Source organism: Salinivibrio sp. ML290 (assembly GCF_001995695.1).
GTDB lineage: Bacteria > Pseudomonadota > Gammaproteobacteria > Enterobacterales > Vibrionaceae > Salinivibrio > Salinivibrio siamensis.
In genome coordinates this window covers 170964-228634 of the sequence record NZ_MUEY01000001.1, presented here as the reverse complement: position 1 = coordinate 228634, position 57671 = coordinate 170964, and the positions used below count along the sequence as shown (strand labels likewise).

Here is a 57671-nt window from a genome sequence, read left to right as displayed (position 1 = left end):
ACGCCCAATAGAAGGATGTCCAACCTTGGGTAAAGTTGGCGTCATCTCGCCCAAATGGCATCGCCAGTGCTGGCAAATTTTCTAAATAGGCGCCGAGATTACCGAAGAAACCGGTCAGAATTGCGAGCGTCGGGCCAACCGCAATCACAAACAGCAACAACAAGAACGCAAGGATAAGATTAAGCTCAGATAGGCGCTTCACCCCTTTATCGACGCCAGCGACAACGGAGAAAATCGCCATCGCGGTGATCACCACCACCAAGATGATCTCGGTCGTTGCGCCTAACGGCGTATCGAACAAGTAATGTAAACCGCCGGACGCTTGTGAGGCACCAATACCGAGCGAGGTGGCAAGACCAAAGAGCGTCGCCACAATAGCTAAAATATCAATCACATGACCGGTCCAGCCCCATACGCGCTCACCAAACAAGGGATAGAACACCGAACGGATAGTCAACGGCAACCCTTTATTGTAAGCAAACAGTGCGAGACCAAGCGCCAGCACCGCATAGATGGCCCAAGGGTGCAGTCCCCAGTGGAAAATGGTCGCGGACATACCTAAACGACGTGCCGCGTCTGTATCCCCCGCGGCACCGCCTAACGGGGCCCAGTCAGTCCGGATACCATTAGCATTTGTCGACGTGCCATCGAGCGCGGTTTGAAAATGCGTCAACGGCTCTGACACGCCATAGAACATAAGACCAATGCCCATACCCGCGGCGAAAAGCATCGCGAACCAGCCACCATAGCCAAAGTCCGGCTTGGCTTCTGTGCCACCCAGCCGCACTTTTCCTAACGGCGAGACAATCAGTATTAAGCAAGCAATGACGAAAACATTACCTGTCGAGAGGAAAAACCAATCGAGATTTGCAGTCAGCCAAGCACGTAAATCGCCAAAAATCGGCCCCATTTTATCTTGAAAGGCCAAGGTCACAAAGACAAAGGCCATAATCGCCAGCCCTGAGACCATAAATACACGGTTGTGAATATCAAAACCAAACGGGCCGACTTTCAAAGCGACGTTATCCTGACCCACTTGGTAGTCAGTGTCGATCGGGTTCACCTGACCGTCTGGTGTCATCATATCTTCATGGCTTTTATCGCTCACGCGTTAACTCCTTAGTCCGTCGATTCACAAGCCTCTCTGTGTTGCTGAACACTGCCGAAGGTTGCTTGGTATTTAAGCGTGATAAAAACACCAAAAAGGGTGGCAATGACAACACGGTCAGCAACAATACCATAGAGCGAACGCGCTTTAATTAGGCCCCTAACCGCTTGGTCACTTTGTCATCAAGGTTGTTACACACATACCTTGCCAGCACAGCTTATTTACAACGAAGCAGATCCTTTGAACTCATTCTTTAACAGTTATAACGATTGGATAAAGGTGCTCGCTTTTGGCGCAATCAGGGAAGAAAAACACAATAGATAGGAAAAAACGTAACCAATAAAAAAAGCAGCCCACATGGGGCTGCTTATAAAACCTTAACGCGACGTTAAGTGTTTGGCTTACGAAGCACGAGGCTCTGAGGCCAAACCTTTAAACAGTGACACGGTAGCAACCAGCAACACAATCGTGAATGGGAAGCCTGTCGACACCGCCATTGCTTGCAGGGCGACCAAGCCACCGCCAAGGATCAGCGCAACGGCCACCAAGCCCTCGAAAGAGGCCCAGAATACACGCTGTGGCACAGGAACATTCACTTTACCGCCGGCAGAAATGGTGTCGATAACCAATGACCCTGAGTCTGACGAGGTGATAAAGAACACCATGACCAGGATAATGCCGATAAACGAGGTGATCGCTGCTAGTGGCAGATCATCTAACATCGCAAACAGTTTCAGTGACAGCTCTGCGTCCACAACGGCTGTGTAGCCTTCATTGACGAACTGACCAATTGCGGTGCCACCAAAGGCAGTCATCCACAATACACAGGCTGCTGATGGGATGATCAACACACAAGTGATGAATTCACGCACGGTACGGCCACGCGATACGCGCGCAATAAACATACCGACGAATGGGGACCAAGAAATCCACCATGCCCAGTAGAAGGATGTCCAACCTTGAGTAAAGTTGGCATCTTCACGGCCAAATGGCATTGACAGCGCAGGCAAGTTTTGTAGATACGCGCCCAAGTTACCAAAGAAACCGGTTAGGATAGCGATGGTTGGACCCACTGCAATCACAAAGATGAGCAGCAATAGCGCAAGCATCATGTTGATTTCAGATAAGCGCTTGACCCCTTTATCAACACCAGCCACAACCGAAAGAATCGCGGCGCCTGTGATGCCCATTACCAGCAACACTTCTGTGGTATCACCTAGCGGTGTATCAAACAGATAGTGAAGACCCGCTGATGCCTGTGAGGCACCCAAGCCAAGCGATGTTGCAAGACCAAACAAGGTCGCGATGATTGCCAAAATGTCAATCACGTGGCCCGTCCAGCCCCAAACACGTTCACCGAACAGTGGGTAGAACACAGAACGCATGGTCAAAGGCAAGCCTTTGTTGTACGCAAACAGTGCCAGGCCTAACGCCAATACCGCGTAAATCGCCCATGGGTGCAAGCCCCAGTGGAAAATCGTGGCAGACATACCCAAGCGGCGCGCCGCCTCTGTATCACCGGCTGCCGCACCCAAAGGCGCCCAGTCAGTGCGAAGACCATCAGCGCCTACGGATGTCCCGCCTAACGCTGTTTGGAAATGCGTCAATGGCTCTGAAACCCCGTAGAACATCAGACCAATACCCATACCGGCTGCGAAAAGCATCGCAAACCAGCCGCCGTAGCTGTAATCGGGCTTAGCTTCGGTACCACCGAGTCTCACTTTACCCAGTGGAGACGCAATCAGCACTAGACAGGCAATAACAAAAATGTTTCCTGCTGAAAGGAAGAACCAGTCTAGGTTTGAAGTTAGCCATCCACGTAGATCCCCAAAAACAGGACCAATTTGGTTTTGAAAGGCCAGGGTGACAAAAATGAAGGCCAAAATAGCCAGCCCTGAGACCATAAATACTCGGTTGTGAATATCAAAACCAAACGGGCCGAGTTTCAGTGCCACGTTATCCTGACCGACCTGATAATCAGTATCGATCGGGTTAACCTTCCCGTCTGGTGTCATCATATCTTCATGGCTTTTATCGCTCACGAGTTAACTCCTTAGTCCGTTTATTCGGAAGCCTGTGAGTGTTGGTGGTGCGCCCATTATTCATTGCTGTTCAAGCCATCTTTACCAGCAATAAAAGACCAGCTGTCACCACACAATCAACTACATTACCACATCTGAGAAAAAATTTAATTAGGCCCCTAACCAAATGTTTACTTTCTAACCACGCACCCAACACCAACTTCCCTCCATGCCCCGATTTTACTGGCTTTCCCGGTTATTTGAACTCTTTATTTCAGAACAATAAACAATTTGGTTAATAGCGTTTTAGAACGCCTAACACCCTTTTAAAATCATAGTCGTATTTTCCACCATTGCTAAGCAAACATAACGATCGTGAAAGTCATCACGCTTGGGCAACTCGCTTGCTCATATCAAAGACACCATTGATGAAACAAAATGCAAACACAAAACACACAAAGTGACACTTGTCACATAAGAAAAACCACGTACAATACCGCCGCAATCGTTTTCCATCTCAAGTTTAACGTTTGCGGAGCAACATCATGCAGTTTGGCATTGGCCTGTTGGGGATTAGCGTCCTCTTTCTTATCGCGATGGGTTTTTCTGAAAATCGATCCGCGATTAACTGGCGCACCGTTGGCGGTGCATTCCTCATACAAATCGTCTTTGCTGGCTTTATCATCTCGGTTCCCCTTGGCCAGCGTATTTTGGCCAACGCGTCTGACACCGTCTCTGCGATCATCAGCTTTGGTGACATAGGCGCAGAGTTCCTCTTTGGCGATCTCGCTAAATTCAAACTCGGTTTTATATTCGCCTTTAATGTATTGCCCACCATCGTTTTTTTCTCTGCACTGATCGCTGTGCTGTACCACATTGGGGTCATGACATGGGTCATTAGCCTGATTGGTGGACTACTACGACGTGTACTCGGCACGTCGCGTACAGAATCAATGTCTGCCACCGCCAATATTTTTGTTGGCTCTGTTGAAGCGCCGCTGGTTGTTCGGCCTTTTCTTGCTGCCATGACACGCTCAGAGCTGTTTGCTGTCATGGTGGGTGGGCTCGCCTCAGTGGCTGGCGGCACCATGGTAGGCTATGTAGGGCTCGGTGTGGAAATGAAGTACCTTATTGCGGCGGCGTTTATGTCGGCACCGGCAGGACTCATGATGGCCAAGATCATCGTGCCACAAACCGAAACACCGATGACCCCGACGCAACATCAATCAGTGCAAGACACACAGGACAAACCAGTGAACCTGATTGATGCCGGCACGCAAGGCGCCTTAAGTGGCTTACAAATCGCCATGGCAGTGGGTGCCAGTTTATTGGCCGTGATCAGTATGATTGCGCTCATCAATGGTGGGTTAGGTAAGCTTGGTCCTCTTTTGAACCTGCCTCAGCTGAGCCTTGAATGGCTGTTTGGCTACCTGTTCGCGCCGGTGGCTTGGTTAATTGGCATTCCTTGGCATGAAGCCATGACCGCAGGCACCTTGATTGGTAAAAAAATCGCGGTGAACGAGTTTGTTGCTTTTGCCGATTTTATGAACTTAAAAGGCCAATTATCCGCCCACAGTCAAGCTATCGTGACGTTTGCGCTGTGTGGTTTTGCCAACTTGACCTCCATTGCCATGCTGATGGGAGGCCTAGGCGGCATCGTACCCGAACGCCGGGGCGATATTGCGACACTTGGTATGCGAGCCATTCTCGCGGCGACACTCGCCAACCTGATGAGTGCGACCTTGGCAGGTCTCTACCTTTCCTTGTCATTCTCATAGCGTATGCGCTCGCGACCACTCACGCTGTTTATCACCATGGACGGTGAGTAAACAAAAATGGACTCGAAAACCGCACTGGCACTCTGTTACACTTAGTTAACTTCACGTAAAGAGATGTAATAACATGCGATACCCATGGGTTTTATTCGATGCCGACGAGACCTTGTTTCACTTTGATGCGTTCTCCGGCTTACAACGTCTGTTCTCGCATTACGATGTCGATTTTGATCAGCAGGCGTTTGCCGAATACTCCGCACGCAATAAACCACTGTGGGTACAGTATCAAAATGGGGAAATTGATGCCCAGACTCTACAGACCGAACGCTTCACGGACTGGGGAAAGCGCTTAAACGTCGCCCCTTCTTCCTTAAACCAAGGTTTTTTAGATGCCATGGCAGACATCTGTGAACCATTGCCAGGGGCTCGGGAACTCATCAACGCCATTTCCCCGCATGCTCATATTGGTATCATCACCAACGGGTTTACGGCTTTACAAGATATCCGTTTAGAAAAAACAGGATTGAAGGCGGCGATCTCTACGTTGGTCATTTCTGAGCAGGTCGGTGTCGCTAAGCCTGACCCACGTATCTTTGAACATGCGTTTGAAAAAATGGGGCATCCGCCTAAAGAGAAAATCTTGATGGTGGGTGATAACCCACATTCTGACGTTCTCGGTGGCATGCAAGCCGGCATCGATACGTGTTGGCTAAATGTTGATAATACCCCAGTCCCTGAAGATATTGCGCCGACACACCAAGTTGACTCTCTACATCAATTAAAAAATTGGCTACTGCCAACCTAAACAGTGACAAAAAAAAGAGAGCAAACATGCTCTCTTTTTATCGGCACCGCCATTGTTAACGGCGGCTTGAACTCAATCGCGCGTCTTTTAGCTGTGGTCGCCTTTGATGAATGCGGCTTGCTCTACACGCTCACCTTGATCGGTGCTAGCCACAAAGTTTATTGAGCGGCTGTTTTGGTTCTGAGCATGGATAAATACACGACCAGACTCATCCGTTACCTTCGCATCAAGACCCGACTCATTGGCGACTTTAGCGCCTTTTACCGCTTGGCCTTGTTCAGTGACCGTTACCCAAGCGCCCCCTTCTGCAGGGTCTACATCGAGGTTCAGACCACCAGCCATGACAGACGTTGAAGCGAACGTTAGGGCAAAGATTGCAGCAAGTTTTTTCATGGTTTGTTTCCTCTTTCGTAATGGGTTGACAGCTATTAAACGCAAATTGTGCCGGTGATTTGTCACCTCAATGTCTCCATTTCTAAAAATCTGTCTCCAGAGACTCATCAAGGCGCAATCACGGTTCGACATTGTCATTGCGCTATTGCCGTGGAACGAGAATGAGATTACGCCTGACAGACCGTGACGACAATCACAATAATATGAATGACTCGTTCGAAAAATTTCACAAGACGGCGGCGGTTATTAGGCGTAGAAAAGAGGAAGATGGGGAATATTCTCCTTACCAGTGATCGACTTCGCTTCCGTCCTCGTTTTCACCCTTGCAACAAGTTGATACTTCCCAAGTCGTCACCAAGGGTTGTAATAAGGCAACTTATTGGGTGGGGAAACGAACGCAAAAGGGAGAACAATGATGTTAACACGCACGATCACGAAATTAGCCATCACTGCGACATTGCTGGTTGGGATGGGAAACGCCGTCGCTGCCCACCACAAAGGTGAGCATGACATTGTTGATACAGCAATGAAAAATGACGACTTTTCAACATTGGTGGCAGCCGTTAAAGCCGCGGACCTTGTTGATACATTGAAAGGAAAGGGCCCGTTTACCGTCTTTGCCCCCACGAACGCGGCTTTCGATAAGTTACCTGACGGCACGGTGGACACCCTACTCAAGCCAGAAAACAAAGACAAACTCACCGAGATCCTGACCTACCACGTCGTCCCTGGAAAAGTAACGGCAGAGCAAGTGATGGGAATGTCTTCCGCGACCACAGTGCAAGGCAGTGACGTAATGATCAAAACATCGTACGGGGATGTCAAAATCGATAACGCTACCGTCGTCAAGCCCGATATCATGACCTCCAACGGCGTAATCCATGTGATTGATACCGTGATAATGCCCTAGTACTTTGTCCATCTCGCTCAACAAGGTCGCTCGTGAGGCGATATGAGTGAGGCACCAAACCTCGGTACACACATAGATACGTAAAAAAAACAGCCTGCTCTTGGAGCAGGCTGTTTTATTCATCTGTCTATAGACAAATCATACACCGAATGTCACGCCGCTTTATCAGTGCACTTTTGTTGAAACTTACCTAACAGCGCGTGGTAGAAGTCATGGTCAGATAAGGTACCAACCAGTTTCCCTTCTTCGATGAGTAACACTGGCTTAACAGTGTGATAGCGAATTTCAATCGCATCACGCATTTCAATGTCAGGCGAGGCAACCACAATAGTGTCGTCTCCAACTTGTGACAGATCTTGAACGTCTTTTTCCCATTCAACGACTCGTAGGGGCTGTGAGCCTGCAGCGGCTGACAAGCGACCGCCCTGCTCTGCGGTGACCCAAATATCACGCTGCTCACACACTTTCCAACGGTTGTCGACATGAGGTAAGTCGTCAACAGACTTCATCATCGAACGCCCTTTCAACACGTTCAATGGATTAGTATGAGCAACAAAGTCACGCACGTAATCCGTCTCAGGACGCAGCACAATGTCTTCAGGCTTACCATGTTGAATAAGCTGGCCTGATTCCATAATGGCAATGTTATTACCAATTTTCAGGGCTTCGTCCAAATCATGGCTCACAAACAAAATCGTTTTATTGAGCTTTTTCTGCAGCTCTAGCAACTCATCTTGTAGCTGCGCACGGATCAGTGGATCCAGTGCCGAGAAAGGTTCATCCATCAGTAGAATATCACTGTCCATCGCGAACGCACGGGCCAAGCCAACGCGCTGCTGCATACCACCAGACAGCTCATGCGGATATTGATAAGCCCAGTCGTCCAACCCGACCATTTCTAGCTTTTCCAGCGCTTGTCGACGACGCTCTTTCTTGCTGATACCTTTCATTTCTAGGCCAAAGGCGACGTTATCAACCACTGTCATCCAAGGCATAAGCGCAAACTTTTGAAACACCATAGATGCACGGTTAGTACGAAGGTGGCGAAGCGTTTGCGAGTCAACTGTTGCCATGTCGACCATTCTGTTGCCATCACGGACTTCAAGACTACCGCGGCTGATGGGGTTCAATCCATTCACGGCGCGCAGTAGACTCGATTTACCTGAGCCAGATAAACCCATCAAGACGCAGATTTCACCTTCTTTCACATTGAGTGAGACATTGTCCACGCCCACAACTTGACCGGTTTTCTCGATAATCTCTGAGCGGCTTAATCCATCATCAAGCAGATCCAGTGCTGGCTTAACATTGTCGCCAAACACCACGTCTAAATTTTTAATTGCGATTGCGTCCATGGTTTCCCCCTTATTCGTTGCCTTGATTTGGTGCTTTACACAGGCGGTCAAGAATGATGGCTACCAATACAATCGCCAGACCCGCTTCAAAACCCTGAGAAATGTTGACGGTATTCAGTGCACGAACCACTGGTTTACCGAGGCCGTCAGCACCTACCAGCGCCGCGATCACCACCATCGACAGTGACAACATAATGCACTGAGTCACACCCGTCATAATGCTAGGCAGTGCCGCAGGAAGCTCCACTTTAAACAGTAGTTTCATACGGTTAGCACCAAATGCGCGTCCTGCCTCTACCAACTCTTCCGGTACACGGGTAATGCCGAGATACGTCAAACGAATCGGCGCCGCAATAGCAAAAATGATGGTTGAAATCAGACCTGGGACAATGCCCAAACCGAACAGCACCAAGGTTGGGATCAAGTACACAAACGGCGGTACCGTCTGCATCAAGTCCAATAAGGGCCGCATAATGGTGTACACCAAGGGCCGATGCGCGGCCATTATCCCAAGCGGTATGCCAATTAATACGGAAATCGTTGTCGCGGCAAATACCAGAACAAAGGTTTCCAGCATCTCTTGCCAGTAGCCCAGGTTGAGGATCAACAAGAGCGCACTCACAACAAAGATCACGATGGAAATTCGACGCTGCAGGTACCATGCTAAGGCGGCTGTCATAATGATCGGCCCTGCCGCTGGCATCCATTTAAAAATGTCGACTAATAGTGTGATGGTCGTATCTAAGCCAATTGAGATCGCATCAAAAAAGCCGGCGGCGTTCATGGTTAGCCAGTCAACACCATTTTCCATCCATTGACCGAGTGGGATCTTGTTATCTGTAATAATATTCACAATAAAACCTTAGGGGCGGCGTTAACACCGCCCTCTCCTTCTACACTTTTTTTATTTACGCTTCAGTCTTTTTCAGGTACTCAGTGACCGCTTCAACCGCGTTCTCACCATCAACGGTGGTCACGCCGTCCAGCCACTTGTTCAGCACACTTGGGTTATTACGCAACCACTCGCGTGCCGCGGCCTGAGGCTTCTCTCCGTCATTAAGGATTTTGCCCATCATTTCGTTTTCCATCTTGAGGCTGAACTCAAGTTGCTCAAGCATTTGACCGACGTTCGCACACTGCTCGACATAGCCGCTACGTACGTTGGTATGAACCGTGGCACCACCATAGTTAGGACCAAAGTACTCGTCCGCACCAGATAGGTATTTCATATCAAAGTTGCTGTTCATTGGGTGCGGGGCCCAACCGAGGAAGGCAACCCACTTGTCACGACGAACGGCACGAGACACCTGAGACACCATGCCAGCTTCACTGGATTCGATAAGACGGAAGTCACCCAGGTTGAAATCATCGGTATCGATCATTTTCTGGATCTGGCGGTTACCGTCGTTACCTGGCTCAATGCCATAAATGCGTGAGTCGAACTTGTCAGCGTATTTCGCGATATCTGCGACGCTAGTAACACCCGCATCGTAAACATACTTAGGCACGGCGAGGGTATATTTGGCACCTGTCAGGTTGGCGCGAACGCTGTCGATCGAGCCTTCGTCAAGATACTTTTTGATATCGCCTGTTTGCGTAGGCATCCAGTTACCGAGGAATACGTCGATGTCGCCCGACGCAAGTGATGAGAAGGTTACCGGCAAAGACAATAGATCGGTTTGTGTCTCGTAACCCATGCCTTTCAGCACTTCAGTAGTGATGGCAGTCGTTGAGGTCACGTCCGTCCAACCGATATCCGAAAAGCGGACTGTCTCACACTGATTAGCCGCGGCGCTAAAGGCGACCATGGAGCTCAAACCGACTGCGGTCATCAGAGTTTTGCTGGTTTTACGTTTATTCATTGACATTTTAGTTTCCTTGTAATGCTTACTGATTAGTTTCAAGTGCGTGCTCACCGACGGTGGCATCGTCACTCTGCGCGTTTTGATTGCGTTGCTTGTGCTGCCACTCAGCCGCAATCCATACTGGCACCTGCTCGGCAGGCAAGAGTGGCTTTTCAAGAATCATGTCAGCGGCGCGCTCCGCTACCATGATGGTTGGGGCATTCAGGTTGCCGTTAGGGATGGTTGGGAAGACAGACGAGTCCACCACACGCAGCCCTTGAATTCCGCGTACACGGCATTGCTCATCGAGCACAGCCAGTGCGTCATCATCCGCACCCATCTTGCAGGTGCACGAGGGGTGGTAGGCGCTTTCCACGTTATCTTTCACCCAACGGTCAATCGCTTCATCAGACTGAACATCATTGCCCGGCTGAATTTCATCACCGCGGAATGCATCCATCGCGTTTTGCGCCATGATTTCACGGGTCAAACGGATGGTGTCGCGCCAGTCTTGGCGATCTTGCTCGGTGGTAATGTAGTTAAATAAGATTGACGGCTTATCGTGCGGATCGGCTGATTTGATCCGAACGTGGCCGCGGCTCTCTGGTTTATTAGGGCCAACGTGTACCTGGAAGCCGTGGCCATCAAATGCGGCTTTGCCGTCATAGCGCATCGCTGCAGGCAAGAAGTGATACTGAACGTTCGGCCACTTCAACCCCTCGCGAGAGCGAATAAAAGCGCATGACTCAAAGTGGTTGGTAGCACCCAGCCCCTTGCGGGTTAAGATCCACTCAGTGCCAATCATGCCTTTACTGATAAGACCCAACTTGCTGTTAAGCGTAATAGGCTGTTTGCAGTGGAACTGGAAGTAGACTTCGAGGTGATCTTGCAGGTTTTCACCCACACCCGGCAGCTCATGCTTAACGTCTACACCGGCTTTCTCGAGCACATCACGCGAGCCAATCCCTGATAACTGGAGCAGCTGTGGCGATCCCACAGAACCGGCACTCGAGATCACTTCTTTGTCAGCCATCACATGTTCAATATTGCCGCCTTTTTCAAACTCCACGCCCACCGCGCGCTTGCCTTCCAGCAAGATGCGGCGTGTGACCACACCTTTTTTCAAGGTCAGGTTGCTACGCTTCAGTGCGCGGCGCAGGTAAGCGTTGGACGTTGAGGCACGCACGCCCTTGTCGACGGTCATATGCATAGGGCCAAAGCCTTCTTGCTGATAACCGTTGTAATCTTTGGTTTCTGGGTAGCCCGCTTCGACACCCGCATCAATAAAGGCTTGATATAGCGGGTTTAATTTCATGTCGTTGCCGTTACATGTGCCTACCGGGCCGTGGCCACCACGGTAGGTATCAGCACCGCCAGACCAGGTTTCTGCACGCTTAAAGTACGGTAAGCAGCTTGCGTAATCCCAACCGTTGGCGCCGTGCTCTACCCACTCTTCAAAATCACAAGCGTGACCACGGACATAGACCATGCCATTAATCGATGAGCTTCCGCCTAGCACCTTGCCGCGAGGACAATGCAATTGACGGCCATCAAGGCCTGGCTCAGGCAAAGATTCAAACTGCCAAGCGTAGCGTTTGGTGTTCATCGGAATCGATAGTGCTGTGGGCATCTGAATAAAAATGCTCTTATCGGTACCACCAGCTTCAAGCAATAACACTTGGTGTTGGCCTGACTCGGTCAGCCGATCAGCCAATGCACAGCCGGCCGAACCCGCGCCGACGATAATATAATCGTAGCGTTGTGACATATTGGTCGCTCCGTTAGAAATTAGGCGTAAGGGCTGGCGAAGTCGCCAAGCTCGATTAACACACTCTTGGTTTGGGTATAATGCGTGAGGGTTTCGACACCATTTTCACGCCCCACTCCTGAATGCTTATAGCCACCGACAGGCATTTCAGCCGGCGAATCGCCCCAGGTGTTGACCCAGCAAATACCCGCTTCGAGTTGATGAATAATGCGATGTGCACGCGATAGGTTCTGTGTGAACACGCCAGCCGCCAGGCCATAGTGCGTGTTGTTGGCACGTGCCACGACTTCTTCCTCGTCCGAGAAACGCAGCACCGACATCACAGGGCCGAAGATCTCGTCGCGAACATGCGCCATGCTGTCATCACAGTCAGTGAAAATGGTGGGGGCCACAAAGTTACCTTTATCGAGGCCGTTTTCAGTCACACGATACCCCCCCGTGAGCAAGGTCGCGCCGCTTTGTTTTGCGGTCTCGATAGCCGTCATCACTTTTTCAAGGTGATCGGTTGAGATCAGGGCACCAATTTGGGTATTCATATCGGTTGGGTCGCCGATAACGAGTTTTTCAGTGCGATGTTTAAGCTGTTCAATAAAACGGTCATAAATACTGTCATGAACAAACACGCGAGTACCGTGCGTACACACTTCACCTTGGGTGTAGAAGTTTGCCACCATCGCCGCGGATACTGCGTTATCCAGATCGGCATCATCAAACACGATACATGGCGACTTGCCGCCTAGTTCCATAGTGACTGACTTCAGGGTCTTCGCGGCGTCACCCATCACGGTTTTGCCTGTACCCACTTCACCAGTAAAGGAGACTTTGGCAATCTCAGGATGTGCCGTCAGCATTTGCCCCACACGATAATCACCCTGCACCACATTAAATACGCCGGCAGGCATACCCGCTTCTGCGAAGATCTCTGCCAGTTTCAGTGCGGTCAGCGGGGTTTCTTCCGAGGGTTTGAAAACCATGGCATTACCCGCGGCCAAGGCAGGTGCTGACTTCCACATGGCAATTTGAATCGGATAGTTCCAGGCACCAATGCCTGCACACACGCCAAGTGGCTCTCGACGGGTATAAAAGAATTGGTTGTCCGATAGCGGCTGCTGTTCACCCTGCATTGACGGTACCAAGTTAGCGAAATACTCAATCGCATCCGCACCGGTCACCACGTCAACCTCTACCGCTTCTTGCATCGGCTTACCGGTATCGAGCACTTCAAGTTTGGCCAGCTCATCATTGCGCTCACGTAATAACGCAACCGCTTTTAATAAAATACGGCTACGCTCCATAGCAGTCATACGTGACCACACCGCAAAACCTTGCTTGGCCGCATCGACCGCCGCTTGTACATCGTCTGCCGAGGCTTGGCCAATTTGCGCCAACGTCTCACCCGTTGCTGGGTTAACCGTTGCAAACTGCTCACCGCTTGTTGCAGTGGTTAGCTGACCGTTAATAAAAAGCGTTTTCGCATCCATGATTAATCCTGAATTCTTTTCTGTTCGAGTGTGCATGTAAGGCTCTGTTGAAGCTTAGCTCTGAGGACGACCATAAAAGGTCAATTGCTTATCTAAGTAGTCATTGATGATGGTGCGCGCGTTGTTGGCATCAATACCTTTAGGGTTCAATGCACCACGCAACCAAATACCATCAATCAATGCGGCAATCCCCTGAGCCACCATCGCCGCCTGCCCTTCTGGCAATAATGCGCGAAGTTCAATGCGCAAATGTGACAGCAAGCGCTTCTCGTTCACACGTTGTAAACGATGTAACTCATTGTCGTGCATGGCATAAGACCAGAACGCCAGCCAAGTGATAACCACATCAGACTTGGCCTGAAAACCTTCAAAGTTGGCATTAATAATCGCGTTAATACGCGCCTGGTGGTGATGACGCGGGATCTCTCTTAGTGCGTCGATCACAGTGGCTGAAAGCTCGCGTAATACCACACGCATCGTCTCTTCCAGCAAGCCATGTTTGCCACCAAAATAGTGGTTGATAATGCCTGTCGATACGCCGGCTTCCTTACTAATCAGAGAAATACTTGCCGCATGTAGCCCTACCCGACCAATCACCGTCATGGTGGCTTTCACTAGCTGCGGTTTTCGTACTTCCGGCATCCCTACCTTAGGCATTTCGTCTCCCATTCGTTTTTAATTGAACGATTAGTTAAAGATAATCTTACACGCTAATCTTTAGATCTCAAACATTATTTTTAACCAATTTGTCACACCCACCCTCACGAGAAAACAGTTAGATAAAGACAAAACAATGATTTAAGTCAATTTTGACCCTACTGATTCCACACCTAATATTTTGTACTGATAGCACTATTTGTGAGCAATTTGCGCAAAAATCCATCTTCAAAACCAATGAAAGCTCGCTTTAATAAGGGGCATAAAGAAGAGAAATGCCCTCCCTGTCTCGGTCATCGCGCACCTCTTCCCCACCAAAGAAATGAAAATGACTGCAAAAAGGCAGATATTTGTATCAAATGGCGACAACTTATCGACACAAACTGAAAAGAAAATAACAGATACAGTAAACAACACAGCGAAAGAGGCCGAAGCAAACACACCACAAACAAATGAGATGTAATGGTTAATCTCGTAAATGTTTAGGGTGACAAGGTTTATAAGACCGAGGGGGAATGTATCAATAGATGGGAGGGCCTTTGGACACCACAGAGTGAAAGCGTGTCAGTGGCCAATAGAGGAGAGATAATAAAAAAGCGCCCAAGCCTTTCAAAAAAGCCTGGGCGCCTCGATTGCTATCTGAAGTATGTTACTCGTAGTTTAGCTCAGTCGCTTTCCCTGAGAAGACACGGTACACAAACAGGGTATACAAGAAGATCATCGGCAAAACGAACATAGCGCCATAGCCCACAATCAATAAGGTACCCGGCGCGCTGGCCGCCTCTTTCGCCGTCATTACCCCGGGAATGATATCAGGGAAGAAGCTGTACGCGAGACCAAAGAAGCTCAATGCAAATAGGAATATCGCGCCAATGAATGGGAACTGGTACCCCACATCATTTTCGACCGGCACGTGGCGCAGGTAGCGATCTACAAGCAGCATGATGGCAAGACAGACCAATGGGACGGGCGCGAGTAGCAAAATTTCAGGGAAGCCAAACCAGCGCGCTGCGACTGTCTCACTGACCAGAGGGTTAACGATACTGATCGCTAACACTCCGAGGGCCGCTAGCCAGCCCCCGCGACGTGACCATTTCGCAGCCCGTTTTTGTAAATCCCCTTCTGTTTTCATCACCAGCCAGGTACCCCCGATGTAGATATACGCCGCAGTGACACAGAGGCCGCTTAATAGCGCAAACAAATAGGAGCCTGTGCTCTCATCAAAGGCCAACACATAACGACCAATCATGTACCCTTGCGTCATTGATGCGATAAAAGACCCAGCTTTAAAACAACGGTCCCAGAGATCTTTACGCTCTGGCTTCACCTTGGCACGAAAATCAAAAGAGACACCACGCAAGATAAGGCCTGCGAGCATCACAGATGTTGGCAAGTACAACTCAGTCAAAATCATGCTGTGCGCCGCAGGGAAGGCAATCAGCAACAAGCCCACCGCCAACACCAGCCAAGTTTCATTGGCATCCCAAAAAGGGCCAATCGACGCAATCATACGGTCACGCTGCGCTTGGTTACAGCTTGGTAGCAACATGCCAACCCCGAGATCATAGCCATCGAGCACGGCATACATAAAGACCGAGAAGCCAAATAACAACAGATAAATTTCAGGTAAATACGGCGTTATACTCATGCGGATACCTCTGTCTCAGTCTGAGCGTGATTGTCTGATTGGTATTCAGGCAGGCGTTTTTTCGCCAAAAAGAATAAGGTACGGATATACGCCACCATTAGCACCGCGTAGAGCGTCAGGTAAATGGTTAGGCTAATCCCCACGTTCGAGCTGGCGACCGGGGTAACCGCATCGGCGGTTTTAAGCACGCCCTGTACTAGCCAAGGCTGACGACCAATCTCCGTCACATACCAGCCAGAAAGCGTAGCGACCCAGCCTGAGAACGTCATCGCCACAAGGCTGATTAGGTGCCACTTAGGCATCGGTTGGTTACGCCATACGCGATAAGCCGTGAACCAGCTAACCGCCAACATCAGAACACCGACGCCCACCATAACTCGGAAACCAAAGAACAGCGGTTTCACCGGGGGGTGATAGTCAAAGCTTTCCAAGCCCTTGATTTCACCGTCGAGCTGGTGAGTCAAAATCAAGCTCGCTAGATTCGGGATCCCAATTTCAAAGTCGTTAGAACGGGTCTCTTCATTCGGTACCGCAAACAGCAGCAAAGGCGCCCCCTGCTCCGTTTCCCAAACCCCTTCCATTGCTGCAATTTTCTGCGGCTGATGCTCAAGCGTGTTAAGGCCGTGCATATCACCGACAAAAATTTGTAGCGGAATAAGGATAGCGGCTGCCGTGACCCCCACTTTTAGTGGTTTATCTGCCACACCTGATTTAGGCGACTTCAACTTCTGGTAGGCGGAAATACCGGCGATCAAGAAAGAAGCCGTCAGGCCAGACGCCAGTAGCATATGGCTTAGACGATACGGCATAGACGGGTTGAAAATCACCTCAAACCAACTGGTTGGGTGCACCACACCATCAATGATTTCAAACCCAGTTGGCGTATGCATCCAGCTGTTCAGCACCAAAATCCAGAACGCAGAAATGGTGGTACCAATCGCCACCAACAGCGTCGCTAATGTGTGCACCCAGTTCGGGACACGATTTTTACCAAACAGCATAATGCCAAGGAAGGTCGCCTCCATGAAAAAGGCGGTCATCACCTCATAACCCAACAGTGGACCGGCAATATTACCGACCTTTTCCATAAAGCCAGGCCAATTGGTGCCGAACTGGAAACTCATGGTGATCCCAGACACCACCCCTAGCGCAAACGTGAGCGCGAACACTTTTACCCAGAAATAGTAGGTATCCAACCAGATTTGCTCACCGGTACGGTTGTGCCGGAACTTGAAAAACACCAGCATCCACCCAAGTGCTATCGTGATGGTGGGAAACAGGATGTGGAAACTGATGTTGGCCGCAAACTGGATCCGCGACAACATTAATGTATCTAACATGACATTACCCTCAGGAGGTTAACTACCCGATTCTTCGTTGGATTTGCTGTGAAACAGCTTGCCGGACAGCTCAAGAAGCTTGCCGACACTGCTACCCAGCTTCATCAAGTTTTTTAGATGTTCAGGTTTCATTTGCTGCACATCGTCAAACCAGTGGTTAAACAGCTCTAGGAGATCGTGGATTTCGTGCAACTGTTTAACCGAGTGACTCTCTGCGTCGTCTTCACTCCGCATAAAGTGTGAGCGCAGCATAGATAAGGTAGGGTCGACTTCTCGCTTCTTCCTTTCGGCGAGAACTTGCTGCGCCAATTCCCAGATAGTGCCATTCGGCACAAAGTAGTCCTTTCTATCTCCAGGGGTGCGCTGCGAACGGATCAAGTGCCAGCCTTGCAGCTCTTTGGTTGCCATACTGACATTGCCACGAGAAATGTTGAGTGCCGACACAATGTCGTCTGCGCTCAGTGGATGCTCACTCAAAACAATCAGTGCCAGCATTTCGCCCACCGAACGGTTAAAGCCCCAACGACTTCCCATTTCACCAAAGTGCATCACCACATTACGTAGTTCTTGTGACAGCTCCATCTTGATCTCCCTCGCAGTGCCTTTGAGAAATAATACGGAGTTTCTTTGCGGGGGATCAATGAAAATTTGGAAATTTCAGAAATTATTGAAAATAGAAAAGCGAAGTTGTAAGCAAACGTAAGGAGAGGTTATGGATACGTTACAGTCGGCTATGATTAAACATGATCGAAGTCACACAGATTACGTATTCACAGACGCAAAAGAAAGGGGAAACACACAAACAGATACACAATTGAGAGGTTTATAAACATCGAGTCTCTCAACAGAAATGGTTTTTTATACTGGAAACCACGATATATTTGGGGACAATGTCACATGCGAGACATCGCTAGGCGCTATACTCCTCAGCGTGCGCGAACTTATAACGATTCGACATGGCGCACCAATGATTAATACCTGAACAAAAGGAAGTTTGCTGTCATGTTCAAAAAGACGCAGCGAGAGCTGGACACCTGCCGAGCAGAAAAAGCCTCGCTCCAAGCAGAACTCAACGCTATCCAAGCACATATTGCGACCATCACCTTCACACCCGATGGCATTATTACCGATGTTAATGACAAATTGCTAAATATCATCGGCTACACCTACGATGAAGTGATCGGACAGCATCATCGCACGGTCTGTTTCGAGGAAACCAGCCAAGCATCAAGCTATCGGCAGTTTTGGCAATCGCTCGCACAAGGAAAGTCACAAAAAGGGGTGTTTCGTCGCCGCCATCAGACCGGCGCGGAGATTTGGCTGGAAGCGACCTATGTCCCCATTAAAGATGCCAGCGGTAAGGTAGTCAGTATTCGCAAGCTAGCCGCGGATGTCACCAAGCCGCACCAGGATGCGCGTCGACAAGAAGCCATATTGGCGGCGATTAATCGCTCATTGGCTGTGATTGAATTTGAACCGGATGGCACGATTATTCGTGCCAACGATAACTTCCTCACCGCGGTAGGCTACCAAGATCACGAGATCAAAGGCCAGCATCACCGCCTCTTCTGTGATCAGGACTTTTATGATGAAAACCCTGACTTTTGGGAGAATTTAGCTCGAGGACAATTCACCTCCGGGCAATACCTGCGCCGAGACAAACATGGCAATGAGGTGTGGTTGGAAGCCACCTATAATCCCGTTTTTGATGTGGAGGGAAACGTGCGTCAGGTGATCAAGTTCGCTACCGCCATCACCGATACGGTGAAACGAAACCAAGCGGTCAATCAAGCGGCTGAACTCGCTCAAGCTTCGTCAGAACAAACCCTTAGCGATAGTGAAAAAGGCAGTGCACTGCTGCAAGAGGCCGTGACCTTATCACAAAGCGTGACCGACCAAGCGGGCGAAGCCGCGAATCAAGTCAATCAATTGAGTGAGCACGCACAAAGTATCGAAAACATCGTGACCACCATTAAGCAGATCGCGGAACAAACCAACCTCCTAGCATTGAACGCAGCGATTGAGGCCGCACGCGCCGGCGAACAAGGACGTGGTTTTGCCGTCGTCGCAGATGAAGTGCGCGGTTTATCACAACGTACCAGCCAATCTACCACCGAAATTGCCGATGTCGTCGATGAAAACCTACAACTGATCAAAGGGGTAAGCGCTGCGATGGCAAAAGTCACTGAACAATCTACGCTCGGACAGGAAAAGGTAACCGCCGCCGATACTGTGATGACCGATATTCATGCTGGTGCAGAAGAGGTCTCTGCTACCGTTCGTCGCCTGACACACTAACTGTCGGTCATTGCCATCCGGTCGCGATGAGCATCAAGGATAAGGAATAACATGCACACCCAAGCCAGCAGCGCCACACAGTTGAAATTATCGGAGCTCATTTTGGCGTTAAGTACCGCGTTGGATATGACGGAGGGGCAGCCTCCTGAGCACTGTATGCGCTGCACGTGGTTAGGAATGAAACTCGCTGACGCCTTAGCGCTCGATGATCAACAACGTCATGATCTTTTCTATACGTTGCTGCTAAAAGATGCGGGCTGCAGCAGCAATGCGGCACGGATCTGTGAGCTTTACCTCACCAACGACTTGGCCTTTAAACAAAGCTACAAAGTTGTCGATGGTAGCTTGTCCAGCGTACTCAACTTTGTACTTAAAAATACCGGCGTCAAACGCGGCTTCATGCAAAAGCTCTCGACGACACTTGATATCATCCGCAACGGTGACATGTATGCGCAAGAGCTGATTGAAACACGATGTACCCGCGGAGCCGATGTCGCACGCGATTTGCGTTTTAATGAAACCGTTGCTGAAGCCATCTATGCGCTGGATGAACACTATGATGGAGGAGGGCGTCCTGACCAGTTAAAAGCCGAACAGATCCCTTTGTTTTCGCGCATCGCATTGATGACACAGGTCATTGATGTGTTCCGAACCGAGTCCGGTGTCGACGCCGCACTCAGCGAGCTAAAAAACCGCCGCGGTACTTGGTTTGATCCGACGCTCGTCGACACCTTTTTACAGATAGCGCGCGATCCGCAGTTTTGGCAGCAGCTGGACAGCCCCGCATTAAAAGAAGACGTACTGTCGATGACGCCGGCAGACACATGTATCTGGGTCGATGATGACTATCTGGATGACATTGCGGCGGCTTTCGGACGCATTGTTGATGCCAAAAGCCCTTTCACCTCCGGACACAGCGAGCGCGTGGCCGTTTACGCCAGCTTAATTGCTGATGAACTTGGCATCAGTGAACAGGATAAAAAATGGCTAAAGCGTGGCGCGTTACTGCACGATATTGGCAAGCTCGGCGTGAGCAATGATGTGCTCGATAAACCGGGAAAACTGGATGACGACGAATGGGAGCACGTTAAACGCCATGCAGCACTGAGCAAAACCATCTTATCGAAAATCCACCAATTCGATCACCTCGCCAAGTTCGCCAGCGCTCATCACGAAAAGCTCGATGGTACTGGGTACCCTGAAGGTATCAAAAGCGATGACATTTCTTTGCTCACTCGCATTATCACCACCGCGGATATTTTCGATGCGATCACTGCAGAGCGCCCCTATCGTGGCCCTATTCCGATGAAAAAAGCCCTCTCGATCATGAAAGAGGAGACAGGGACTGCCATTGACACGCAATGTTTACAGGCGCTAATTGCTGGCCTCGAGCGACTGCCTGACCACTTTATTGTTCATGACGATACCTAGATCACATCATAGATATCACCTATCGCGTATATAGGTTAACTCCATTTTCTTTTTTTATATCGGGTAGTTACTCTATTTACATCGTTTGGAACGAACCGTTTCCAGTGCTTGGCACTCGCGATAAGCGAAGGGTCGAACACATTGATTTGCCACTAAGGAGGCATTAAATGAGTAAGCAAGCAGCATTGATTGGACTAGACAGCAGCAAAGCCGCCGATCTAGGCGCGCGTTTGGATACGCTATTGGCGAACTACCAAGTGCTATACACCAATGTGCGTGGTTTTCACTGGAACATCAAAGGCAACGACTTTTTCGAGTTGCATACCAAATTTGAAGAGATTTATACCGATCTTCAAACCAAGATTGATGAAGTGGCTGAGCGCATTCTCACCATCGGTGGCACCGCCGAGCATCGCTTCAGCGAGTACCTGAAGGTCAGTGAAATTAAAGAGCACGCACCCGAAGCGAATGGTCAAGCTGGCGTACGTGCGCTGGTCGAAGGCTTTAGCGTTCTGATTGGCCTACAACGCGATATCATGAACCTTGCTGGCGATGCCGGCGATGAAGGGACATCTGCTCTGATGAGCGATTACATCCGCGAACAAGAAAAACTGATGTGGATGCTTAACGCTTACCTAAACTGATCATGAATCAGTAAGATTCAGCGAAAAGCCCGCGAAAACGCGGGCTTTTTTGTGGCTCATTCTTTATTCACTGTTCGAGGCAGCGGCAACGCCAATCGCTCAACATAGTTGACTTTTATTGCGCCTTGATACTCAAAGTGACTGACAGTGACGCTTAAATGCTCCGCATTAACAAGCGATGAAGAGGGCAATTTTATCTTGGTTGGCGCGTGGGAGTTGTCTGCGCGGCCGGACAAATAAATCGGCGTTTGTTCGACCCAGCGATAGGCGTCATCAAGCCACAACCAGTGTGCAGCGGCTGGCGAACAACTCAAAGGCGTATCGGGCAAATCGATTGCGAGCTGTTGATCAGGATGACCTATCAGTTTTACCCAAGGGCGGCGTGGCAGCCCATACACCACCAAACTATAATGCTGACCACCCATTTTTAACTCATAAATACCAGGAATAATTTGGGTAAATAGTTGCCCTGATTCAATTTCTTGATACCCACTTTTCGCGTTCAAGATCTCATTGAGCACCGTTTGCCCGGTAGGGTCGGTGAGGGTTAGCAAGGTATCACGCTCGACCTGCTCGGCAGAAAGTTTGATTTCATAGCCAAGACTTGAGGCGCCTGCCCGTCGTACAAAGGCAATGGTCAACCCTTGAGGGATACCTTTACCGTTGGGCTCAGTTAACTGTTGGCCACAATCCGTTTGATTGATGATCGCGTACTTGATCCTCGCCCAATGCTCAGTCGGTATCTGCTGCTGAGATAGCGCAAAAATAAGCTCTTGCCACGCCACCTTGGGCCTATCTGCGAGGAGTGCCTGATAGGTTTCCTGCATCGGTGTTTTTGGAAACCAAACTTGCTCAGCGCGGACGCTGAAGCTGAAGCTGCATACCATGCATGCTATCACGAGTATGTGGTAGCCAAACCAGTTCATAGCACCACCAACCGATACCCGACACCGCGATGCGTCTCTATCGCTAAACCGGGCAACTTTTGTCTTAGCCGCAACACATGATTGTCAACCGTGCGCGTGGTAGGAAACGCCTGATACCCCCATATTTTATTGAGCAATTCTTCGCGATGAAAAACCCGCCCTTGGTTTTGTAACAGCAATAGCAATAAATCAAACTCTTTAGGCTTGAGCGTCACATCCTGATCTTGCCAATACACATGACGGGATCCAGGTTCAACCTTGATCTGCCCGTATACGAGTTGGCTTTCTCCTAAGGGCCGTAATTGGGCATAGATACGCGCCAAGAGCTCCTGATGTGAAAAGGGTTTAACCACATAATCTTTGGCGCCGGCCATTAAGCCCTCAACCCGTTGCTCGACCTCAACTTTGGCTGTCAATACGATCACTGGCACTGCTTTTAAAGACAGCCAATGAGGCAGATGCGCTAAACTATCGCCATCGGCGAGCTGGCGGTCCAAAATCACCAAATCGGCATGAAACCAATGCTTATCCACCTTATTACTCTCGGCCAGCCAGGTGCATTCAAACCCTTGCTGTTCCAAAAACTGGCGTAAGCCTTCCCCTAATAAGGTGTCATCTTCAATCAACAATAGATGGCTCATTGCGGCAACTCCAGAATACAGCAGGTTGGGTGGCGCTTGATCACTAGCTTCCCCCCCATTTGACGCATTAAACGCGCCACTAAAAACAATCCAATCCCCATGTTTCTTTCTGACGGTGACGACTTATATCGCCGCCACAGCCTTTGCCACCAGGATGGAAAAATTCCGTTATCATACACACAAACTCGTACGCGCTTATCCACGCATACACGAATCCAAATTTGATCACCGCCATGATGATGGGCATTTTGAATCAGGTTTTTCAAGCAGATGGATAACCAGTAGAAAGGCAACGTCAGTGTTTTATCTTGCTCAAGGGTGTAGTCAACCTCTAGGCAATCGCAAATATTATCCAGCCACTCCGATAAGGACGCAGTTTGTAACTTAAATTGCTCACGTTTATCGGTACTTAAATAGCCCTTACTGGTCTCTGTCAGCTGACTTAAGCGTTGATGATCCGCCAGTAATCGCCAAAGCACATCTTGCGTGCTAGGCTCAAGCAAATCGAACTGGCTGCGCAACATTTCTACCGTCATACCTAGGCTTGCAATCGGTGTTCTTAGCTCATGCGTCAGCAACTGGAGAATAAATTGGCGCTCACGGCGCTGCTGGTATCGATCGTATAGGCTACGCGCTAAACCAACTATCAGCGCACAAAAAACCGCTACCAACACCGCAATCATCACGCCACGATACGCCGGGTGGAGTTGATTACAAATATTTCCATAGCGGTAATCACACCCCGTCGTATTCGTCGATAAACTCAAACGATATTGCTCAGCAATTGGCGCCCATTGTTCATGAGATAGCGCCTTCCATCCTTCTTCGCCGTTAAGCCACAGGCGCCCGCCATCTAAATACGCACGGTAACCACTGAGTAACGCATCTCGGCCAGCCTGACTGAGGACATTCAGCGCAGCATGTAGAGGGTGCTCTTCGTTGGCTAAGGTAAAACGTTGTACCAGTTCAGGTGACGGCGTGGCGATACCACGCGCTGACACATAACGTTCAGCATAACTTCCACCGGCAGGATGGAGTAGCGGGTTTTGCTCAAACCACTCAATGGGTAAAGGCTCATCACGACACAAAGCCAATTCAAAACGCTGGGCGGCTAACAAAAGGGGGGACACGATACTGGGGGTCGGCTGGCACGTTTGCACCACTTGGTGTAGTGCGTTTAAGTCCTGCCAGTTAACATTCTCGAAATCAGGGTACTGCGACTGACTGACCAACAAAGCCTGCGGATAGGCATTTAATGCCGGCTGAGCAACCATCAAGGTGCCCGTTTGCCAGGCCTTATCATAAAATCCTTTCAGTTGCGTGTGCAGCTCACTGGCCACCGTTTGACTGCTGAGTAAAGCCAACAATAACGCTGCTAATGCTCGAAACACCACTTTGCCACCCTTATGGACCATCACACTTACGCTACCAGCGCTAATGATTAAATCATAGCTAAGCGGTAAGGGGCTGTGTCACCCGAGTGTCAACATTGTGAGGAGGCCAAGACGCTATGTGGCCATACAAACAACGAGAGGTATCGGTGGTTAATGAATGAGGCGATTTTCATGGCGCAGAAAGGGCGGAGACTTCCCCAGCTACATCCCGGCACACACGTCCCAAGCGCGGGCTGCTTCCTTCCGGACCTGACCCAGTACACAAGATAGTGTTGCGGGAGAACCAAGGAGGCCTCCATCGATATGTCGTTAAGCTTGCTTAACTGCGGGGCATTATGTGGCAAGGCTGGATGCAATGCAAGGAGGATTCATGACCTCATTCGTTAACTGTTTATCTTCTAGGCAATTTTCCTACTGATCGTCCGGCTCTTCCAATAGCAAATACTCACCAACCCAAATCGCCGCAAGCATGGTGGCCCACGCGACCAATAGCGACAGCGTGAGTTGTCCAGGAGTAATCCACGTAATCACCAAAAACGGAATACTCGGGATAAGATGCAAGGCAAGGTGACGTGAGCGAGCAAATTGTGGTGTGAATCCCACCCACTGTAACAACCAAATAATCATCACCGTTGTCGCACTCCATAACGCAGCAGGCCAGCCACTCACCGCCACTAATACAGGCAGTAACAGCCAGGCCCCGCGATGGGGAGGCTGGTAACCTGGCCAATATCTGATCGCAAGCCATAACCCCACGAGTGCTAGCGTTTGCAGCGCGAGAGTACTCGGTGAGCCACCCAATTTAGCTTCAGATTGCAAAGCCATCATCCCCGCGAACATGGCAACCATCACCGCACCGAGTAATAGCTTGACGTGTGGATGTCGGTCGGGATTGAACCAGAGAGACAAAGCCGGCAAAAGCAATAGCGTGCTCGCGGCTAACAGCGCAGGGAGATGTGGCAAGGTAAAGGCAAAAATCGCCATCGCTAGCGCTAAGCACCAACTCGCGAATTTATCTGGATAGAAAAAGAATAAAGCAGACGCGCCAATCGCTAGACTATTCAGGGAAAACGTGGCGCTAATCCCCGCGACAGCGATAACCGTCAGCACCAACACGGGCCAGAGAAACAGTGAGATTCGCATGCACACTCCTTGTGCGGATATCTCTCACCAGTGTAGCGATCAATGCCCCGCACGCACCAGTGTTAGCGTTGGATCATAGGTATGATTCGTATCCGTGATCACTTTATTGACCGTATTGGTAATAAACAGAGGCCGATCACTCACATCGATCTGGGCGGTGATCACATAATCGTGCGTCGTCGTAATTTGGCTCGGATCATAGTTGAGGGAAAAATGCAGAGGCGCTTGTTGCCCCTCCGTCACGAAAGACTGTCGACTGATCACTTTGCCTGGCGCATCGATGTTTTTAATCTCTACCAAGCGCACTGTCACACTGGCATTTTCGGGCAACGCAAGGCGTTCTCGATACACCAAGCTACCAGAAACATTTGCTAAATCATTAGGTTGGCTATTTCCAGAACAAGCAGTAAACACCAAAGCAGTGAATAAGGCGAACAATAGAAACGTTAGTTTCTTCATTAAAGAATCCTCACTGAAGCACGTTCAAATGCGGCAAAAACGCTAAGGTTATGATAGCTTGAACAATAACAATGGAAGCATAGCATGAATCAAGGACTTATGAGCCAACCACTGAAAGAACTCTTACAGCTGCTAGAGCTTGAGCGACTAGACACTGGCCTGTACCGCGGTCAAAGTGAGAACCTTGGACTCCCCCAAGTGTATGGTGGGCAAGTGATTGGACAGGCCTTATCGGCCTCCAAAACCTCGGTTGACCCTGATCGCTTTTTGCATTCATTCCATAGCTATTTTCTGCGCCCAGGCGATCCTGAGCAGCCGATCATCTATGATGTTGAGATACTCAGAGACGGAAAAAGTTTCAGCACACGGCGAATAAAAGCCGTGCAGTACGGCAAACCGATTTTTTATCTCACCGCCTCTTATCAAGAAGAGGAAGAAAGCTTTGAGCATCAAAACACCATGCCGACAGACGTGCCAGCGCCCGAGACCTTGCGCTCTGAGCAATCGCTTGTCAATGACATCGCTCACAAGCTTCCCCCTAATGTGGTCAAAGCCTTTGGGGGTGACAAGCCGATTGAAGTGCGGCCTGCCACAGTGATCAACCCACTTAAACCCCATTCCGCGCCGGCTAAGCAATATCTGTGGATCCGCGCCAATGGTGAAGTCGGCGACGATTTTCATGTCCACCAGTATTTACTCGGCTATGCCGCCGATTGGGGCTTTTTGGTCACGGCGTTGCAGCCTCACGCAGTGACGCTGCTTACGCCGGGCATGAAAGTGGCCACCATTGATCACTCCATGTGGTTCCACCGTCCGTTTAGAATGGATGAGTGGCTGTTGTTTGCGATTGAAAGCCCCTCCGCCAGTGGTGCGCGTGGCTTTGTACGCGGTGAACTTTTCAATCAGCAAGGCGATCTTATCGCCTCAGCCACCCAAGAAGGCTTGATGCGTAAGCTCTCCTAACCATCAGCGTCTCAAGCGTGAGCGAGTCTGAGCAATACAAAAAAGGGGCGTTACGCCCCTTTTTATCTGTTCCACCCATGACTGGGCCGCTACACCTGCGCCTCTTCCTCTAATGCGGCTAAATGCGCGCTGGCTTGCTGGAGTTGATACATCTGCCAGTAGCGGCCTTGCTGACGCAGCAGGCTTTGATGACGTCCTTGCTCAATCACTCGGCCACGATGCAAGACGAGGATGTTATCGGCCTCGGCAATGGTCGATAAGCGGTGCGCAATCACCACCACTGTCATCTGTTGGCGTAACCTGTTCAGCGCCTGTTGCACAAGCTCTTCAGTACCGGAGTCGATATTGGCGGTGGCTTCATCAAGGATGAGGATTTTCGGTTGACGCACTAACACGCGCGCCAGAGCCAACAACTGGCGCTGACCGGCAGAAAAGGTCATCCCGCCCTCACCAAGTAAGGTATCCAGCCCCGCTGGCAATCCTTTCACGTAATCTGCCAGCGCCACTTGCTCGAGCGCATGCCAAATTTTTTCATCGTCCAGCGTCTGTCCCAGCGCGATGTTTTCTCGCAAACTCCCCGTCAGCATGTGTGGATCTTGTTGCACCATGGCAACGCCCTCACGCAAGCTTTGATGACTCAAGCTTTCGATCGGTAATCCACCCAGCGTCAGCGTCCCCTCACCTGCGCGATAAAATCCCATCAGTAACGACGCCAAAGTTGATTTACCGCTGCCCGTATGTCCCACCAACGCCAGAAAGCCGCCGGCAGGGACGTCTACATTCACGTCTGACAACACCGGTGTTTCGCCATCATAGGAAAACGACACATTCTGCAGTGCAATGGCACCATCAGGGATCGGCGTGGTGTCATGACCATATTGCTCAGGCGGCGTATCCATCATTTCGAAAAGCCGCTCACCGGCCGAGATAGCCTGCTGAAGCAGTGACAGTTGCTGCATCATTTCAATTAATGGCTCGGTGATCCGCCCCAAATAGCTTAAAAAGGCATACAGCACCCCAACACCAATCACTGCTGTGCCGCTAAAACCGAAGATAGCCACCAAAGACAGCAAGGCGGCCCCCGCCAATAAATCAATCAAAGGGCGGAGATAGATCCCGTTAAGGCGCTGAATGGTGACCATGGCATCCAAGTGATCCGCCGTCATATCACTGAATCGCGAGGAGAACGCCCGCTCTTGCTGCATTAGCTGAATCAAATTCATGCCGAGCACAGATTCGTTCATCACCCCGTTGATATCTGCGAGTCGATCTCGCGCCCGACGATACGCAGGCGCTGAACGTTTTTGATAGCGCGCCATCACTAGCACCACACACGGCAGTAGCACCAATACCACCATTGTCAGTTGCACACTGAGCATCAGCATCGCCACCAGCATCACACCAATTAGCGCTATGTTACGTAAAAAGGTAGAAAGCACCGACACATACAGCTCTTTCAACGACTCGGTGTCGTTAGTTAAGCGCGATACAATTCGTCCCATTGGTACATAATCAAAAGCTGACAGAGGCTGTTTAATCACGTTGGCGAACACCGCTTTACGGATGCGTTGAATGATGGCCACCGCCATGGTGTTAAAACGCAGCTCGTACTGATACTGAAAGCCGGCGGAAACAATGGTCGATACGATGTAGCCGACTGCCAGTGCCCACATGATCACCGCCGGATAATGGTCTTTGGCGACATAGTTATCGAGAAAGATTTGCACCAAGTAAGGGCCCGTCACCTCTGCCACCGCCGCGACTAGCAAGAAAATCGTGGCAATCACAAATTGACGCCTATCGCGGCGCATGTAGCCTAGCAATCGAAATAAGATCTCTCGCTTAGTCATGACGCGGCTCCTCATCGGCTTCCAATGCCGCTTCCAGCTGCTGATATTGGTGCATTTCTTGATACCATCCTGGCTGTTGAATCAATTGGCGATGCTGGCCACGCTCTCGGACTTGCCCGTGGCTGAGTACCACAATTTCATCGGCGTTTTCGAGTGCCGATAAACGGTGGGCTATCACAATCGTGGTACGGGTGTGCTGATGCTGTTGCAGGTTCTGCAAAATGCGGTGCTCGGTGTCACCGTCAACGGCTGACAAAGCATCATCCAAAATCAAGCACTCCGCTTCCACCAACAAAGCGCGGGCAATCGAAATCCGCTGCTTTTGACCACCAGATAAGGTGATCCCTTTTTCACCCACCGCGGTTTGATACCCGTGCGGCAGCTGACGGATGTCTTCATCAATGCAGGCAAGTGTCGCCGCCTGTTCGATTTCCGCTTGGGTCGCATCCGGACGACCAAGGGCGATGTTTTCCGCAATCGAGCGCGAAAACAAAAACGGCGTTTGCGTCACCACCGCGAAACGTTGTCGCCATGACGACAAGTCAGCCTCCGCTATCGACACATCACCATAGCGAATATCACCATTTTCAAGCTGGGTCAGATGAAGTAGCAATTGCAATAAGGTTGATTTACCACTGCCGACTGGGCCGGCAATCCCCAGCATGGCCCCAGGCGGAAGCGTCACATGGATATCTTTGAGGGCAAAACTGTCATCCGGTTGCCACTTAAACTGCTCAATGGCCAGCGTCAATGGCTGCATGGTGTTAGGCAGCGGCGTGTCACCGCCAACAATATCCGGCTGCTCTTGCAGCAACGCATCAATCCGCGTCCAAGCGGCGCGCCCACGCTCAATAATATTAAATAGCCACGCCACCGCGAGCATCGGCCAAATCATCAAGCCTTGATACAAGGTAAATGCGGTAAGATCCCCAAGCGAAATATCACCAGTGGCGACCATGTAGCCGCCGCCAGACACGGTTAGGAAAAACGAAGCGCCAATGGTGCCTTGGATCACCGGCGAAAACAGCGCATCAACCCGTGCCACCGCGAGGTTTTTCTCCCCAGTACGATCGGCAACTTGATTAAACTGATTCATCTGGTGCTGCTCTAAGCCGAATGCACGTACCATACGCACTGCTGACAGTGAGGACTGACTCACCTCTGATAGCTCAGAAAACGCCGCTTGCGATTCAGTAAAGGTATGGTGCAAACGGCGACCAAAGCGATTAACCAGCACTGCCATTACCGGCATCGGTAACAGGGCTAAGAGTGTGAGCTGCCAGCTAATTTGGCTCACCATCACAATGAGTACGGCGACGCCTGTGATAATAGAATCCCCAGCGGTCAGGACCCCTTCACCGGCCGTCATCACCACCGCTTTCACATCATTGGTAGAACGCGCCATGATATCGCCACTCGGATAGCGACGGAAAAAATGCGGTGATTGGCGAGTAAAATGATCATAAAGCCGGTTGCGCAGCACAGTGCCAAGCTCAGCCGCAGCACCAAACAGCCAGACTCGCCACACAATGCGCAGCACATATACCACCACCCAAATGGCCAGCATACCCGCAAGTAGCCACATCAGTAGCTCAGTAGAAATCTCGCCCGCGACCACGCCATCGACCACATGGCCCACAGCCATCGGTGGAATGAGCTCAAAGACAGAGACAAATACCAAAATAATCATGGCGCCGACATAACGACGCCATTCACGTTTAAAAAACCAGCCTAACTGCCAAAACACCTTCATGAGGTCTCCTTTTTATCCCCGCCTTTTTATCGTCAGAGCGACCTATCGGATCGGTAAGGCGGTGGTGTACTTAAGCGCTTCCATGGCGAATGTTGATGTCACATTATTCAGACTTGGCACAGAATTGACCAGCTTTTTATAAAAATGATCAAATCGAGTCATATCAGCCACCTGCACCTTCATCATGTAATCATATTCTCCCGCCATACGGTAGAATTCCATCACCTCAGGGAACTCGGTCACCACCTCGGTAAAGGTCTTGTACCACTGCTCACTGTGGTCATTGGTTTTGATATGGACGAAAGCGGTAAATGCGAGGCCAACGGTTTCGGGGTCAAGCAATGCCACCCGCCCACGGATCACCCCTTGTGATTCCAGCCGTTTTAGCCGCTTCCAACAGGGAGTCGTGGTTAAATTCACCCGTTCGGCCAACGCTGCCACAGACCAGTTGGCATCTTCCTGCAGCGCCGCGAGTAAAGTGCGATCTATCTCATCTAAAGTGATAGTCATAAAAAATTTTTTCCATTAAGTATCATATGGGAGTTTATTTTTCTATTTAGGTGGCATTATAGAGCAAAAATAGCAAGGTTTTTATCCCACTCTTTACGTAAACTGGTGCTAATTACGCATTCGGAGACGCATGATGACAACTCCACAGCCTTGCCATACTTGGGTCGGTAACGCGATTCGCCTCATTGAAGCCGACTTTAAACGCTCTGCAGATACCCATTTAATTAAGCTCGATCTCCCCAGCTTTACAGACATTGATATCTATCTGAAAGACGAAAGCACTCACCCAACCGGTAGCTTGAAGCACCGCTTGGGGCGTTCTTTGTTTTTGTACGGCTTATGTAATGGCTGGATTGATGAGCACACCACCATCATTGAAAGTTCATCAGGCAGTACTGCCATTTCTGAAGCGTATTTTGCCCGCTTGCTTGGCTTACGTTTTATTGCCGTAGTGCCCAAAAACACCGCGTGTAAGAAGATTGAGCAAATCCGTTTTTATGGCGGTGAAGCGCACTTTGTCGAGCGGTCAGATCAGATCTATGCCGAGTCTCGTCGCCTTGCTAAGGAGCTCAATGGCCATTACATGGACCAGTTTACGTATGCCGAGCGAGCGACCGACTGGCGTAGCAATAACAACATCGCCAACCGCATATTTGATCAAATGCAGTACGAGCGCTTTCCGATCCCTCGCTGGATTGTGATGAGCCCGGGCACCGGTGGCACCTCAGCGACCATTGGCCGCTACATTCGCTATCGCTGCCAACCGACTCAGCTGATGGTGGCCGATGCTGAACATTCGGTGTTTCACGATTACTACCTCACCGGCGACAGCGCACTGACCACCGATAAAAGCAGTCGCATTGAAGGGATTGGACGGCCACGTGTCGAGCCCAGCTTTATTCCCGGCGTGATTGATAGAATGACCACAGTGCCGGACACTCACAGTATCGCCACCATTCACTGGCTAGAAAGCCAGCTTGGCCGCAAAGCCGGCGCGTCCACCGGTACCAACCTGTACGGCGTCTTGATGTTAGCAAATGAAATGCGCGCCAACGGCGAGAAAGGCTCTATTGTCACCTTGCTATGTGATAGCGGCGAGCGCTACCTAGACACCTATTACAACCCTGATTGGGTACGCGAGCACATTGGGGATCTCGACCAAGCGACTCATGATTTACAAACCTTGTTGGGGTAATAGGCACAACAGCCTTATGGTTTGTGGTAGCGACGCTCCGGGCGACCGACGCTACCATAAGCCACCTCAGCGCAAAGCTCATCTCTTCCGACCATATATTCCAAGTAACGACGCGCTGTTGTTCGGCTCGCGCCAATTTGCTGCCCAACCTGCTCGGCATTTAGCGCTATCGTGGGAGCATTTAAAACCTCACGAATTTTATTCAGTGTAATCGCGTCTATGCCTTTTGGTAGTCGCGGTGAATAAGGTTCGCTCTTCTCCTTTACGCCCGACGCCAGTAGGCCATCAACTTGGCTTTGAATGAGTGAATCCATATTTGCAAGCTTTTGAACATGCGTAGAATATTGGTTCAAAGACGTTTTTAATCGCTCGAAAACAACGGGCTTTAAAATATAATCAAATATACCGTTGTGCATGGCGGTGCGAAGAGTCTCTACCTCCTTAGCTGCCGTCACCAATATCACATCTGTATGCGCACTCTTGGCGCGCAATTCCCTCAGTAACTCCAGACCTGTGCCCTTGGGGAACTGATTGTCGAGAAGCAGTAATTGAGGTCGAAATACATCAAGCAAGTCTCTTGCATCATCCAAGTCATGGGCAATTCCCACTACATCAAACCCTTCGATTTTATCGATAAAGCGACGCTGAATCTCTGCAATTTTCGGATCGTCTTCTGCAATGACAATACTGATTAATTCTGTCATGTGTTGTCCTGATATGGATGTTGATCGAGCTCTTGCCATTTAGCTCTAGGTATATAAACCGTAAAGCGGCTTCCTGATAATCTACCTTGCTTATCACGCATATTCGGCTCAACTGTTACGATACCACCTAGGTGTGCAACTTGACGCTGAACTAAATCCAAGCCAATGCCATGACCATCGGTCTCTTTTGTTGTGTAACCACGCGTGAATATCGCCTCTGCTTGTTGGTGAGATAGACCTGCCCCCTGATCATTCACTTCGAAAATAAGCTCTTTACCGTAGTCAGAAAAACTCAGTGTGACTTGGCCATCGGGACCATAATGATCCAGCGTTGCTTCTAGGGCGTTATCAACGAGGTTACCTAAAATACTGACCAGCTGCTCACGCGGCAAAGCCTCTGGCAAATCCTGCATATGGCTTTCTTTATCAACGGTTAATCGTAAACCTAACTCTCTTGCTCGATTATATTTACCCAACAGGCATCCCGCCAGAATGCTATCTGAAGTGACCTGCATCACCCGTTGAATAAAGGATTGGTGGCCTGAGGTTTCCTGGCCGATCATTCGCAACGCCTCATTTGTCGCCCCCATGTGGATCAGTCCAGCAAGAGTATGTAATTTGTTGTTGTACTCATGTGCTTGGCTGCGCAAGGACTCCGCATACTGTTTGATTCGCGTTAGCTTACGGCTTACCAAATCCACCTCGTCTTTCAATCTAAAGCTAGACACGACCCCCGTGATGAGACCGTTTTGCCGCAATGGAATCCGGTTAACAATAAGATTGTGATGATGAAGCCAAATCTCTTGATCAAAATCAGGCTCTCCCTCCGCCAGGACAGTTTCCATTCCGGTATCGGGTAATACATCCGTAATATGACGACCAATGTAGAGTTGGTCTTCTGGCAGCGCTAGCGTCTTTATGGCTGCACGATTGAATGTCGTGATATATCCAGATTGGTTAATCGCAACAATTCCTTCGCGAACAGTTTCTAATGTCACATTACGCTCCTGAAACAGACGCGCAATTTGCTCAGGCTCGAGATTGAAAATCGCTCGACGAAAATGATTAGCGAATAAGATCGCGGTAATAACACTAAAGATAAAGGCTGCGAGGATGGCGAAGAACATTGTACTGGTGTGATGTATGACGATTGCATCAACAGTGTCTAGTAAGTACCCCACCGAGACAATGCCGATAATCGATTTCCCGTCAGGACTGAAAATAGGCGCCTTCCCGCGCACAGACCAACCCACACTTCCCTCGGCTTGCGCAATGTACGCTTGACCATGAATCAGCGCAGGGGCATTGGTATCTCCGTCATCATCGGCCATCGATTTCCCTAAACGATCAGGTAAAGGGTGAGCAAGCCGAATCCCCACCTCATTGCCAAACACGACAAACCGTGCTTGAGCCGAACGTGCGAGAGCAACACTTAAAGGTTGCAAAAATGTTGAGTTCTCTTTTGATACGGCTTCAACCACATCAGGCATCGCCGCGATCGTCATCGCGACCCGCATCGCTTGCTGACCAATTTGCTCATTAAGGACTCTATCGAGGTAATTGATAGCAAAGTAGCCAAGCGTCCCTGTTTGTAGGATGGCAATCACACCTAAAATCAATACCATGCGCTGCTTTAGCTTCAAGCGACGCAATGAGAGAAACTGACGCATTGTGGTGGCGAGCTCCTTTCACCCAAGCATTCTCATGTTCTGTTAGTTTATCTGCGTTATGTTTTTATTGCAGTGAACAATATGAACAAAACCACCAAAACATTTTTTATTCACATTATTTTTACAATATATGAAATACTCAACAACAGCATTAGAGTCCTCATGAGGAAGCAATCAATACATGAGGAAGCACAATGTTCAAGCAATATCGAAAAGGTAAATCAACAGCCATCGTCGCAGGTGTGATAGCAGCCGCGCTAAGCATTAACGTCCAAGCGAGCGTCGACAACATTCATTTTCTAGTACCAGGTGGCGCGGGTGGTGGTTGGGACAGCACAGCACGTGGCGTCGGGGAAGTACTTTCTAAATCTGAGCTTGTCGAACAGGTTTCGTACGAGAACATGTCCGGCGGTGGCGGAGGTAAGGCCATTGCGTACCTGATCCAAACCGCTGAGCAATCTACCGACACGTTAATGGTTAACTCCACACCGATTGTGATCCGCTCTCTTGCCAAAGTTTTTCCGCAATCGTTTCGTGATTTGACCCCAGTAGCGGCCACTATTGGTGATTATGCTGCGTTCGTTGTACCCAAAGACTCAAAATACCAAAGCTTTACCGATCTTGTGGAGCAATACAACAACGATCCTCGTTCCGTTTCTGTTGCCGGTGGGTCAGCGCGCGGCAGTATGGATCATTTAGTGGCAGCGCTCGCATTTAAAGCAGGTGGCGGCGACCCACGACAAGTCAAATACCTCGCCTACGATGCCGGAGGTAAAGCCATGGCAGGGTTGCTATCAGGCGAAACTCAGGTGCTCTCAACCGGTTTAAGTGAAGMGTTGACGCTTGCAGCAGCAGGTGAAGTTCGTATCCTCGCGATGACAGGGGAAGAGCGCTCTCCCGTTGCACCCAATGTGCCTACCCTCAAAGAGCTGGGCTACGACGCGACGTTTGTCAACTGGCGTGGCTTTTTTGGCTCCCCAGAAATCAGTCAAGCACGTGCGAAAGAGTATGCACAAGTACTGGGTGAGATGTATGACACACCTGAATGGAAATCCGTGCGCGATCGATACGGCTGGACCGAAATCTATAAGCCTGGCGACGAATTCATGCACTTTCTTGAACAACAAGAAAAAGAAATCGGCGCCTTGATGACTGAGCTTGGTTTCATGTAATCGCCTTACCGCAGCGTCGCCATGCTTCTTGGCGCGCTGCTTCTCCATTTTATTGGTTCATCTAGAGAGGGAGCTCCAATGACGATAACCAAAGACCATATCGGCGGCCTAATATTTCTGAGCTTTTCGCTTGCTTACGGTTATTACGCTAATCAAATAGCGCTTATTCCTGGCGATGAGTTTCAGCCCTTTCATGCCCGCACCCTCCCCAACTTTCTAGCCGTATTAGGGAGTGTGCTCGCGCTACTACAGTTGCTCACCGCCACAAAAAGTCGACACTCAACGCTTTCATTAGCCGGCTACGATTTTTGGCTTATGGGCAAACTTTTATTATTGATGGTCGCGTTTTCGCTTGCACTGAAATGGGTCGGTTTTTTGGTATCCACCGCGCTGTTTCTTGCTGGCGGTTATTGGTTGCTTGGTGAGCGGCGCCCCAAAGTTATTCTCTTGGCCTCCGTCCCTTTTGCTATCAGCTTCTGGTTTTTATTGACCCAAATGCTCGATATCTATCTAGCTCCTGGTCAACTTTTTCGCCTAGCACAAGGAGGGTAAACGATGTTTGATGGAATTATGTCTGGGCTTGGTACTGCTATCATGCCCTTCAACTTACTCATGGTAATTGTTGGCTGCTTTGCCGGCACCTTTATAGGGATGTTACCCGGACTCGGCCCCATTTCAGCGATTGCCCTAATGATCCCGATCACATACGGGCTCGACCCATCATCCGGTATTATTCTGATGGCTGGCGTTTACTACGGTGCCGTTTTTGGCGGATCTACTTCCTCCATTCTTATCAACGCTCCGGGATGTGCCAGTACCGTTGTGACCGCGTTTGACGGTTATCCATTGGCGCAACAAAAACAAGCTGGAAAAGCCTTGGCGCTTGCCGCCTATTCCTCTTTCACCGGTGGCACGATCGGCGCCATCATCTTACTCTTTGCCGCGCCTGCGCTAGCAAAAGTATCTTTGAGTTTTCAATCCAGTGACTACTTTGCACTTATGGTGCTGGGACTCACGGCTGTGGCTGCATTTTCCGGTAAAGGGCGCGTGCTTAAAGCCATGATGATGACTGTCTTTGGCCTGATGATCGCGACAGTTGGCATTGATGTGATGTCAGGCAGCCCACGATTTACCTTTGGAAATGTCGATTTAATTGATGGTATCAGCTTCTTATTACTAGCAATGGCAACCTTTGCATTAACGGAAGTTGTGATGACAGTGCTGAGGGGGGAGCACAAAGAAAAAGACGCGCAGATCGATATGACCTCACTCGGCAGCATGAAGCTAAGCAAAGAAGAAATAAAACACGTCGCCCCGACCGTCGGTCGCTCATCATTTTTTGGCTTTCTTGTTGGCGTATTACCCGGCGCAGGTGCAACGATCGCCGCCTTTTTAAGCTATGGCATGGAAAGAAACTTTGCGCCTAAGGCACTTAAAGAAAGATTTGGGCGCGGAGCGTTGCGTGGGCTTGCCGCCCCAGAGTCTGCTAACAATGCCGCCTCGACAGGATCCTTTGTTCCTCTACTTACGCTTGGTATTCCGGGCTCTGGCACGACCGCCATTATGCTCGGGGCACTAATCGCTTATGGCATTCAACCCGGTCCACGCCTTTTTATCGACAATCCTGATGTGTTCTGGTCCGTGATTATCTCGATGTACTTCGGTAATCTGGTTTTGTTAATTCTCAACCTACCGCTGATCCCTTACATCTCTCGTCTGTTGGTGATCCCACGCCCCATTTTAATCCCATTGATATTGTTTTTCTCCATCACGGGCGTTTATCTGGTCAGTTTTAATGCCTTCGATATCCAAATGATGGTCGTCATCACCATCATCGCCACCTTTTTGAAACTGCTAGACTTTCCAATGGCTCCCATGCTTTTAGGGTTTATTCTAGGCGATATATTGGAGAAAAATCTTAGCCGTACACTGACACTGACGGATGGTAGCTATGCATTCCTATGGGAAAGGCCACTAACACTTACCATCATGCTGTTAGCGGTACTCGCTTTGTTACTGCCTGGCTTTATCGCCGTCTGGGATAAAAAACGAGGTAAGAAAAGCAGTACAACCCAAGCGACCGAGCACGCGACAGATTGATAAAACACACAAAAGTATTAATGCGCTAGTCCGTATCTTTATCTATCCGCGTCTGCAGGGCATCAAACTTGTCGTGCAGGCGCATTAGTTCAAGCTCGAGTTTTAGATTGATTTCGTAGGTGGCTTTTTGCTCCATCCTGTCTTTTGCCGCTTGGCGGTTTTGCGACATCATGATGATCGGCGCTTGGAAAGCTGCCAGACTGGATAACCCAAGGTTCAGCAAAATAAAGGGATAGGGATCGAATGATGCATCTCCCACTAACCAGGCCGTATTCACGACAATCCAGCCAATGATGAATGCGAAGAAAAGCCCGATAAATGACCAAGAACCGCCAAATGAGGCAATTTTATCCGCCACCATTTGCCCGGTGGTCAGACTTTCATGAAAGGACTTGTTGACGTTCTCAGAGACAGACGTGTTGTTAGCAATACTCTCAATAACTTTCTTTTCTCCCGAGCTAAGACTACCAAACGGCTGGCCGAGCAAGGCTTTGGCTAAGTTCTCAAAATACTTTTTCATCTGTCACTCCATGCTAACGTGCACGACACCAACAAGGTATCGTGCAGACTTTATCATTAAGCCATTGAAATAGAGTAGATTAACTTAGAGGCTTAGCAAACAGAGTATCCTTTATCATGCAAACTAAATCCGGCGGGCGCGAATAGTGCGACCTTTAACTTTTCCATCATTGAGTTTACGTAATGCGGCTTTAACGCAAGATTGTGACACGGCAATAAACGCCACATTGTCGAGTACATTAATTTTGCCGACCTGCTTACCATCAATGCCCGCTTGGCCCGTCAGCGCACCTAAAATATCACCCGCGCGTACTTTTTGCTTTTTACCTGAGTCAATCATCAAGGTTGCCATCTCAGGCTGGTAAGGCGCAGTGTCGAGCAAATGCTGCGACGGCAAGGCTTCGGGGAGAAAATCACGGTCATACTGATCGCCAATCATCGCCAGCTTATAGTGCTCGGCATCGTTATATAGCGAACACGCCACCCCTTTTTTGCCAGCGCGACCGGTACGGCCGACACGGTGTACATGAGTTTGCGGATCGTGGGCGAGTTGATAGTTGATCACCATATCCATGTCATCAATGTCTAAGCCTCGCGCAGCCACATCAGTGGCCACCAGCACGGACGCACTTTTGTTGGCAAATTTTACCAAGGTGCGCTCACGGCCACGCTGTTCAATATCGCCATGCAAGGCAACGGCGCTAAAACCATCATCTTCTAGGTTATCGCAAACTTGTTGTGTTTGAGCTTTGGTCGTACAGAACACCACACAGCTTTGCGGCTGAAAATGTAATAACAGTAGCTTTAACGCTTGGTAACGCTGCTTGTTGTCATCGACTTTATAAACGTGTTGCGTGATTGTACTTTGCGTTTGCACCTCATCCACTTTAACGGAGACAGGGTGGCTCAGCACTCGCTGGGCAATCGCATTGATCGAGCGCGGGAAGGTGGCGCTAAATAACAAGGTTTGGCGATGAGCAGGAACACGCGCAATGATGGCATCCAAGGTATCTTGGAAGCCCATATCCAGCATCTGGTCGGCTTCATCCAACACCAAGGTCTCAACGTCATCGAGACGCAAGGTGCCTTTGCGTAAATGGTCATCCACACGCCCTGGAGTGCCAACAATAATGTGTGCACCATGCTCCAATGAGCCAATTTGTGGGCCAATCGATACACCGCCACACAGCGTCAGCACTTTGACATTATGGCGACCACGCGCCAACTTACGCATCTCAACCGCCACTTGCTCGGCCAGCTCACGGGTTGGGCACAACACCAAAGATTGCACGCGAAAGCGTTTCACGTTCAGTTTGGCTAACACACCTAAGCTAAATGCCGCCGTTTTCCCCGAGCCAGTTTTAGCTTGGGCAATAATGTCTTTGCCACTGAGCACAGACGGTAAGCTCTGCGCCTGAATGGGCGTCATCTGCGTATAACCCAAGGTTACCAAGTTATCGAGTAAATCAGCAGGTAACGCGAGCGAGGAAAAAGCGATATCAGTCAAAGTCGTATCCACAGCAAAAGTAAATCATGACGCGCCCAAGCACGGCCAAAAAGGGGGCGTATCATACCAGAGTCTGATTGCTGCCACATTAACCAATTAGCACCACACACTTGATAACCGCTTTGTCGCCTCATGTATTTTGTTGCGTAATTGTTAGACCAAGCTCCGTATTTACCTTTACGCGGCTTGTCTTGTCATTGTGCTTGGTGTGCAATCAAGGCACACAATTAAGGAGGATTGTCTTGTGGCAAATATCCCAGTAGAAAACTACCCGCTCTCTCATACGCAGGCGATTGTCTGGAACGACATGGATGCCCTGCAACACATCAATAACACCGTGTACTTTCGCTATTTTGAAGATGTACGTGTGGTGATGCTTGAAAAACTGGAAGTATTCGAGCTAGCCAAACGACTGCATGTTGGCCCCGTGGTCGCCTCAACCCGCTGCGATTATCGCGCCCCTTTGGTGTATCCAGATACCATCACCACCGTCGCTTGGGTCGAGGATATTCAAGAAAAGCGCTATGCGATGAAGTATGAAATCTACAGTCACAATCAAGAACGCTGTGTGGCCGAGGGCGAGGCCTTGATTGTCTATTGCGACTTTAAAACCGGTAAAAGCTGCCCTATCCCAGCCGAGACGCTCGAAGGGTTAAAAGCCTTTGTGGCGAAACAGTAAGCATAGAGACAAGCACTGCGCGTTGCCTGACGCGCAGTTGGTAATCAATAGCGATTTTTGAGTGTAATGACAGATTTAACGCGATAGTAAGAACTTACGTAGATCCTGCTCTGAACGCATGACGAATAAGATAAACACCGTGTCTTCTTCTTGCTTGTAGAAAATACGACAAGGGTTCACCACCACCTCTCGATAATTCAAGTGCGGTAGTTCAGGTGGCACTCGACCAGAATCAGGAAAAAGCACTAACCGCTCCACTGCGGTAAAGGCCGCTTGCACTAGTGCTTTCGCTGCAACCATATTGTCCAGTGCAATATATTCAGCAACGTCATTCAGATCCGCCAACGCAGGCTCAGTCCAAACTATTTGAGCCATTTGGACATTTGTTCCTTGGCATCATGATGACTCAAAAGCTTCTCTTCGGTAATGGCGCGCTCGCCACGCGCGATCCCTTCTAAGATAGCAAGACGGCTCTGCATTAATTCGTAATCATCCACACTTAATAAGTACGCTGAAGGCTTACCATGTTCGGTGATCAAAACTGGCTCTTTATTCGCCTTCAATTCAGACAAAATTTTGGTTGCCTGACGCTTCAGTGTGGTCACAAGTTCTACTTTCATCGCTCGCCCGGATAGTGGTATTAAAGTATCAGTATTATAGCACTTAAGTGTCACTGAAAAAGTTTTTTGATTCGCCTTATCAGCGATCGTCATTTCAAACTAATCTCTTCAGGCTCGCCCACTCTGGTCACGGACGGTGCGCCTGGGGCGTTCCAGCGAAACAAGGTGATATGCCAAGTGCTGGGATCTTTTCGCGACGGGTCAATTAAGCCAATTTCATTACCACTTCTCAGCGTATCGGCCACCCACCAACTGGATGGTGATTCACCTTTTGCCAAGGCGGCTTGCCAATCAATGCTGGATAAGGCTTTGTATTGCTGAAGTTCAGGATGACGCAAATCTACCAGCTCACAGCGGTCAACCTGATACCGCACAAGCACGCGTGGCGTTGTGATCTGGCTGGCGTGCTTTTGCATTGCCACGCTCGCACTCTCTACACTCTCAGTCAAATACAGCGCACTTTCACCCTGACGATTATACCGACCGTTCGGTCTGTCTTTACTTTCTCGCATCAAAGCGGCGTCTATGTGCTCAGGGTGACATACTCTGACAAAAATACCCGAGATAGGCGTGCGGCACAGGCGGGGGATTGCTTGCGGTTCAAGTACGTCCATAACTTGTGAATGTCCTTTATAAATCAACCATCAAGGCGTAGCTTAGCAAACAAAGAGGAGGCAAATTGCGTGCCGACTAACGGATTGCATCGTCGCGTCTGGCTTGCTGTCGATACCGCACAGGGGTACCATCCGTGCTCTGTGTAACACTGGGTAAGTAGCACCGCCAAAGGACAAACCGATGAAAAAAGCCGTTGTGGTATTTAGCGGAGGACAGGATTCAACCACCTGTTTGATTCAAGCGCAGGCAGAGTACGACGAAGTGCATTGCCTCACGTTCGACTATAACCAGCGCCACAAGCAAGAAATTGACGTTGCCCGTGAGATTGCTGCAAACCGCAACGTCAGTGCGCACAAGGTACTGGATGCTGGTTTGCTCAATGAATTGGCGATTAGCTCGCTCACACGCGACAACATTCCCGTTTCCAATGCACTGAACGAAAACGGCCTGCCCAATTCCTTTGTGCCGGGTCGTAATATCTTGTTTTTGACTTTGGCAGGCATTTACGCCTATCAAATTGGCGCTGAGGCGGTGATCACCGGTGTCTGCGAAACTGACTTTTCTGGCTACCCTGATTGTCGCAATGATTTTATTCAATCGATGCAGCAAGCCCTTGAGCAAGGCATGGACAGAAAACTCGCCTTAGTCACACCATTGATGTGGCTGAATAAAGCTGAGACCTGGGCACTGGCCGACCAGTATCATGCCCTCGATTTTGTACGCGACCACACCCTAACCTGTTATAACGGCATTAAAGGCACTGGCTGTGGCGAGTGTCCAGCCTGTCACTTGCGTCAGCGTGGCTTAGATGACTACCTCACCAACCAAGCGGACGTGCAAGCCGCACTACAACGCAAACAAGCCGAAAACGCGTAATAGCGCAGCGACAAAACATAAAAAACCGCCTCGCAATGAGGCGGTTTTTGTATCGATAATACAATAGCGGTTATTTATGCGGCTCATCATGCGGATGGGTATCAAACTCACCATGACTGGCCCGATGCACAGTTTCCATCGCGAGCGCTTTATCCAATTGCTGCGCCACATACTCAGGCGAGTGAGTATGAATGGAGAGCAAGCGATACATCGCCGGGATCACCAGCAAGGTAACAAAGGTCGCAAAGGCCATGCCGGTGAAGATCACCGTCCCAACCGCGATACGACTTTCCGCCCCCGCGCCAGTGGAGAGGATCAGTGGGATCATCCCCGCCAAAGTGGTAAACGCCGTCATCAAAATCGGTCGCAAGCGACGGACTGACGCATCGATAATCGCTTTATCAAATGCAATGCCACGGTCACGCAGTTGGTTGGCAAACTCCACGATCAAAATACCGTTTTTGGTCACCATCCCAATCAGCATAATCAAACCAATTTGGCTGTAGATATTGATCCCTTGGTTGGTCAGCCACAGGCCTAAAAAGCCGCCTAGCATCCCCATGGGCACCGTCAACATCACCACCAAGGGGTTGATAAAGCTTTCAAATTGCGCCGCTAACACCAAGTACGAAACCAAGAGCGCTAAACCGAACACCACCAGCACACTGGTTTGGTTGTCACGAAAATCTTTCGACTCCCCTGAATAGCCCACCGAGATATCGGCCGGCAGGTTCTCAGCCGCGATTTTATCGAGATAATCGAGTGCTTGACCCAGTGTCACATCCTCGCCTAAATGCGCCGATAAGGTGATCGACTTTTGCTTGTTGGTATGGCTTAAACGCTGCGCGGACGCTGTTTCTTCCACCGTGGTCACTGCATCCAGCGAGACTAACTTGCCGCTGCGGCTACGCATATAAATACGGGTAAGATCCCCTTTGCTGCTAAAGGCCTTTTCATCGCCGCGTACATACACATCGTATTCTTCACCACGATCCACATAGCTGGTCTGGGCACGACCACCGAGCATCACCTCTAAGGTATCGGAGACATCCCGCACCGAAATCCCAAGTTCAGCGGCGCGACGACGGTCTACTTTGACCACCAACTCAGGGGTGTTTTGGTTGTAGTCATAATCAGGGCTGTCAATCATGCCTGCCTCGCGGCCCATTTCGCCCAATTTTTCCGCCCAGCGATGAAGTTCAGGATAGTCTGGACCACTTAACACAAACTGCACGGGCTCTGAACTACCGCCCCCAAAGCCAGGCGCAAACGGGAACACTTGCACATCTGGCACACCATTTAACACCTGACGCACTTCTCCGAGAATGGCTTGAGCGGAGCGGTCGCGCTCATCCCAATCCGGCAATAGCATGATCACGAAGCCCGTTTGATCGCCGGCCCGACCACCAAACGCTGGTGTTTGTAAGCTGACCGAGCTCAGGGTCCCCGCCTCGACCAAAGGCATTAAGCGCTGCTCAATTTGCTCAATGTTGCCCACCATACGGTTGTACGCCGTGCCTTCCGCACCACGGACAAACGCCAGCAGCACCCCGCGATCTTCTTGTGGCACTAATTGCGACGGTAAGTGTTGCATCAGCACGCCACTGCCGCCAATACAGAGCAAGATAACCACAGGCGCAATCCAACGCCAACGCAGGACATGTGCCAATACTCGGCGATAGTAACTTTCAAGCACATCAAACCCACGGGTGATCACGCGGTTCACAGGACTAGATGTCACATTTAAGCGCAGCAATTTACTGCCAAGCACCGGCGTAAGCGTCAACGCTATTAAGGACGAACAGAGCACGGTGACGGCGAGCATCACTGCAAACTCGGTGAACAACTTACCAATCATGCCATCCATGTAGGTAATGGGGAGGAACACCATCACCAACACCGCGGTGGTGGCGATCACTGCAAAACCCACCTCCCGTGCGCCACGGTAAGCGGCCACCAAGGGTTTATCGCCTTGTTGTAAGTGGTGGAAGATATTTTCGACCACCACAATGGCATCATCCACCACGAGGCCTATCGCGAGAATAAGCGCCATTAAGGTCAGCAAGTTAATCGAAAAGCCCATCGCTGAGGCAACGATAAAGGCGGATATCAAGGATACCGGCACAGTCACTGCTGGGATCAAGGTGGCGCGCGCTTGGCCGATAAAGATATACAGGACTAATACCACCAGCGCCCCAGTGATAAAGAGGGTGCTATACACTTCCTCAATCGAGCGCTCAATAAATACCGTAGTATCGTAATCCACCCAAAGACGCGTACCTTCGGGCAGGAAGGCCTGCATCTCATCGACAAGCTTATGAGCGCGGTCAGAAATATCGAGCGGATTGGCATCGGATTGTGGGATCAGCGCCAAACTTAAATTATTGATACCATTGTTTTTATAGGTGGCATCTTCGTTGCGTGAGCCAATGGCCACCTCCGCCACATCCGACAAATAAATCGCGGTGCCATTCGCCGTGGTGCGTACCACCAGTTGTTTAAAATCCTCTGCGTCACGATATAAACGATCGCTACGCACTGGCATGGTCATCACGTCATTGCGGATTTCCCCGCCCGGACTCTCTAAGTTTTCATCCCGCAATGCGTCAAGAATATCTTGGGTGGTGACACCGTGCCCCGCCATTTGGGTGGGATCCAGCTTCACATACATCACTTTATACAGCGCGCCGTATAAATCGACCGAGCTCACCCCAGAGATCAAGCTGAATCTATCTTCCAGCGTACGTTGGGCGTATTCCGTCAGTTGGTTGCGGTCCATCTCTGACGAGGCCAAGTTGATATAAACCGCCGCTTCACCGGTGCCGTTGTCTTTGTACACAATCGGATCATTGGCATCATCAGGCAGTCCCCCTTGCGCGCGCGCCACGGCATCACGCACATCACTCACCCCCTCGGTCAGAGGGTGATCGAGTTTAAATTCCACCGTGATCCGTGATGAGCCATTGCGGCTGACCGAGGTGATCTCTTCAATGCCGCTAATGCCGGAAAGCTCATCCTCAATCAACTGCGTGACTTGGCTTTCCATAATGCTGGCCGAGGCGCCAGAATATCCGGTGTAAATACTCACCACCGGGCTATCGATATCAGGCATCTCACGCACGGACAAGGTCGAGAAAGAAACCGCGCCAAAGACACATAACAACAAGCTCAATACGATCGCCATCACTGGCCGTTTCACTGAGACATCAGACAACCACATTAGCTGGCCTCCGTCTCAGACACGGTATCATCGATACGGCTTTGGTCATCTTCTGGATTTTTCGGTGCTTCCGCATTTAATACAGACACTTGCGCCCCATCGCGCATATTCACCAAACCTTGCACCACAATGTGCTGACCGGGTTCAAGTCCTTTACTCACCACCACTTGGTTATCAATCCGCGCGCCAAGGGTAATTTCGGTACGATGGGCAATGCCTTCGTCATCAACGCGGAAGACATAGCGACGCGTACCGGAATACTGCAGAGCTTGCACAGGCACAATCACCGCTTGCTGCTCCGGCAAAGTCAGTTTCGCCTCCATCAGCATGCCGGGCTGCAATTGGCGTTCAGGGTTATCCAGCGCCACACGAACACTGACTGATAGCGCGTCTTTATCCACTCGAGAGTCCACCACGCTCACCGTGCCGGTAAAGGCATCATCGGGATACGCTTGCGAGGTGACCGCCACTGGCATATTGGGATAAAGCAGTCCGACGTATTGCTCTGGCACCTGAATATCAAGGTTCATGCGTGACAGGTTGTCGAGACTAAAAAGCGTTTCGCCCACATCCACGCGCTGGCCGACGCTTAAATCAAACAAACCAATGCGACCAGAAAAAGGCGCAATTAAACGGTGATCATCTAGATCAGATTGCGCCGATTGCAAACGGGCCTTGGCGATATTGACACTGGCTTGCTGCGCATCCAACTCGGTTTGTGTTAAGGCACCACGTTGCGCCAGCTTGGTGTACTCCTTTAGCTTGCGCTGCTCATCATTGAGATAAGCCGACGCTTCCAACACCGCCGCTTGGGCTTTGGCGCGATTAAAGGTCACCAAAGGCGCCCCTTTTTCAACCGTCTCGCCCGGTTTTACATGCACAGTTTCAATGCGCGCCGAGACTTCTGACTCAATATCAATCTGCTGATGGGCTTTAACATTGCCCACCAATGACAACGACGGCGCAACCGGTTTGGTTTCCACTTGTGCCGTCATCACATCCACAGATCGTGCCCCCGGTGGTGGCGCAGAGGCCTCCTCGCTCGAGGGCTGGATATCGCCCCACTTCCAGAACGCGACGCCCGCCAATACCACGACGCCCAATAGCATCCACTTTTTCATTGCCATGTACCTTATATGTTGGATAGCACCAGTGTACTGATCTGCATTTTTTTGTCCTTAAAGAATTGTAAAGACACTGTTTTTTATCGTTATTACATAGGATTGTGCGATAAAGCGAGACAGAGGTAAGACTGTGTAAGGACAGCCAGGTTTCAAAAAACATCAAAAAAGCTCACTTACACCGTTTTTCGCACGCAAGACGCTGAAAAAAGCACCAACCACTAATCGGGACAGAGAAAACCCTTTACAGCTCCAGTCGGTTTGATAAGATTCGCCTCGTTCGCGTGGTGGAGTTCCCGAGCGGTCAAAGGGATCAGACTGTAAATCTGACGGCTCAGCCTTCGAAGGTTCGAATCCTTCCTCCACCACCATTTTATAAAGCAAGACTCCGTGGTGGAGTTCCCGAGCGGTCAAAGGGATCAGACTGTAAATCTGACGGCTCAGCCTTCGAAGGTTCGAATCCTTCCTCCACCACCACTTTTACAAAGCAAGACTCCATGGTGGAGTTCCCGAGCGGTCAAAGGGATCAGACTGTAAATCTGACGGCTCAGCCTTCGAAGGTTCGAATCCTTCCTCCACCACCATCTTTAAGGGCCAGCATTTGCTGGCCCTTTTTCGTTGTTTTTTGTCAACGGCTCAATCACTTGCCACGAGAGCTGACTGATGCACGCCCATGCGGCGACCACAAATCTTGCTCTGGTCCTTTCGGCACAATGCGCGTCGGGTTAATGTTGCCGTGGCTGTAATAATAATGGGTTTTGATATGGTGCATATCGACTGTCTCTGCCACGCCTGGCACTTGGAATAACTCTTTCATGTAACAGAATAAATTGCAGTAATCGGCAATACGTTGCTTATTACACTTAAAATGGCCCACGTAGACGGGGTCAAAGCGAATTAACGTGGTGAACAGCCGCCAGTCTGCTTCTGTGATCTGATTTCCAGCAAGATAACGATTGCGACTTAAATGATCATCCAACACCGTCAATGCAGTGAATAACTGATCAAAGGCTTCTTCATAAGCCTCTTGTTCGGTGGCAAAGCCACATTTATACACGCCATTATTCACATTGGGGTAAACAAACTCGTTCCACTGATCAATCGCCGCACGCAGGTTGTCTGGGTAATAATCGTCATGATTGCCCGTCATATCATTAAACGCCGAATTAAACATTCGAATAATGTCAGCGGATTCATTACTGACAATCGTCTGAGTTTGCTTATCCCATAAAATCGGAACGGTGACTCGACCGGTGTAATCAGGCTTCGCGTGGGTATAGAGCTGATGGGCATAGTCGTATCCATACAGCGGCTCTGGCTCAGAAAACGTCCAGCCATGTTCTAGCATCTCAGGCGCGACGACCGTAACCGCTATATGAGGCTCAAGTCCTTTTAAATGGCGCATAATCAGGGTGCGATGTGCCCATGGACAAGCAAGAGAAACATACAGATGATAGCGGCCTGATTCAGCGCTAAAGCCCGCATCGCCACTTGGTCCAGCTTGGCCATCAGCGGTCACCCAATGACGAAAGCCCGCGTCTTCACGGACAAATCGACCACCCGACGACTTGGTGTCATACCATACATCATGCCAAATACCGTCTATCAGTTTTCCCATATGTCCTCCTTTTTTACTATCAGCAGTATAAGAAGCGCGCTAAGGAAAGTCGGCAGAGCAACTTGTTGGAGTTATTCGAAAAAGCTGAACAACCCTTACACTATCAACAATGTCATGGTCTTGTGAGAATTTGTCTGATTGCTTGTTCGCGTTTGACCATCACTCTCCATCTCTTTTAGGGTGACCGTGATGAATAAAAGGAGAGTATTGATGAAACGTTTACTAGCGATCCTATCTTTTGCGTTTGTTGTTGCAGCCAGTCTGCCAAGTTTCGCTGCCAACGAAACAAACGAACTGTCAGCGGATCAGCTGACCGACCAAGTGGTAAGCAGCTACGCAGAGGCCGCTGAACAGGTGGTTTCAATCTCAAAAGATTACAAAAGCAAGCTTGAGAGCATTCGCAGTGAAGAAAAGGCGAAAGCGCTAATGGCGGAGACGCAAAAAGAAATGGCGCAAGCGATTGAGGCAACGGGCCTGACGATAGAAGAATATAACGCTGTTTTTCGTCAAGCACGTGAAGATAAAGAGCTGCAGAAGAAAATCAGCAATATGCTCAACGAGTAACCGTAGTTTGAAACAGGGGTAAGCATATCCATGCTTACCCCTGTTTATTTAACCATGGTCTGTCGAGACTGCCGTGTTGGGTAACCCTAGCGAAATCACAGTGGTTAAAACGAGAAATGCAAAAGACACCCAAAGACACGCGGCGAGTCCCCACACTTGGAACACCCAACCGGATAACACAGTACCAATTAAGCGTCCCATGGCGTTCGCCATATAATAGAATCCTACATCCAGCGACACACCATCGCCTTTGGCGTAGCTGATAATCAAGTAGGAATGCAGTGAAGAGTTAATCGCAAATATCGCTCCGAACACCATAAGCCCGACGATAATCACCCCTTGCGGATGCCACTGTTCGCCAATCGCGTAAGCAATGATGCCAGTCACCACCGCCAGTAAACCTGCCCAACCGAGCGCCGCCTTGCCACCCGGCGAATGGCCAGATTGGCGCCCAGTGATTTTCGGCGCAATGCCTTGCACCATGCCGTAAGCGATCACCCAAAGGGCAAGAAAGCCGCCCACCGCACTGTGGCTCCAACCAAATGTGGTGCCAAGATAAATTGGCAAGGCCACCACAAACCAAACATCTCGCGCGCCGAAAAGGAACATCCGTGCCGCTGAGAGGATATTCACACTACGAGACTTAGAAAAAATTTCCGAAAACTTGGGCTTACTTTTGGCTTTTCCTAACTCCGCATTGAGCGACACCACACTGCCGATAAACACAAGGCTCAAGACGCCAGCCATCGCCGCCACCGCGTACTGAAAGCCAATCAGAGAAAGCAATGCGCCACCAACAAAAAAGCCCACACCTTTGAGTGCATTCTTCGAGCCGGTCAAGATCGCAATCCACTTAAACAGCGCCCCCTCTGCGTTGTCAGGCACCAAGGTTTTAATCGCGCTTTTGGCGCTCATTTTATTCAGATCTTTCGCAATCCCAGACAAGGCTTGAGCTGCCATCACCCAGGGAATGGTGAGCCAAACGGCTGGCACCGCTAACATGGCAAGCGCGATAATTTGCATGCCAAGGCCAATATTCATGGTGCGATTGAGGCCTAAACGCGCACCGAGCCATCCACCGATAAGGTTGGTGACCACGCCGAAGAATTCGTAAAACAAAAACAGCGAGGCGATTTCTAAGGTGCCGTAGCCCAACTCATAAAAATACAGCACCACCAGCATCCGCAGTGCGCCGTCGGTGATGGTAAAATTCCAATAGTTAAAGGTGACCAGCATATACTGGCGCACGGATTGGCTTAATTGAGCAAACATAGTGGTCATCGATTCACATACAAAAAAGGGCGATGCGGCACGGGGCACGCATCGCTACCCGATAAAAAAGCGATTACTGATCAACGCCGCCGACGTTGCGCACCAACTCTGCGGTGCGCGTGGCATACCCCATTTCGTTGTCATACCACGCATAGATTTTGACCATACGCTTGCCCACTACCATGGTGGATAAACCATCGACAATGGTGGAGCGCTGATCGCCACGGTAATCAATCGAGACTAAAGGACGCGCCTCAAAGCCAAGAATGCCCTTGAGATCGCCATCCGCGGCTTCTTGCAACAGTGCATTCACCTCGTCGGCGGTGGTATCGGTTTCCACATCAAAGATCACATCCGTTAGCGACGCATTGGCGAGGGGGACACGCACTGCATGGCCATTAATCTTGCCTTTTAGATCCGGGAAAATTTCTACGATAGCGGTCGCCGATCCGGTGGTGGTCGGGATCAAGCTCATGCCACAGGCGCGAGCGCGACGTAAGTCTTTATGCGGCGCGTCTAAAATCGTTTGGGTATTGGTTAAATCATGAATGGTGGTGAAGGTCGACTGCGCAATCCCCAGCTTTTCGTGGATCACTTTTACAATCGGTGCCAGACAGTTCGTGGTGCACGACGCTGCGGTAACGATTCGATGTTTGCTGGGATCAAATATCGCGTCATTCACCCCCACCACGATATTCGCCACACGCTCATCTTTGACTGGCGCAGAGACAACCACACGCTTTACGCCTTGGTCCAAGTATTTTTGCAGCAAATCCGTGTCACGGTGTTTTCCCGTTGCCTCAATCACCACATCGCAGCCTGACCAATCGATTGCATCAATCGCTTTTTCTTGGCTTGTCGTCAGTGAGTGACCGTTAATCTGCACGCGGTTGCCTTCTGCACTCACCGCGTGATGCCAACGCCCTTGTCCCGAATCAAACTCCAGCAAATGCGCCAGTGTTTCCGTATCTCCCGCCACATCATTAATGTGGACAAATTCGAGCTCTGGCCAGTCAAACGCAGCCCGCAGTGCCAAACGGCCGATACGGCCAAACCCATTGATCCCGACTTTAATTGTCATTGCTTTCTCCCTTACACGCAGCAGGTGGGGCGAGACGCCATCTTGGCCAGCCGTGTGATATCTTCTTGATAAGTGTCTTTTAGGCAGTTGGAATCAACTAACCCCTGAATTTGTTTGCGCATCCAGCCGGGTAAATCGGCAGCTAAACGATAAAACACCCACTGCCCTTGGCGCGTATCAACCAACACCCCACTGGCACGTAATTGCGCCAAGTGGCGTGAAATCTTCGGCTGCGAGGTATCTAGCGCTTCAGTCAGTTCGCACACACATAACTGCCCTTCACGGGCAATAAGCAGTAAACACCGCACACGTGTTTCATCGGCCAATAATTTGAAAAACTGGTGAGGCAACATAGGCTCTCTCATAACGCTTTACTAAATACATATATGGATATGCGTATATTAATAGACCCATGCATGCATGCAACTGGGACAGGCCGGAATTCATAAAAGCTTCATATTAAACTGTATAGCGCCGCTTCATCCTTAGCGCCACATTCACCAAGGCAATCAGCACTGGCACTTCTACCAGCGGCCCAATCACCCCTGCAAAGGCTTGATCTGAGTGAATACCAAACACCGCTATCGCCACCGCAATGGCTAACTCAAAGTTATTGCCAGATGAAGTAAACGCAATCGACGCGTTGCGGTCATACGGGATCCCCAGTTTTTTGCCCACAAAGAAGCTAATAAAGAACATCAGCACAAAGTAGGTCACTAGCGGTACAGCGATACGCAGCACATCAAGCGGCAGCGCAATAATCGCCTCCCCTTTTAGGCTAAACATCAACACAATGGTCGCCAACAAAGCAATTAACGTCATCGGTGAGATACGTGGCAGAAAGACATCTTCGTACCATTGCTCGCCCTTTTTAGCGACCAACACGGCACGTGATAGGTAACCCGCTAAAAAAGGGATACCCAAGTAAATCAGCACACTTTTCGCGATGTCGCCCATGGTGACATCCACCACAAAACTTTGTAGACCCAGCATGGGGGGTAAAACGGTGATAAATAGCCATGCCATCACACTGTAAGTCAGGATCTGAAATAAACTATTCAGTGCCACTAGGGCTGCGCCATACTCTTTGTTACCGCCACTGATATCGTTCCACACCAAGACCATGGCGATACAACGGGCAAGACCAATCAATATCACTCCCGCCATGTACCCTGGCTCATCACGTAAAAATAGCACCGCCAGCGCGAACATAAGAATAGGACCGACCACCCAGTTCATGATCAGCGACAGCGTGATGGCTTTTTGGTCGCGCGTGACCGAGCCCAATAAACGATAATTCACTTTTGCCAGTGGCGGATACATCATTAAGATCAAGCCAATCGCCAGCGGCACATTGGTGCTGCCGACCGATAAACGCTCACTGAGGGTCGCCACTTCTGGATAAATCCACCCTATGCTGACCCCTATGGCCATAGCGAGGAAAATCCATACCGTTAAATACCGATCAAGCCAACCCATCTTTTGGGCGGCCGACGGCGCACAGGTTTCAGATTGAGACATAATACAAATCCTTAGTGATTACTGACGTTGAATAACAGGCACCCATCATGATGCGAGAGGTTAACTATTGATGATCCTCACACACCGTTTTTCCCTGCATCACTGGAGTGAAAGGCGAGAGAAGTGAAGGATTGTTGATAGCGGTAGTGTGTAAAATACCGACCATCCAGTCAGGTAATGCAGGATGAAGCTGATAATAGACCCACTTTCCTCGACGCTCTCCGACAACCAATTGGTGCTTACGTAACTCCGCCAAATGCCGAGAAATCTTTGGTTGGCTTAGGGCTAACGCCTCCATCAGATCACATACACATAACTCACCATGCTGTGAGAGCAACAATAGAGAGGTCAGCCGAGTGGGCTCGGATAAAGCCTTGTAAAAACTAAGCGTTTGACACATCAGCATTTTCTCTTTTCAATATATACGATAAATCATATATATGAAAAACCATATGTCAAATCAAACAGCAAGTAGAATAGTGGCTAGAATGACAAACACAGCACTATCGCTATCTCGTTGCGGTCTAAAAAGCCCTTTACATCCGTAAGAAATGCTGTAGTGTGATCAAAGCTCTAGATACGGAGCATCAAAAGACATCAAGTCAAAGTCGAGACAGACCACGCTATTTCCCGCATAGACTCTCTGCAGTAATCCACTTTCGCTTTTTTCCTAGATTGATAACCCGTTAACACCCCTTTTGCTATCACTCATTGGTAAGTATCACTGTATGGATGGTGATCGCTCAATCCAAAGAGGCCGACGCATTCATACGGCTTTGATGGATAACGACTGAGGGGGCAGAGCAATAATCATTTAACTCATGGAGATAAAATATGGCCGCTACTAACGGCAGACTGCGTCACTGGTATCATTTACGCCGTGCACAAACACAAACTAAAACCGCTAACAACACAACCAAAACAGTAAGGAGCGCCATTGAAAGTTAACTTTTCACTCCCTAATCTTGCCAACTGGCAGGTCGCGATTCATCAATTTAATGGGGATATTATCCTCAAGCACTTGCTCCATCGCCTACCGACACTACCCCAACCGACGCTACAGTTTGATCCCAGCACCGAGCTTGGCACTATTATTAGCCAAGGCGAATGCTTAGGTGAATTCTCTCTTGCGCACTAACGCTTAGCGCATATCGCGCGTTTCCATAACCTATAGAGATAGAGGCCGCCTTTCCGTTCATTGAACGAAGCTGGTAAAGTGTCTTGCTATTAACAAGACAACAAAGGCAGCCTCACACGTGAAAATCATTTCATTCAATATCAATGGTATTCGTGCTCGTTTGCATCAATTGCAAGCCTTGATTGAAAAACATCAACCTGACGTGATCGGGTTACAAGAAACCAAAGTCCATGATGACGCCTTCCCGCTCGCGGATGTCGAAGCGATGGGTTACGAAGTGCACTTTCATGGCCAAAAAGCCCATTATGGCGTGGCAATGCTATGTAAAAAGTCCCCTATCAGCGTGCAAAAAGGCTTTCCTACTGACGATGAGGACGCTCAACGCCGGATGATCATGGCGACCTTTGAAGACGAAAACGGCAAGCCAATCACTGTGCTAAACGGTTACTTCCCGCAAGGGGAAAACCGCAGCCATGAAACCAAATTCCCCGCCAAGCGTAAGTTTTATCAAGACTTAATGACCTATTTAGCTGACCGTGATCCGAGTGAGCAGTTGGTGGTGATGGGCGATATTAATATCAGCCCGAAAGACGATGACATCGGCATTGGTGAGCAAAACGCCAAACGCTGGCTACGCACCGGTAAGTGCTCTTTCTTACCCGAAGAGCGTGAGTGGCTGGGCACTCTAATGGACTGGGGGTTTGTTGACACCTTCCGTGCCCTGCACCCAACCGTGAATGATCAGTTCTCGTGGTTTGACTACCGTTCCCGCGGCTTTGACGATAACCGCGGCCTGCGTATTGACGTGATTCTGGCCACCTCCGATCTGGCGAGCCAATGCATTGATGCCGGCATTGACTACGAACTCCGTGCGATTGAAAAACCGTCAGATCACGCGCCGATTTGGGCGACCTTTAAATCAGCATGATTGATCTGTCGTTGGCGACACGATCAAACGATTAATCTGTCATTCAACGATAAATACCGCAGCATAAGAAGGCTGCGGTATTCGGTTTAGCAATTAGGATAAAATGATGGATTCATCTCCCGATAAACGCTCTATAAAATTGGCCCCCATCAGCTGAGAAGGCGTATAAGTACCACCAACACAACCATTTTCTAGCAGAAAAGAGACAACCTCAATCGCCCCTATCATTGTCAAATGGTAGCCATTTGCCGTTTTAATTCGAGCGGTAGCCTTGTCACCATTAGCGTTAGTCGCTTCACCCCACACATAAGTAGGATAACGCTCCCTGTCTTTATGGCTAGGCCCCTTTACCTTTTTGGATATCCAAAACTTAGCCAAAGACTGTATGATACTCAGCTTAAGTAAAGGACGAATCAGGTTAGCGCGCCGAGCCTGACGAACCATCTTCTCAGAGCTTGGAATATATACATCTATATTCTGTATCCCCGTAGAGTGATAAGCCGTTGATATATCCCCCCAAGGAATAGTCATTGCTAACTTTTCGCCATTGCCAAAGTCAATTTTTTTTACATCGTAGGCCAATGGCACAGTGCGAATAATACCATTTCTTCTAATTTTTCCTCCGTCCGCAAGCCCCTCTATTGAGGTCTTCGCCGTCCCCGGAGAAAAGCCTGAACGCGAATCAAAGCCCAGAGAAAGCTGGGTAGCATCTGGCAAAGCGAACTTCAATATTGCGGCAACACAGTCCGTTGGAATAACATCAAAGCCGACGCCTGGGCAAATCACAGCCCCTGTTTGTCTTGCTTGTTGACTAAAGCTTTGGGCCAGTTCAAATACTGCAATCTCTCCAGTGATATCGAGATAATGCGTACCAAGCTGTGAGCATATATCCATCATGACCTCAGCCGTCGTTGAGARCGGTCCGGCACAATTAAGTAATATATCGATATCTGCAATGTTCTTTTTAACTTCCGCTTTATCAGTTAGTCTAAACGTCCTGCATTCAAGTCCTAGTGCATTCGCCACTTCTATTGTTTTTTGAGGATCTCGGCCGGCTAGGATGGGGGTAAACCCTCTTCTCACTGCCTCTTCCGCAATCAACTGTCCGGTATAACCATAGACGCCATAGATCATCCAGCGCTTTGTCTTTCCTGTCCCAGCCATTATGCCCTCTCCTTTTGACGTTCACTCATTATATTGGCTAAGCCGAGGCGCCACTCTGTCACCCTAAAATCAGGAAAGCGTGCCTTAAACTTATCTGAAACAAACACATTATCTGTCTGGTAACGAGGCAATAGCTCTCTCATATATCTGTAGCGCTTATCAAACCAACTCGCTAAACGTAGTTGAAACGATGTCACCACTCGATAGTGAGGAGATGTGCCAAATACATCCGCCGCTAAGGCAATAAACTCAGAATAAGTTAGTCGGTGATCATCACAAGGCAAGTGCCATGTTTGTCCATACGCATCAGGTGTATTGCCAATCAACGCCATCGCTCGGCTAGCATCTGGCGTATAAATAAGACTTCGTTTCACATCATCACGCAATAATACGGTTGCTCGTTTTCCTTTAAGCAAGTTATCAATGACGGCTGAGTTCGTAATGCTCTGTGTCTTTCCTGGTCCATAAAACTCCGGCGCTCGACAAATGACTGCATTTATTTGTTCTTGTTGCATCGCAGCCAATAGCATTGAGGCTATTTCCGCTCTCACGCGTCCCATCACGCCAATTGGCCGAAAAGGTGTAGATTCGACAAGCGGCGATGCAGTTTGCGGGTACATATAGGTATTATCGAAAAAGACCAAGCTAGCTTTATGAGTGATACAGGCTTGAATAACATTTCGCATTATCACCGGCCACGAAGAAGCCCAAAGCGTCGGGTTCATTGGCAAACCTGCGGTCAAATACACAATACTCGAGCCAGCAACAGCTGCTTTCGTCTGTTCTGAATCAAGTAAGTCAGCAGGAAAGACTTCATCTGTATCGTGAATTTTTTGGGGATGGCGACTAACTAAGCGAATCGACTGGGTATAATCTCGCTTCAAGGCAATTGCCAGTTCACGCCCTATCTGACCGTTAGCACCCATTATTGTTTGCATATATTGACCTCATTCAACACTCCACATTCCGTAGAATTCCTACTCTAAGGTTGAAGTAAGGTTTAAGGTCAAACTCAAATTAGTCGATTATTTTCCTGAATCTTGCTCAGGGTTGGATGATGATAAAACTAATCCTACCCGAGACATCACTCGCTGTGCGTTTTCAGCACAGTCCATGTCATACGGCTTGGCCGCAATATCATTTAACACCGTCTCCAGCTGAGCTTTACTCGCGACTATTTTTCTCTCAAGTTCTGCCAGCTCGGATATTTTGTTTTCTAGCGTGGCTACCAAACTGGCATGATCCCACTGAGAAATATTGCTTGGAAGTA

General features: G+C 49.7%; 54 protein-coding genes, 3 tRNA genes and 1 other RNA gene (2 of these 58 cut by a window edge). 19 read left to right on the top strand and 39 right to left on the bottom strand.

Going from position 1 to position 57671, the window contains the following annotated elements:
• Both BZG23_RS01150 and BZG23_RS01145 read right to left on the bottom strand, forming a co-directional pair.
• On the bottom strand, positions 1 to 1084 hold the 5' portion of the coding sequence (locus tag BZG23_RS01150) for a BCCT family transporter (RefSeq protein ID WP_198531467.1). 533 nt of this gene lie to the left of the window's left edge; only the first 1084 of its 1617 coding nucleotides appear in the window; its start codon is at positions 1082 to 1084; its stop codon lies beyond the left edge, outside the window.
• A 425-nt stretch (positions 1085 to 1509) separates the two neighbouring features.
• Entirely contained in the window at positions 1510 to 3126 is a 1617-nt protein-coding gene (locus BZG23_RS01145; protein WP_198531468.1) for a BCCT family transporter, read from the bottom strand.
• 548 nt (positions 3127 to 3674) lie between these two features.
• Here BZG23_RS01145 and BZG23_RS01140 point away from each other — a divergent pair.
• On the top strand, positions 3675 to 4907 hold the full coding sequence (locus BZG23_RS01140) for a NupC/NupG family nucleoside CNT transporter (RefSeq protein ID WP_077605901.1): 1233 nt from the start codon (positions 3675 to 3677) through the stop codon (positions 4905 to 4907).
• Between the two features lie 124 nt (positions 4908 to 5031).
• Positions 5032 to 5709, top strand: coding sequence for a pyrimidine 5'-nucleotidase (gene yjjG / locus BZG23_RS01135; RefSeq protein WP_046073599.1), 678 nt, complete (start codon positions 5032 to 5034; stop codon positions 5707 to 5709).
• 87 nt (positions 5710 to 5796) lie between these two features.
• Here the strand turns inward: yjjG and BZG23_RS01130 are convergent, their stop codons facing one another.
• On the bottom strand, positions 5797 to 6102 hold the full coding sequence (locus tag BZG23_RS01130; protein ID WP_077605900.1) for a hypothetical protein: 306 nt from the start codon (positions 6100 to 6102) through the stop codon (positions 5797 to 5799).
• A gap of 415 nt (positions 6103 to 6517) precedes the next feature.
• On the opposite strand from BZG23_RS01130, the gene BZG23_RS01125 reads away from it, so the two are divergent.
• The gene (locus tag BZG23_RS01125; protein WP_046073601.1) at positions 6518 to 7012 is read left to right on the top strand and encodes a fasciclin domain-containing protein; all 495 of its coding nucleotides are present in this window, start codon (positions 6518 to 6520) and stop codon (positions 7010 to 7012) included.
• Positions 7013 to 7164: 152 nt separating this feature from the next.
• On the opposite strand, the gene choV is transcribed toward BZG23_RS01125, so the two are convergent.
• From choV to BZG23_RS01080, 9 genes are all read right to left on the bottom strand, one after another.
• Positions 7165 to 8367, bottom strand: a complete 1203-nt coding sequence (gene choV, locus BZG23_RS01120) for a choline ABC transporter ATP-binding protein (protein WP_046073602.1) — start codon at positions 8365 to 8367, stop codon at positions 7165 to 7167.
• A gap of 10 nt (positions 8368 to 8377) precedes the next feature.
• Entirely contained in the window at positions 8378 to 9220 is an 843-nt protein-coding gene (choW, locus tag BZG23_RS01115) for a choline ABC transporter permease subunit (protein ID WP_046073603.1), read from the bottom strand.
• A 55-nt stretch (positions 9221 to 9275) separates the two neighbouring features.
• Positions 9276 to 10229: a choline ABC transporter substrate-binding protein gene (locus BZG23_RS01110; protein WP_443216268.1), complete on the bottom strand. Its 954-nt coding sequence runs from the start codon at positions 10227 to 10229 to the stop codon at positions 9276 to 9278.
• 25 nt (positions 10230 to 10254) lie between these two features.
• Complete coding sequence (gene betA / locus BZG23_RS01105) at positions 10255 to 11979, bottom strand: choline dehydrogenase (protein ID WP_077605899.1); 1725 nt, start codon at positions 11977 to 11979, stop codon at positions 10255 to 10257.
• A 20-nt stretch (positions 11980 to 11999) separates the two neighbouring features.
• A complete protein-coding gene (gene betB / locus BZG23_RS01100) occupies positions 12000 to 13460 on the bottom strand; it encodes a betaine-aldehyde dehydrogenase (protein ID WP_077605898.1) in 1461 nt (486 codons plus the stop codon).
• A 54-nt stretch (positions 13461 to 13514) separates the two neighbouring features.
• The gene (betI, locus tag BZG23_RS01095) at positions 13515 to 14117 is read right to left on the bottom strand and encodes a transcriptional regulator BetI (protein WP_077605897.1); all 603 of its coding nucleotides are present in this window, start codon (positions 14115 to 14117) and stop codon (positions 13515 to 13517) included.
• Between the two features lie 649 nt (positions 14118 to 14766).
• Entirely contained in the window at positions 14767 to 15765 is a 999-nt protein-coding gene (gene cydB, locus BZG23_RS01090) for a cytochrome d ubiquinol oxidase subunit II (RefSeq protein ID WP_077605896.1), read from the bottom strand.
• Positions 15762 to 17105, bottom strand: a complete 1344-nt coding sequence (locus BZG23_RS01085; RefSeq protein WP_077605895.1) for a cytochrome ubiquinol oxidase subunit I — start codon at positions 17103 to 17105, stop codon at positions 15762 to 15764. The genes cydB and BZG23_RS01085 overlap by 4 nt, the downstream gene beginning before the upstream one ends.
• 18 nt (positions 17106 to 17123) lie before the next feature.
• Positions 17124 to 17687: a GbsR/MarR family transcriptional regulator gene (locus tag BZG23_RS01080; RefSeq protein WP_046073610.1), complete on the bottom strand. Its 564-nt coding sequence runs from the start codon at positions 17685 to 17687 to the stop codon at positions 17124 to 17126.
• 420 nt (positions 17688 to 18107) lie between these two features.
• On the opposite strand from BZG23_RS01080, the gene BZG23_RS16820 reads away from it, so the two are divergent.
• The 3 genes from BZG23_RS16820 (at position 18108) to BZG23_RS01065 (ending at position 21478) form a co-directional block, all read left to right on the top strand.
• On the top strand, positions 18108 to 19403 hold the full coding sequence (locus BZG23_RS16820) for a methyl-accepting chemotaxis protein (protein WP_077605894.1): 1296 nt from the start codon (positions 18108 to 18110) through the stop codon (positions 19401 to 19403).
• A gap of 51 nt (positions 19404 to 19454) precedes the next feature.
• Complete coding sequence (locus BZG23_RS01070; protein WP_077605893.1) at positions 19455 to 20834, top strand: HD-GYP domain-containing protein; 1380 nt, start codon at positions 19455 to 19457, stop codon at positions 20832 to 20834.
• 167 nt (positions 20835 to 21001) lie between these two features.
• Complete coding sequence (locus BZG23_RS01065; RefSeq protein WP_046073613.1) at positions 21002 to 21478, top strand: Dps family protein; 477 nt, start codon at positions 21002 to 21004, stop codon at positions 21476 to 21478.
• 56 nt (positions 21479 to 21534) lie between these two features.
• Here BZG23_RS01065 and BZG23_RS01060 read toward each other — a convergent pair whose 3' ends face one another.
• From BZG23_RS01060 to BZG23_RS01035, 6 genes are all read right to left on the bottom strand, one after another.
• Positions 21535 to 22404, bottom strand: a complete 870-nt coding sequence (locus tag BZG23_RS01060) for a DUF2861 family protein (protein ID WP_077605892.1) — start codon at positions 22402 to 22404, stop codon at positions 21535 to 21537.
• Positions 22401 to 23045, bottom strand: coding sequence for a response regulator transcription factor (locus BZG23_RS01055; protein WP_046073618.1), 645 nt, complete (start codon positions 23043 to 23045; stop codon positions 22401 to 22403). The genes BZG23_RS01060 and BZG23_RS01055 overlap by 4 nt, the downstream gene beginning before the upstream one ends.
• Positions 23042 to 24460 (bottom strand): ATP-binding protein, encoded by a 1419-nt coding sequence (locus BZG23_RS01050; protein WP_077605891.1) that lies wholly within the window; start codon positions 24458 to 24460, stop codon positions 23042 to 23044. The genes BZG23_RS01055 and BZG23_RS01050 overlap by 4 nt, the downstream gene beginning before the upstream one ends.
• Positions 24461 to 24631: 171 nt before the next feature.
• Positions 24632 to 24728, bottom strand: an RNA gene (gene ffs, locus BZG23_RS01045) — signal recognition particle sRNA small type.
• Positions 24729 to 24850: 122 nt separating this feature from the next.
• Positions 24851 to 25582, bottom strand: a complete 732-nt coding sequence (locus BZG23_RS01040; RefSeq protein ID WP_077578531.1) for a hypothetical protein — start codon at positions 25580 to 25582, stop codon at positions 24851 to 24853.
• A gap of 39 nt (positions 25583 to 25621) precedes the next feature.
• Positions 25622 to 26041 (bottom strand): YbaY family lipoprotein, encoded by a 420-nt coding sequence (locus BZG23_RS01035; RefSeq protein WP_046073620.1) that lies wholly within the window; start codon positions 26039 to 26041, stop codon positions 25622 to 25624.
• 99 nt (positions 26042 to 26140) lie between these two features.
• Between BZG23_RS01035 and tesB the strand changes: the two genes are divergently transcribed.
• A complete protein-coding gene (gene tesB / locus BZG23_RS01030; RefSeq protein WP_077606009.1) occupies positions 26141 to 27004 on the top strand; it encodes an acyl-CoA thioesterase II in 864 nt (287 codons plus the stop codon).
• Positions 27005 to 27093: 89 nt separating this feature from the next.
• Here the strand turns inward: tesB and BZG23_RS01025 are convergent, their stop codons facing one another.
• From BZG23_RS01025 to BZG23_RS01015, 3 genes are read right to left on the bottom strand one after another with little or no spacing between them, the layout of a single operon-like run.
• On the bottom strand, positions 27094 to 28854 hold the full coding sequence (locus BZG23_RS01025; RefSeq protein WP_077605890.1) for an ABC transporter transmembrane domain-containing protein: 1761 nt from the start codon (positions 28852 to 28854) through the stop codon (positions 27094 to 27096).
• On the bottom strand, positions 28847 to 30607 hold the full coding sequence (locus tag BZG23_RS01020; protein ID WP_077605889.1) for an ABC transporter transmembrane domain-containing protein: 1761 nt from the start codon (positions 30605 to 30607) through the stop codon (positions 28847 to 28849). The genes BZG23_RS01025 and BZG23_RS01020 overlap by 8 nt, the downstream gene beginning before the upstream one ends.
• Before the next feature lie 42 nt (positions 30608 to 30649).
• Positions 30650 to 31117 carry an Lrp/AsnC family transcriptional regulator gene (locus BZG23_RS01015; RefSeq protein WP_046073854.1) on the bottom strand — a complete coding sequence of 156 codons (468 nt, stop codon included), beginning with the start codon at positions 31115 to 31117 and terminating at the stop codon, positions 30650 to 30652.
• A 133-nt stretch (positions 31118 to 31250) separates the two neighbouring features.
• Between BZG23_RS01015 and BZG23_RS01010 the strand changes: the two genes are divergently transcribed.
• Entirely contained in the window at positions 31251 to 32312 is a 1062-nt protein-coding gene (locus BZG23_RS01010) for a PLP-dependent cysteine synthase family protein (RefSeq protein ID WP_198532105.1), read from the top strand.
• 14 nt (positions 32313 to 32326) lie between these two features.
• Here BZG23_RS01010 and BZG23_RS01005 read toward each other — a convergent pair whose 3' ends face one another.
• Positions 32327 to 33016, bottom strand: coding sequence for a response regulator (locus BZG23_RS01005; protein WP_074213090.1), 690 nt, complete (start codon positions 33014 to 33016; stop codon positions 32327 to 32329).
• The gene (locus BZG23_RS01000; protein WP_046073625.1) at positions 33013 to 34686 is read right to left on the bottom strand and encodes an ATP-binding protein; all 1674 of its coding nucleotides are present in this window, start codon (positions 34684 to 34686) and stop codon (positions 33013 to 33015) included. The genes BZG23_RS01005 and BZG23_RS01000 overlap by 4 nt, the downstream gene beginning before the upstream one ends.
• A 194-nt stretch (positions 34687 to 34880) precedes the next feature.
• Here BZG23_RS01000 and BZG23_RS00995 point away from each other — a divergent pair, with 194 nt between their 5' ends.
• From BZG23_RS00995 to BZG23_RS00985, 3 genes are read left to right on the top strand one after another with little or no spacing between them, the layout of a single operon-like run.
• Positions 34881 to 35858, top strand: a complete 978-nt coding sequence (locus tag BZG23_RS00995; RefSeq protein WP_077605887.1) for a tripartite tricarboxylate transporter substrate binding protein — start codon at positions 34881 to 34883, stop codon at positions 35856 to 35858.
• A 21-nt stretch (positions 35859 to 35879) separates the two neighbouring features.
• The gene (locus BZG23_RS00990; protein WP_241828640.1) at positions 35880 to 36410 is read left to right on the top strand and encodes a tripartite tricarboxylate transporter TctB family protein; all 531 of its coding nucleotides are present in this window, start codon (positions 35880 to 35882) and stop codon (positions 36408 to 36410) included.
• A 3-nt stretch (positions 36411 to 36413) separates the two neighbouring features.
• Positions 36414 to 37958, top strand: coding sequence for a tripartite tricarboxylate transporter permease (locus BZG23_RS00985; RefSeq protein WP_046073628.1), 1545 nt, complete (start codon positions 36414 to 36416; stop codon positions 37956 to 37958).
• Positions 37959 to 37983: 25 nt separating this feature from the next.
• On the opposite strand, the gene BZG23_RS00980 is transcribed toward BZG23_RS00985, so the two are convergent.
• Together BZG23_RS00980 and dbpA are read right to left on the bottom strand one after the other, a co-directional pair.
• Positions 37984 to 38478: a DUF1003 domain-containing protein gene (locus tag BZG23_RS00980; RefSeq protein WP_077605886.1), complete on the bottom strand. Its 495-nt coding sequence runs from the start codon at positions 38476 to 38478 to the stop codon at positions 37984 to 37986.
• A 123-nt stretch (positions 38479 to 38601) separates the two neighbouring features.
• On the bottom strand, positions 38602 to 39984 hold the full coding sequence (gene dbpA, locus BZG23_RS00975; protein ID WP_077606008.1) for an ATP-dependent RNA helicase DbpA: 1383 nt from the start codon (positions 39982 to 39984) through the stop codon (positions 38602 to 38604).
• Between the two features lie 244 nt (positions 39985 to 40228).
• Here dbpA and BZG23_RS00970 point away from each other — a divergent pair, with 244 nt between their 5' ends.
• Positions 40229 to 40663 (top strand): acyl-CoA thioesterase, encoded by a 435-nt coding sequence (locus tag BZG23_RS00970; protein WP_231637397.1) that lies wholly within the window; start codon positions 40229 to 40231, stop codon positions 40661 to 40663.
• A gap of 75 nt (positions 40664 to 40738) precedes the next feature.
• Here the strand turns inward: BZG23_RS00970 and BZG23_RS00965 are convergent, their stop codons facing one another.
• The 3 genes from BZG23_RS00965 to BZG23_RS00955 all read right to left on the bottom strand — a co-directional run bounded on the left by BZG23_RS00965 (position 40739) and on the right by BZG23_RS00955 (position 41897).
• Positions 40739 to 41038 carry a type II toxin-antitoxin system RelE/ParE family toxin gene (locus BZG23_RS00965; protein ID WP_077605885.1) on the bottom strand — a complete coding sequence of 100 codons (300 nt, stop codon included), beginning with the start codon at positions 41036 to 41038 and terminating at the stop codon, positions 40739 to 40741.
• The gene (locus tag BZG23_RS00960) at positions 41026 to 41283 is read right to left on the bottom strand and encodes a type II toxin-antitoxin system Phd/YefM family antitoxin (RefSeq protein WP_077456206.1); all 258 of its coding nucleotides are present in this window, start codon (positions 41281 to 41283) and stop codon (positions 41026 to 41028) included. The genes BZG23_RS00965 and BZG23_RS00960 overlap by 13 nt, the downstream gene beginning before the upstream one ends.
• 89 nt (positions 41284 to 41372) lie before the next feature.
• Entirely contained in the window at positions 41373 to 41897 is a 525-nt protein-coding gene (locus BZG23_RS00955) for an RES family NAD+ phosphorylase (protein WP_077605884.1), read from the bottom strand.
• Positions 41898 to 42078: 181 nt separating this feature from the next.
• Here BZG23_RS00955 and queC point away from each other — a divergent pair, with 181 nt between their 5' ends.
• Positions 42079 to 42774, top strand: a complete 696-nt coding sequence (gene queC / locus BZG23_RS00950) for a 7-cyano-7-deazaguanine synthase QueC (RefSeq protein WP_077605883.1) — start codon at positions 42079 to 42081, stop codon at positions 42772 to 42774.
• 70 nt (positions 42775 to 42844) lie between these two features.
• Here the strand turns inward: queC and BZG23_RS00945 are convergent, their stop codons facing one another.
• Complete coding sequence (locus BZG23_RS00945) at positions 42845 to 45994, bottom strand: multidrug efflux RND transporter permease subunit (RefSeq protein ID WP_077605882.1); 3150 nt, start codon at positions 45992 to 45994, stop codon at positions 42845 to 42847.
• The gene (locus BZG23_RS00940; protein ID WP_077578544.1) at positions 45994 to 47115 is read right to left on the bottom strand and encodes an efflux RND transporter periplasmic adaptor subunit; all 1122 of its coding nucleotides are present in this window, start codon (positions 47113 to 47115) and stop codon (positions 45994 to 45996) included. Before BZG23_RS00940 ends, BZG23_RS00945 begins: the two co-directional genes overlap by 1 nt.
• Before the next feature lie 286 nt (positions 47116 to 47401).
• Here BZG23_RS00940 and BZG23_RS00935 point away from each other — a divergent pair.
• From BZG23_RS00935 to BZG23_RS00925, 3 genes are all read left to right on the top strand, one after another.
• Positions 47402 to 47486: transfer RNA gene (locus BZG23_RS00935), tRNA-Tyr, on the top strand.
• A 21-nt stretch (positions 47487 to 47507) separates the two neighbouring features.
• A tRNA-Tyr gene (locus tag BZG23_RS00930) sits at positions 47508 to 47592 on the top strand.
• Positions 47593 to 47614: 22 nt separating this feature from the next.
• A tRNA-Tyr gene (locus tag BZG23_RS00925) sits at positions 47615 to 47699 on the top strand.
• 56 nt (positions 47700 to 47755) lie between these two features.
• Here the strand turns inward: BZG23_RS00925 and BZG23_RS00920 are convergent.
• Positions 47756 to 48733: a glutathione S-transferase family protein gene (locus tag BZG23_RS00920; RefSeq protein WP_077605881.1), complete on the bottom strand. Its 978-nt coding sequence runs from the start codon at positions 48731 to 48733 to the stop codon at positions 47756 to 47758.
• 210 nt (positions 48734 to 48943) lie between these two features.
• Here BZG23_RS00920 and BZG23_RS00915 point away from each other — a divergent pair, with 210 nt between their 5' ends.
• Positions 48944 to 49297 (top strand): DUF4168 domain-containing protein, encoded by a 354-nt coding sequence (locus tag BZG23_RS00915; RefSeq protein ID WP_158011353.1) that lies wholly within the window; start codon positions 48944 to 48946, stop codon positions 49295 to 49297.
• A gap of 48 nt (positions 49298 to 49345) precedes the next feature.
• On the opposite strand, the gene arsJ is transcribed toward BZG23_RS00915, so the two are convergent.
• From arsJ to BZG23_RS00890, 5 genes are all read right to left on the bottom strand, one after another.
• Positions 49346 to 50569, bottom strand: a complete 1224-nt coding sequence (gene arsJ, locus BZG23_RS00910; RefSeq protein ID WP_077606007.1) for an organoarsenical effux MFS transporter ArsJ — start codon at positions 50567 to 50569, stop codon at positions 49346 to 49348.
• Positions 50570 to 50642: 73 nt separating this feature from the next.
• The gene (locus BZG23_RS00905) at positions 50643 to 51650 is read right to left on the bottom strand and encodes an ArsJ-associated glyceraldehyde-3-phosphate dehydrogenase (RefSeq protein WP_077605879.1); all 1008 of its coding nucleotides are present in this window, start codon (positions 51648 to 51650) and stop codon (positions 50643 to 50645) included.
• 11 nt (positions 51651 to 51661) lie between these two features.
• Positions 51662 to 52003 (bottom strand): metalloregulator ArsR/SmtB family transcription factor, encoded by a 342-nt coding sequence (locus BZG23_RS00900; RefSeq protein ID WP_021024015.1) that lies wholly within the window; start codon positions 52001 to 52003, stop codon positions 51662 to 51664.
• A gap of 106 nt (positions 52004 to 52109) precedes the next feature.
• Positions 52110 to 53171 (bottom strand): ACR3 family arsenite efflux transporter, encoded by a 1062-nt coding sequence (gene arsB, locus BZG23_RS00895; RefSeq protein ID WP_077605878.1) that lies wholly within the window; start codon positions 53169 to 53171, stop codon positions 52110 to 52112.
• A gap of 64 nt (positions 53172 to 53235) precedes the next feature.
• On the bottom strand, positions 53236 to 53571 hold the full coding sequence (locus BZG23_RS00890) for a metalloregulator ArsR/SmtB family transcription factor (RefSeq protein WP_046073638.1): 336 nt from the start codon (positions 53569 to 53571) through the stop codon (positions 53236 to 53238).
• A gap of 537 nt (positions 53572 to 54108) precedes the next feature.
• On the opposite strand from BZG23_RS00890, the gene BZG23_RS00885 reads away from it, so the two are divergent.
• Both BZG23_RS00885 and xthA read left to right on the top strand, forming a co-directional pair.
• The gene (locus BZG23_RS00885) at positions 54109 to 54309 is read left to right on the top strand and encodes a hypothetical protein (RefSeq protein ID WP_077605877.1); all 201 of its coding nucleotides are present in this window, start codon (positions 54109 to 54111) and stop codon (positions 54307 to 54309) included.
• 118 nt (positions 54310 to 54427) lie between these two features.
• Positions 54428 to 55237, top strand: a complete 810-nt coding sequence (gene xthA, locus BZG23_RS00880; protein WP_077605876.1) for an exodeoxyribonuclease III — start codon at positions 54428 to 54430, stop codon at positions 55235 to 55237.
• A gap of 93 nt (positions 55238 to 55330) precedes the next feature.
• Here the strand turns inward: xthA and BZG23_RS00875 are convergent, their stop codons facing one another.
• From BZG23_RS00875 to BZG23_RS00865, 3 genes are all read right to left on the bottom strand, one after another.
• On the bottom strand, positions 55331 to 56401 hold the full coding sequence (locus tag BZG23_RS00875; protein ID WP_077605875.1) for a saccharopine dehydrogenase family protein: 1071 nt from the start codon (positions 56399 to 56401) through the stop codon (positions 55331 to 55333).
• Positions 56401 to 57339 (bottom strand): NAD-dependent epimerase/dehydratase family protein, encoded by a 939-nt coding sequence (locus tag BZG23_RS00870; protein WP_077605874.1) that lies wholly within the window; start codon positions 57337 to 57339, stop codon positions 56401 to 56403. The genes BZG23_RS00875 and BZG23_RS00870 overlap by 1 nt, the downstream gene beginning before the upstream one ends.
• A gap of 87 nt (positions 57340 to 57426) precedes the next feature.
• Positions 57427 to 57671, bottom strand: partial view of a MerR family transcriptional regulator gene (locus BZG23_RS00865; protein ID WP_077578550.1) — the 3' portion only. The gene runs 196 nt beyond the window's last position; the window shows 245 of its 441 coding nt (coding positions 197-441); its start codon lies off the right edge, out of view; it ends in the stop codon at positions 57427 to 57429.

Bases quoted from the DNA above. Each gene is read 5' to 3' on its own strand.
- betB (WP_077605898.1), bottom strand. From the start codon at position 13,460: ATGGATGCGAAAACGCTTTTTATTAACGGTCAGCTAACCACTGCAACA.
- BZG23_RS01055 (WP_046073618.1), bottom strand. From the start codon at position 23,045: ATGAGCCATCTATTGTTGATTGAAGATGACACCTTATTAGGGGAAGGC.
- arsB (WP_077605878.1), bottom strand. From the start codon at position 53,171: ATGTCTCAATCTGAAACCTGTGCGCCGTCGGCCGCCCAAAAGATGGGT.
- BZG23_RS01010 (WP_198532105.1), top strand. From the start codon at position 31,251: ATGACAACTCCACAGCCTTGCCATACTTGGGTCGGTAACGCGATTCGC.
- BZG23_RS00965 (WP_077605885.1), bottom strand. From the start codon at position 41,038: ATGGCTCAAATAGTTTGGACTGAGCCTGCGTTGGCGGATCTGAATGAC.
- BZG23_RS01020 (WP_077605889.1), bottom strand. From the start codon at position 30,607: ATGAAGGTGTTTTGGCAGTTAGGCTGGTTTTTTAAACGTGAATGGCGT.
- BZG23_RS00890 (WP_046073638.1), bottom strand. From the start codon at position 53,571: ATGTGTCAAACGCTTAGTTTTTACAAGGCTTTATCCGAGCCCACTCGG.
- arsJ (WP_077606007.1), bottom strand. From the start codon at position 50,569: ATGTTTGCTCAATTAAGCCAATCCGTGCGCCAGTATATGCTGGTCACC.
- BZG23_RS16820 (WP_077605894.1), top strand. From the start codon at position 18,108: ATGTTCAAAAAGACGCAGCGAGAGCTGGACACCTGCCGAGCAGAAAAA.
- BZG23_RS01080 (WP_046073610.1), bottom strand. From the start codon at position 17,687: ATGGAGCTGTCACAAGAACTACGTAATGTGGTGATGCACTTTGGTGAA.
- BZG23_RS01145 (WP_198531468.1), bottom strand. From the start codon at position 3,126: ATGATGACACCAGACGGGAAGGTTAACCCGATCGATACTGATTATCAG.
- BZG23_RS00960 (WP_077456206.1), bottom strand. From the start codon at position 41,283: ATGAAAGTAGAACTTGTGACCACACTGAAGCGTCAGGCAACCAAAATT.
- BZG23_RS01005 (WP_074213090.1), bottom strand. From the start codon at position 33,016: ATGACAGAATTAATCAGTATTGTCATTGCAGAAGACGATCCGAAAATT.
- cydB (WP_077605896.1), bottom strand. From the start codon at position 15,765: ATGAGTATAACGCCGTATTTACCTGAAATTTATCTGTTGTTATTTGGC.
- BZG23_RS00870 (WP_077605874.1), bottom strand. From the start codon at position 57,339: ATGCAAACAATAATGGGTGCTAACGGTCAGATAGGGCGTGAACTGGCA.
- BZG23_RS01085 (WP_077605895.1), bottom strand. From the start codon at position 17,105: ATGTTAGATACATTAATGTTGTCGCGGATCCAGTTTGCGGCCAACATC.
- BZG23_RS00905 (WP_077605879.1), bottom strand. From the start codon at position 51,650: ATGACAATTAAAGTCGGGATCAATGGGTTTGGCCGTATCGGCCGTTTG.
- BZG23_RS01130 (WP_077605900.1), bottom strand. From the start codon at position 6,102: ATGAAAAAACTTGCTGCAATCTTTGCCCTAACGTTCGCTTCAACGTCT.
- BZG23_RS01060 (WP_077605892.1), bottom strand. From the start codon at position 22,404: ATGAACTGGTTTGGCTACCACATACTCGTGATAGCATGCATGGTATGC.
- BZG23_RS01110 (WP_443216268.1), bottom strand. From the start codon at position 10,229: ATGAATAAACGTAAAACCAGCAAAACTCTGATGACCGCAGTCGGTTTG.
- betI (WP_077605897.1), bottom strand. From the start codon at position 14,117: ATGCCTAAGGTAGGGATGCCGGAAGTACGAAAACCGCAGCTAGTGAAA.
- BZG23_RS01125 (WP_046073601.1), top strand. From the start codon at position 6,518: ATGTTAACACGCACGATCACGAAATTAGCCATCACTGCGACATTGCTG.
- BZG23_RS01035 (WP_046073620.1), bottom strand. From the start codon at position 26,041: ATGAAGAAACTAACGTTTCTATTGTTCGCCTTATTCACTGCTTTGGTG.
- BZG23_RS01000 (WP_046073625.1), bottom strand. From the start codon at position 34,686: ATGCGTCAGTTTCTCTCATTGCGTCGCTTGAAGCTAAAGCAGCGCATG.
- BZG23_RS01065 (WP_046073613.1), top strand. From the start codon at position 21,002: ATGAGTAAGCAAGCAGCATTGATTGGACTAGACAGCAGCAAAGCCGCC.
- BZG23_RS00985 (WP_046073628.1), top strand. From the start codon at position 36,414: ATGTTTGATGGAATTATGTCTGGGCTTGGTACTGCTATCATGCCCTTC.
- BZG23_RS00900 (WP_021024015.1), bottom strand. From the start codon at position 52,003: ATGTTGCCTCACCAGTTTTTCAAATTATTGGCCGATGAAACACGTGTG.
- BZG23_RS00955 (WP_077605884.1), bottom strand. From the start codon at position 41,897: ATGGACGTACTTGAACCGCAAGCAATCCCCCGCCTGTGCCGCACGCCT.
- tesB (WP_077606009.1), top strand. From the start codon at position 26,141: ATGAGCCAACCACTGAAAGAACTCTTACAGCTGCTAGAGCTTGAGCGA.
- BZG23_RS00980 (WP_077605886.1), bottom strand. From the start codon at position 38,478: ATGAAAAAGTATTTTGAGAACTTAGCCAAAGCCTTGCTCGGCCAGCCG.
- BZG23_RS00990 (WP_241828640.1), top strand. From the start codon at position 35,880: ATGCTTCTTGGCGCGCTGCTTCTCCATTTTATTGGTTCATCTAGAGAG.
- BZG23_RS01050 (WP_077605891.1), bottom strand. From the start codon at position 24,460: ATGGTCCATAAGGGTGGCAAAGTGGTGTTTCGAGCATTAGCAGCGTTA.
- yjjG (WP_046073599.1), top strand. From the start codon at position 5,032: ATGCGATACCCATGGGTTTTATTCGATGCCGACGAGACCTTGTTTCAC.
- betA (WP_077605899.1), bottom strand. From the start codon at position 11,979: ATGTCACAACGCTACGATTATATTATCGTCGGCGCGGGTTCGGCCGGC.
- BZG23_RS00920 (WP_077605881.1), bottom strand. From the start codon at position 48,733: ATGGGAAAACTGATAGACGGTATTTGGCATGATGTATGGTATGACACC.
- BZG23_RS01015 (WP_046073854.1), bottom strand. From the start codon at position 31,117: ATGACTATCACTTTAGATGAGATAGATCGCACTTTACTCGCGGCGCTG.
- BZG23_RS01025 (WP_077605890.1), bottom strand. From the start codon at position 28,854: ATGACTAAGCGAGAGATCTTATTTCGATTGCTAGGCTACATGCGCCGC.
- BZG23_RS01040 (WP_077578531.1), bottom strand. From the start codon at position 25,582: ATGCGAATCTCACTGTTTCTCTGGCCCGTGTTGGTGCTGACGGTTATC.
- choV (WP_046073602.1), bottom strand. From the start codon at position 8,367: ATGGACGCAATCGCAATTAAAAATTTAGACGTGGTGTTTGGCGACAAT.
- BZG23_RS00945 (WP_077605882.1), bottom strand. From the start codon at position 45,994: ATGTGGTTGTCTGATGTCTCAGTGAAACGGCCAGTGATGGCGATCGTA.
- BZG23_RS00915 (WP_158011353.1), top strand. From the start codon at position 48,944: ATGAAACGTTTACTAGCGATCCTATCTTTTGCGTTTGTTGTTGCAGCC.
- BZG23_RS01070 (WP_077605893.1), top strand. From the start codon at position 19,455: ATGCACACCCAAGCCAGCAGCGCCACACAGTTGAAATTATCGGAGCTC.
- queC (WP_077605883.1), top strand. From the start codon at position 42,079: ATGAAAAAAGCCGTTGTGGTATTTAGCGGAGGACAGGATTCAACCACC.
- BZG23_RS01140 (WP_077605901.1), top strand. From the start codon at position 3,675: ATGCAGTTTGGCATTGGCCTGTTGGGGATTAGCGTCCTCTTTCTTATC.
- BZG23_RS00940 (WP_077578544.1), bottom strand. From the start codon at position 47,115: ATGAAAAAGTGGATGCTATTGGGCGTCGTGGTATTGGCGGGCGTCGCG.